Below are 57,671 nucleotides of genomic sequence, written 5' to 3'. Positions count from 1 at the left end.
GGTCCCCGGACGGCAAAACTCTGCCACCTCTGCTGGATGTGGAGTACAACCCTTACCCGAGCCTCGGTAATTCCTGCTACAACATGAGCGCCACCCAGATGGTGAATTGGATCAAGGATTTCTCTAGGACCGTGTATAACCGCACGGGCCGCCTCCCGATGATCTACACCACGGCTGACTGGTGGAACACGTGCACGGGTTCCTCGCGGGCGTTCGCCGATCATCCCCTGCACATAGCGAGCTACAACAACAGCGGCGCCGGAAGGATGCCCGCTGGATGGACCGGGTACGACGTATGGCAGTACACGGAGCACGGCCCCGTGGTTGGGGACTGGAACCAGTGGCCTGCAAGCATCAATGCACTTCAGGCTTTCGCGCGCAATAATGCCGCGTCACCTGCACCTCCTACGACACCTGCGTCGCCGGGTGTGTCGGCGATTGCGGCTGCTGCCAGTAGGACACCCGGACTCGGCGCCACGACCACCGGCGTGGTCTGCGGACTGGTCCGAGGCGGCTGCTATCAGAAGTTCCAAGGCGGCGACATCCGCTGGACCTCCGCCACCGGAGCCCAACCCACCAAGGGTGGCATCCGCCCCGCCTGGGGAACCACCGGCTACGAGAACGGACGCCTCGGCTACCCCACCCGCGCCGAAGAATGCGGACTCACCGGCGGCGGCTGCTACCAGCGCTACGAGGGCGGCGACATCCACTGGGCCCCCGCCAGCGGAGCACACCCCACCAGCGGAGGCAGCCGCCCCGCCTGGGGACACCCCGGCTCCGGCACGGGGCGCCTCGGCTACCCCACCGGGTCCGAAGTCTGCGGCCTCGCCGGAGGCGGCTGCTACCAGAAGTTCCAGGGCGGCGACATCCACTGGGCCCCCGGCGTCGGGGCACACCCCACCAGGGCAGGCATCCGCACCGCCTGGGCAAACACTGGCTACGAAAGAGGAAGCCTCCGCTACCCCACCGGCCCCGAGGTCTGCGGACTCGTCAAAGGCGGCTGCTACCAGAACTTCCAAGGCGGAGCCATCACCTGGGCCCCCGGCGTAGGAGCACACCCCACCAAGGGCGCCATCCGTACCGCCTGGGCCAACACCGGCTACGAAACCGGACGCCTGGGCTATCCCACCAGCTCCGAGAACTGCACCACCACAACCCGATGCACCCAGACCTACGAAGGAGGAACCATCACCTGGACCCCAACCACCGGCGCCACCCCCCGCTACAACCGATAAACCACTCGCTCAACTGGTTGTTCACTGAGGATTCAGGCGTCCTGACGTGCTTCTTTTCAGTAGAAAGGCCGAGGGGGACGCGATACGTGACCCTCTCGGCCTTCGTCGTTCTCCCGGGACTTCATGACCGGGTACTTGACCTCCTGACATTCCTGCAAGAGCTGGACATCAGACCATGCGGGTTCCATGACACCGCGTCGACGACGAGATCCACGCAACGCTCACCGTGCTGGCGGAACCGAACATACTCCTCGGCATGTCGGCCCATGGTGAGAGCGGACCGGCTGTTCCGCCAACGCGGAAGAAGTCCCATCGAGTAGTACTGTGATGATCCAGTTCATCCGGGTTGTGGGTCGAGCTCGGACGGGGCTCCACTTCTGAACGGGGGGCCGGAGCACAGGCCTCTCCCCTCAGTAGTGATCACACCACCTACGACGATCGTCACGGTGCTGGGGTTCACCACGATGGTGTCATCGAACGGGACCAACGTTGGTGGGTCAACCGGATACTGCGTGCCGGGTATGCCGATGTCGCCGAAGCCTGAGAAACAGGGACGGGTGACATCAGGAAAGGCGATACTCTCGCGATTCGTGTCACACAAATTTGTACCGTCCGCTGTCATCACGTCCGGTCAAACAGAATTACTGCGTCTTCATGAAGGCGCCGCCAGGCTATCGAGGATCATCCCGAGGATGTGCAGCATCTTCGACGCCGCAAGCCGACACCGCGACTACCGCAGAATAATCATGCGCCCTTGGTGGAACTATTGCGGGGTGTCTCACTCAGTGCTGTTCGCGAGAGCTGGCCTGTGTGTGTTCCTTCCCAGGGGCGTTCGGCCTCGTCCAGCGCAATCCGCCGCGAGAGCTTCGTGACGATACCCTCCATCTGCCGGAAGCGCTGGTGCGTGGTCGAGATGAATACCAAGAACGAGACGATGAACGCATACAGCATGAGATCGGTTCCACGCCCGACTCCCAGGACACCGGCCAGCCGGCTGAGAATCTCCGGGAAGAAGATGGACAGTACTGCTACCACTGCGAAGAGCAGCACCATGATTCGGCGAATTGCGAGATGCTTCGCGTTCGAGCCGCCGCGTACAAGCACCAGAGAAAAGAGTATGACCGCGAGGACAAGCACTATTTGTAGAAGAATTATCATGAGAATTACCTAAAAAGCAGATCCGCGACGATGTTCACGGAATTGAGGAGGGACTGCCCTTTCGCCTTCGAGTAGTCCGTGTAGATGATCTCGACTGGATGTTCGGTCCATCGCGGCTTCAGCGCGACAATGATCTGGATCAACTCCGAGGCGTGAGCCATTCGATTCTGGGTCAGATGCAGGTGGGCCACCACGTCACGGTTGAACGCGCGAAGACCATTGTGGGCGTCGGTCAACGCCATACCGGTCGTCATCCGGGTCTGCAGGGCTGCGGTGCGCAACACCAGACGTTTCATACGTCCGATCTTCGTGCGCCCGTCCAGGAAACGCGACCCGAGGACGACGTCAGCCTCATCCGCTTCGAGCCTCTCCACCATGGCTCGGGCATCGGACACGCGATGCTGCCCGTCGGCGTCGAAGGTCACGATCGAAGTCATCGCGGGGTCCTGCAGCGCATACTCGAAGCCGGTCTGGAGTGCCGCTCCCTGCCCCAGGTTCACGGGGTGCTGAACAACCACTGCACCGGCGGATCGCGCCGCCGCCGCTGAGCTGTCCGTACTCCCGTCGTCCACACAGACGACATGAGGAAATACCTGGATGAGGTCGGTGATGACGGAGCCGATGACGGGAGCCTCGTTGAACAGAGGAATGACGATCCAAGTGCGGCTCACCTTCCCAGTATCGCACGGAGGATTGTCCACCTCGGCTTCAAAAGCCGGGAGGGCGACCACTGCGGCTGACGAGGGGTTACGAGATCTTGAAGTCGACCGACTGCGAAGGGTCACTTCGCTCGACGAGCCGAAGGCCGTTCCTGCGGCGCCTGCCACTCCGTAAGTGCATGGTTCAACGCGACAGCCCCTCTCACGAGGTGGGCTCGCGTGCGAGAGCGTAACTGCCAGACAGCCCGCGTCACATCCGCTCCCGTGGCCGCCACGATGTCGGCCCGCGCCAGCTGCTCCATGAACGTCTCATTCGTCAGGACCGACCGCGCCAGCCTGCGTGAATGGAGGTTGTCCCGGACGAGTCGCCCAACCACTCCGGCAGGACCTACAGCTCCTACCAAGCGATCGAGCCACCGCTCGAGGACTCCTGCTCGTAGAAGGGAAACGGGATGACTCCCATCCGGCAGTTCTGCACCTTCGACGACGAACGGGACCAAGGAGACCGTGACTCCGCTGATGGAACCGGTCCGAGAACGAAGGTCCTGAAGAACTTCCGTGTTGCCCTGCCCCATTAGAACCAGCACTTCCACCTGCCTTGGGGAAACCGAGGCTCCGGCCCCGTCCATACCCGCCGTCGGCTCCGGCTGTAGGGCCTCATCGGACTCGACGGTCGCACCTGGTGTCACGGAATCGACCCGAGCCTCCAACTGCACTCGAGACCTCGCGCTGACCTGCGTCAGCTCTTCGACGACCGGAGCCATCAGAGTTGTACGCAGGAACGACTGACCGTAGTCCCACGCCGCGGCCCAGCGTTCCGGGTCCGGTTCATTCAGAACCTGTGCGCACTCCTGAAGAGCTGCGCTTATGGAAGGTGCCGTCAGTTGCTCGGCGGGGAACCAGAGCGGGTAGTCGCGCAGCAGTTCCGTCGCCGCGTTGCCCTGCTCATGGACGGATACGATCGGTAGCCCGGTTGCGAGATACTCGGTTGTCTTCCCTCCAGTGACGTACTTGCCTGACGCAAGCAGCAGGATCAGCGCGTCCTGGTTGCCGTAGAAATTGGCGACCTGCCGTTTAGGAACGGGCCCGTCGTATTCCAATCCATGTCGACGGACATCCTCAAGTCGGCGGAGTAGCTCGGGCGAAGAACTTCCACTCGAACTCAGTTTCCCTCTGATGTGCGCGATGGCTGTCGGAACGTCGTTGTCGTCGGAGACACCGAACGCATCGACCCAACCTTCGAGAAGCTCGTCGAAGGGATTGTTCTCATGTTGCAACGTCCCCAGATAGCCGAAGGATGGTCTCGTGACCGGCTTCACCACAGGTCTGGCGTGCCCGGGCTGAGGATCGAAGCCGTTGGGAACCACCCGCATCTTCGAGGTAGACCTCGGATACCTTCGCGCGTACTCCTCCTGAATCGGTTCATTGACGAACCAGATCTGCAATGCTCCTTCGAGAAGCGTCGACTCCAACTTCCCGGTACGGGACTCGACGGCGAAATTTTCACGTCCATTGATCGTGTTGAAGGCCCATGCATCTCTGTAATCCATGACGTAGGGAACCCCAGGTAAGGAACTCGCGACAGCGAACGACACGTACGGGCTGGCCGATCCGATGACCAGATCTACCGTGTGACGTCGGTGGATCTCGCGAGCAGCTGCTGAAGCCGGCTTCCGCCACAGCCCATGGAACTTCTCCGGGAACGAAGCCGCGCTTCGCAGGGACAGGAGCCGCTCCCAGACATACGGTGCTTCGACCCGTAACCTCGAGAACGCACGGAGGTTTCCCTTTGCTGGTTCCTCCGACCCGCCGTCGGATACACGGACAACTCGCACCGACGGATCGACGGACTGCAGGAGATCGGTGTCAAGGCCGGAGATTTCGGACCAAGTCTGGCCGTGGATCGTGAGTACAGTGACGTCCCATCCTGCCCCAGCAAAAGCATTCGGCACCGCGAGACTCCGATACACGGAGGAAGCTGTGCTCGGTGGGTACCCGAAAGCCACGTACAGCAGATGCGGTTTGGCCTGAACGGCGCCACTCACGCTGATTCTTCCTTCTCGGACTGCTCCGACACATCGGCATACACTGCCTCCAACCGTTCGATCATGCCGGCCGGGTCATGGTGGCGCCGCACGTAGGCAGGGCCGCCCGTACTCTCCGAGGTCATGTGCGGATCGGCCAGGGCTTCGAGGACTGCGGCGCCTGCATCCTGCCGGGCGACCACGATCGCCCCCATATCCTCACCCTGCGGATACCCCTCCACGGGATCGGGGAAGACCAGGGGAACGCCGATGGCCATCGCCTGCAGTTCGCTGACGGAGAGGATACCGGCCGTCTGACCCACCGCTACATGTGCACGAGCAAGTTCGGCCACATATCCTCGGAGGTCCATCTTGGGCATGAGCGTAACTCCAAGGCCGGCAGCTTCCGAAGCCCGGTTCCCCCAGTCCAGCCCGACGACATCGGCTCTATTACCTACGGCGGAGACCACTTGCGCAGCAGTCTCCAGTAGGCCGTCACCACCTTTTTGAGCATCCCATCGGGATGGAAAGAAGACGCGAGGACGGGCGGCAGGGGTCCACTCCGGCAAAATGCTCAGATCCATCGCCTGCGGCATGTACTCGGCATCTGGACGCGCCCGTTCGGCCTTCTCCCGCAACTCCGGGGTTGTGTAGAAGACGTGTCGCGCCAGATCGACGTCCGCTTTCAGTTGCGCGTGATGCTCATCCTGCCAGTAGTTCTCCTTGATATCGGTTCCATGCAGAGTCAGAATGTATGGGCGTTTGAAGCGCCCACGGGCCCACTTCGCACGTCCGCCCATGTGGACATGCCACAATTTCGTCCGCGGGTGATTCAAAGCCAGCTCGGCGAGGAACCGGTAGTAGGCCTTCTGCGTTCCGCCTCGCGTCCACGGACCCTGAACCTGCCGCCATGGCTGCTTCTGTCGACGCCCTTCAGCCACGAGTGCAGCTCCAACGTCTGCGCAGTCGAATAGGTGCGTTACCCGGGTAGTACTTGACATGGACGCCATCCTCTCACGCGTCTTCGAGCCGCTCCGTCACGTAGCTCGACGATTCACAAACAGTGCCCACGTAAGATGGAGCGGGTGCTGACGTACGGCAGTACCCTCCCCGCCGCTTCGGAGAATTGATGAAAGAACTTATTCGCGTCCTGCGCGAACTCATGCCCCTTCTCCCTACTGATGCTCGCCGGTTCATCATCGTGTTCGGTCTCGGCCTCTCCCTCTTGTCCCTAGTGGAAGCGGGTGCGCTCGGCATCTTCGCCGTGGTGATGACCCAGATTCTCGCCGGGGGGGATCTGAATCTGCCGGTGATCGGCACCATCTCACAGGAAGCCAGCCTCTGGGTCCTGATCGCCTCTGCAGGGCTCATGATTCTCAAATCGTTCGTCGGCATCTGGATGCAGTGGATCTCCACCCGGAAATTCGCGCGTTTCGAACTCGAGATCGGCACGCACCTGTTCAACAGCTATATCCGCTCACCGTGGACCGAACGCATGAAGCGCTCCACGGCCGAACTGGTGCGCCTCATCGACGTTGGTATAGCCAACACGATCGCCGGTGTGCTGATCCCTGCTGTCACCATCCCGTCACAGGTCCTGTCCTTCGTGGCCGTTCTTGGCATCCTTGTCGTCACCCAACCGTTGACCGCGGCCATCACCGTCATCTATCTGGGGCTGATCGCCGGTCTCCTCTACTTCTGGCTGACCAAGAAGTCGTATCAGGCTGGTCGCGTCAACAGGGACTCGGCAATGCGGATGTCCACTCTCGTGTCCGAGATGATCTCGGCACTCAAGGAGATCACACTCCGCGACAAAGCCGACGAAGTAGGCGATGTCGTCTTCGTGAGTCGTTCGGGCGCGGCCCATTCCCGTTCCAATATCCGCTTCCTGGCAGCAGTCCCCAAGTTCGTGATCGAGATGGCACTGATCGGAGGTTTCCTGCTCATCGGTACCGTCTCGTTCCTGACCGGAGGACTGGAGAACGCGCTTGCCGCAGTGGCCATCTTCGGTATCGCGGGATTCAGGATGATCCCCTCCCTCACTGCGGTGCAGTCCATGTTGACGCTGGCACAATCCACCCTGCCCTACACCAGTGTGGTGATGGCCGACATCAAGCAAATGGAGTCCTACAGTGATCGTAACGAGAACATCGGGCGTCGCTCGATCGGTACGGAACCGCAGACCTTGACGCTGACCGATGTCGGATTCACCTACCCCGGTGCCGCGTCGCCCGCCGTGAGTGCGGTGAACCTCGACATCCCGATCGGGTCCTCGCTCGGCATCGTCGGTCAATCCGGTGCCGGGAAGTCCACCCTGATTGACATACTTCTGGGCCTGCTGACGCCATCGGCGGGCCTGATGGAACTCGATGGTGTGCCGCTGGACGAAGTGCTCGCCGACTGGAGATCCCGGGTCGGTTACGTCCCTCAGGATGTCGCCATCTTCGACGGGTCGATCGCCCAGAACGTCGCCCTCACCTGGGGGGAGGACTTCGATGGTGAGAAGGTGCGGCAGGCCCTACGACGAGCGCAGCTCCTGGACACCGTCGAGGCCCGGGCGGGAGGCATCAACGGCAGGGTCGGGGAACGGGGGCTGGCACTGTCCGGAGGCCAGCGCCAGCGCCTGGGCATCGCTCGCGCGCTCTATGTCGATCCGCTCGTGCTGGTGCTCGACGAGGCGACCAGCGCACTCGACACTTCAACGGAAGCGGCCGTAGCGGCCGCAATCCGCGAACTACACGGCGAGATCACGGTCATCTCCGTTGCTCACCGGCTCTCCACCATCCGGTACAGCGACCAGGTCTGCTTCATGAAGGACGGGTCAATCGTGAGCCGGGGGACCTTCGACGAAGTGGTTGCTGGAAACGCGGATTTCGCACAGCAGGCCATGCTCGCCGGGCTCACCTCGAAGGAGTGACCGGTCCAGGCACCTGTGACCGATCCTCCGGGTGTCCTGACAGTACCTCAGCAGGTCCCAGCTGCCGACTCGGCGACGATCCGGTAGCGGGATTCGAGCATCGGGATGTACGACGCGGCGTCATATCGCGGTAGTGCCCAAGCCGAGCTCCCGAGACGACGCGCGGCGGCAGGGGCATCATCCAGTGTGTCGAGAACCTGCGAAACGACGTCGTCCACAGAGCCCTGCATGACGGGCGGCACCGAGCCGTCGTCAGGTCTACCGATCCGATGTCCCAGCGCTGCCATCGGCAGCCCCATGCAGAGTGCCTCGAACTCGCTGGTCGCGAAGTTGTCCGTGGCCTGACCGATGGCGAGATGAGATCTCGCCATCAACCCGTGGAACTGGGTCTGTGTCATCCGCGGGAGAAGAGTGACCCCCGCCCGGCGTGCTTCCTCGGCCCCCGGTCCCCAGTCCACTCCGAGAAGGCGCGCTTTCGGGCGGATCGAGCGTGATAAGGCGGCGGCCAGTTCCAGCTGTCGGTCGACCCCCTTGTCCTCGTCCCACCGTGAGACGAACAGGACCGTGGGCTCGTCACCGTCAGGAGCCCAAGCGGGCAGCGTAGCGGCATCGACAAGGGCTGGAAGGAACTCGGCATCGGGGCGCGCAGCCCGTGCATTGTCCGCAGTGTCGTTGTTCGCATAGAAGACGTGAGCAGCGCCGTCCACGGCGCGCTGTATCTCGTCGTGGTAACCAGGATCCTTCCACTGCCTGCGGATGTCGGACCCGTGCAGAGTGAGCACGTAGGGTCGCTTCGGTACCCCGGGGTCGGCCAGCAACCGCGCGGAAGTTCCGTAGTGCACGTGTACTACTTCCGCACGGGAGACGGCACGCACACGACGGGCCCAGTACGGCGCATAGGCCGCCTTACGTCGGATCAATCCGCCCGTGACGGGGCCAAGGGGCCGAACCCGGGACGGTGGTAGGTAGTCCCATGTCACCCCCGCCCGAGCCGCAGCGGCAACCATCGACCGCGCAACCGATGCGCAGTCGTTGAACTGCAGAACCCTGGTCGGGGTCATGCCTTGGTACGAGCCATCAGGGCGTCGACGGCCCGCGCCCACCCCTTGACCTGTTCCTCTGCCGAGAGCTTCCGCGCAGCTACGGCGGAAGCCTGCTTGTAACGCGCCACGTCGTCGGGTACCAGGGAGTCGATGGCCGATGCCAGCGATGCTGCCGAGAAGTCATCTGTGACCCTGCCCAGTCCCTCCTGGCGGACCAGCGCAGCCATCTCGGGTGACGGGCCGATCACGAGACCGAGCCTCGCCTGGACGAAATCGAAGAACTTGTTGGGAAGCGCCCACGCGAAGTTGAAGTTCATGGGCGGGAGGACGTACAGGCCCACGTCGTAGACGTTGAGAGTCTTCGTGAGGTCCGCGTACGGCACGGGGTCATGCAGGGTGACGTTCCGCATCGTTGACAGGCGGGCCCTCAGCGATTCGAAGTAGGCACCATGGTTTTGCGTCAGATAGAGGTCGAGCGTCGCGTCCCCCGTGAGCAGATCCATGGCGTCCAGCATCACCTCCAACCGTCCCTGCTGCGCCGCCCCCGAATGCACGAGACGAATCGGCGATCCCACCGGCCCGGGTTCGGCGTCGATGTAAGGGGCTGCGTTGGTTACCACCGTGGGTGCCAACCCGAACTGCCGCCCGTACTCATCGGCGATGTGCGCGGCAACCGTGGAGACGGAATCGGCTTTCGTGGCGAATGTACGGACCATCCACCGCATGAAGGGCGCCACGAACAGCTTCCAGCGGGGCAATTCCTCCTTCATCCGCGGGCTGTACTCATGCAGGTCGAGATGCACACCATGCACCGACCGCAGGGAGAGAGCGAGGCCGGCCGCATCGATGTCGTTGGCGAGGACGACGTCGAACTCGTGGTCGATGAGACGTGGCTTCAGGTAGGAGATGACCGGATTACCCCAGTATGCCCTGCGGTAGGCGCGTCCCATCACAGCGATGCGGTTGTACTTCCACTCCTTCAGATCCGAGGGAATGCTGATGTGGGCTTCCACCCCTTCCGGCGCGGCGCCGTACCCACAAGTCACCACCTCGTAGCGATCCTTGAACAATGCGATCTGCTTGAGGATCCTCGCATCCGATCGGAGCGGGGAGAAGGACATAATGAGCAGACGCGGTGCGGACATGGGCCCATTATGTCAGTCCACCGGTGTATCGCCGCGCTCGAATTGGGAAACCTCAACCGCGAGGAACCGCCGGATAAAGTACTTATACGCCCACTTCGCCGAGGAGTATCCAGTTCATGAATTTCCCCAGTCGCCGCGTCCGGACTGATGCGGCGTCACTAGAAGCGGTCATTCCCCTTCACGACACCGCTCGTCCGATCCAGCGCGCAGTACGTTCACTGGTGGAACAGCGAAGCCTTCTCGAGAAGGCGGGGGCAACACTCGAGATCTCGATCATCTGCCATAACATCACAGCTGCGTCGGTGAGGTCCGCACTCGGCGAGGAGCTGATCGAGGGCGTCTCACTGCGGGAGTTCAATGACGGTGTCTACTCGCCGGCCGGCCCGAAGAATCACGCCCTCCAGGAGTCACAGGCGGACTATCTCACGTTCGTCGACTCCGACGACTATGTGGAACCGGGGGCGCTGGAAGCCTGGTTCATGACGGCGCAACAGACCGGTGCGGATGCAGTTCTGGCACCCATCCGTACGACGACGGGGGCCATCCTGACCACTCCCTGGCTTCGCCCTTCCAAACCTCTGATACTCGACCCGGTACGCGATGGGTTGGCGACACGCAGCCTGCCGTTCGGACTACTCCGTCGGTCCTACGTAGATCACATAGGTTTCCATTACATGGCAGGGCTCCGCACGGGCGAAGACCTCGAACCAACTCTTCGGCTCTTCTTCATGGGTGGGCGGATCGCCTACCCCTACGGCAGCTCCGCATACTGCCAGACCGATGATGCGGGAGAGGGCCGGGTCACAGCGGCCGTGTCACCTCTGGAGGAAGAACTGGCCTGGTTCGCCCCATTGGCGGAGCAGAGGTGGGTCAGGAGTATCTCGGGACCGGGACGTAGCTCCATTGCAACCAAGCTCATGCGCATTCACGGTATCGGTACATTACGGCGCCGCGGAGAAATCGCCTCGCGAGCGGCAGCGGGAGATTCCGCCGGCGTGCCTACAGCGGGCTCCGTATGGAGTGCCGAGGAATCAGCCGTGTGGCGGGCCTTCCACGAGGGGGTGAAGGAGCTGTCCGGGGACAGCCTGGGATCCCTGAGTCTTCGCGATGCTCGCCTCGCTCGGGCCGCACTCGCAACAGACGACGCAGCCGGTCTGGCGAGCGCAGTACAGGCCTATGATTCCGCACGCCGCTGGGACGTGTTGATGACCGAGAATCCACGGACAGCACTGGGTAGGAACTCGATCATCCGCCACTATGTGAACGAACGTCGGCGGCGAACAACGGGCGCTTTCGCCGCCCCGCCTGCTCCGGATTCGCCGCAGTAGGAGGTGCAGCAGACCGGATCCTCCGCTTGCGCTACCGCAGCATGGCAGCAGCGGGCATGAAGCGAAGGGGTGATTCAGGGCTCAGAGTTGCTTCAAACGAATGAGGGAGTACGGTCTTCAACTGCCCGAATTTGCGCCTCGCCGACGCAAGCTCCTGTAGTCCCGCCGCGCCCACAGACGGATCCAGAATGGCGCGCACGAGTCGATGGTCTGCGACGCTGAGTGGATCCAGGGCGCTCGGGGCATGCTTGAGGAGTCCCGAGAGCAGAGTAGCGAGCTCCGCCCGGTCATCTGCGGACCAACCACCCGAATCGAAACGGGTCTGCACCAGCCCGAACACATGCACACGGACGAGCTTCACGATGATCGCCCGCCGATCGGCACTGCTTCGTCCCTGGAACCAGTCGCCCTCGACCAGCTTTGTGGCGAACTCCAGCTCCGCCTCGACTGGGCGGCGGGCGAACGTCACTCGGTCAGCCGCAGCTGCTCCCACCACGTAGTGTCCGGCACCACGGGCGTAATCGATCCGGCCACCTCCGAACCACAGCCTGGAAGTAAACTCCTGGTCGTCCCCCGTCGGAAGACCAGGAGTGAAGCGCAGGCCCAGTCTCGCGAGCTCGCTCCTGCGGATGAGCCCCAGCGGAGCTGTGCGGTAGGACAACCGGTCCTTGATCGGGTCGAGCCGATGCCGTCGGCCCGGGCGCAGCACCGGCGTGCGGATCTTCCGTCCGTCCGCGTGCCGTTCCGGAGCGATGACTGCGTCGGACGCGTGCCGTTCGGCCACCGAGGCCCACCCCGAGATGGATCCACCTTCAACCGCGTCATCACTTCCCATCACCCCGACGTAGCGACCCGTCGCATGGGCGAGTCCATGATTAAGGGGGCCGGCAGGGCTTGCAATGCCGTCCTTCAGTTCCAGGAAGCGCACCAAGGAACGGTGGTGGTCCGGTATCCGAGCAGCGATCGTCTCCTCGGAGATATTGTGACAGACCACCGTGATCCTCAGGCCCCCGACCTGCCCTACCCGTAGCCCACCGTCGAGGAGCGATCGAACGGCCTCCTCGATAGGGCGCGACGCGCTGTGGACGGCGATGACCATGTCGACCAAGGGTTCCTGTGACTCCTGGTCGGCGGGTCTGCGCTTCCTATCCATCAACCTCGGACCTCTCGGTCAGCGCGCCCCGCTGCGTTGCGTACCTTGCGGCGGCATAGGCCTCGGTGAACAGACCGCCGACCACGCGGCTGTTGAATCGCTCGCGGATAGGGAGTGCGATCTCCGTCGGTGCACGCCCGGCCCACAGCGCGGTTGCTTCCAAGATCGCCAGACCCAGGTTCTCCGCGGTTGGCCGTTCGACCAGGACGCTGTTCGTCGAATCGCAGTAATCGTCGTAGCCACCGGCAAGGGCCGCAACCACTGGTCGCCCGCAGGAAAGCGCCTCCGCAGCCGCGGTGAAGAAGTTCTCCTGTTCGGAGGGGAGGAAGAAAATGTCAGCCTCCTCCATGCCCGGGAAGACCTCCTCGGGAGGTACCGCACCCCGCAGCTGGATGCGTTGGGAGATACCGAGTGCCGAGGCATGCTCGAGTACCTCACGCTCGAGCACCCCTGCGCCGATCCACTGCAGAGTCGCGTCCTCCCCACGATCGGTCAGCCAATTGACGGTATCCACCGCGAGCAAGGGCCGCTTGCGGGGAACGAGGCCCCCGACGGCAACGAGCTTCAAGACCTCTCCCCTCGACCACGGCCGCAGCGGGCGGTTGTTGTCGACGACGCAGGGGACAACCCTGGCCGCCGCAGGGCGGGCGAAGTGCTGTAACCGCTCCGTGAGCTGCGTGGTCACTCCCGTCACCACATGCGGAAAGCGTAGAAGGTTCCTGAGCCAGGCGAAACGCCGCCACAAGGGCCCTACGCTCGCCGGATTGGTAACGCCGTTCCAGTGCTCGGTGTGAACCCACGGCATGCGTGTGACGAGCCACACCGGTAGCACCATCAGGATCGTCGAGAAAGCCATCGAGTGCAGGACGTCCGCGTGCCTCATCTCCCGTCGGAGAGAGGTCAGCACGGTGAGGACGCTCCAAGGACGCTTGAGGTCGAGCGAGATCCGCGAGACATGAACGCCGTCGAACGTCTCGGTGACCGCCGCGGCAGAGGAACGGAGCCGCACGTGCACCACCCGAACCGTATGGTCCGACTGGATTGCCCTGACATGCTCATGATTAAACGGGGCCTGCGTGGGCGTCTGGACGGAGGGGTACCAGGTGGACACGACGAGTACTCTCATACGACGTCACTGCCCCTCACCGACAGGCCTCCGCCGACCATTCCGGCAGCGGCACGGAGCGCCGCGCCGGCGTCGGGTCCGGGCGTCGTCCTGGGCTGTGCGATCACCGGTCAAGGCTACCGCACGGCAATCCGGCCGCAAGCGGCCCGATCGCTCAGTCGGTGCTCGGAGGAGGGGTGCCGTCTCGGTGGAGCGGTGGACGACGCTCCACCGACGAATCTCTCCGCTCACTGCCACCCGATGTGTTCGAGTGTCTGGTCGCCAGCCCTATAGGCTGACGGAATGCGTATCCTGAGTGTCGTCGGTGCCCGCCCCCAATTCGTGAAACTCGCTCCCATCGCCCACGCCATGAAGGGTAGAGCGGAGCACCTGATCGTGCACACCGGCCAGCACTACGACGAGATCATGTCTGACGTCTTCTTCCAGGATCTCGGCATACCTGCTCCCGATTTCAACCTCGGGGTCGGTTCCGGGAAGCACGGGAAGCAGACGGGCGCCATGCTGGGGGGGCTTGAGGAGATCCTCGAGGACGTGAAGCCGGACTGCGTCCTCGTGTACGGTGACACGAACTCGACGCTCGCGGCGGCTCTGGCCGCCGTCAAGCTTCACATCCCCCTCGCGCACCTCGAAGCCGGCCTGCGCTCGTTCAACCGCCGCATGCCCGAGGAACACAACCGCGTTCTCACGGACCACGCCGCGGATCTTCTGCTCGCTCCTACCGAGGTGGCAATGGATCACTTGGCACACGAGGGGCTGGCAGGACGCAGTGTCCTGGTCGGCGACGTGATGACCGATGTCCTGTTCAGTACCAGGGCTGCTGTCCAGTCCCGTGAGGAGCCCTTACCGCACGGCATGACAGCAGGCGCCTACTACGTCAGCACCATCCATCGGCCGGACAATACCGATGACCCGGCACGTCTCGAGCAGATCGTGAGCTCGCTCGCGTCCCTGGACAAGCCGGTGGTACTGCTGGCCCACCCACGACTGGTCGACCTGGCGCGTCGACACGGGCTAGACCTCCAGGCAGGAGCGATCCAGGTCGTCCCGCCGTTGGCCTACCCGCAATTGATCAACTCCGTGATGAATAGTGCAGGCGTGATCACCGACTCCGGTGGACTGCAAAAGGAAGCTTTCCTCCTGCGTGTCCCCTGCACCACGATCAGGCCCGAGACGGAGTGGGTGGAGACGGTTCAGCTCGGCTGGAACGTGCTGGTGTCAGACGATCTTTCTTCACTCGCCGCCGTGGTGCAGCGCTCATCTCCGGCATCCACCTCGGCCGCTCCGTACGGTACGGGAGAAGCGGCTGCCGCAGTGGTCAGCGCCCTGCTGGAACAGCGCTGACCACCTCGGCCGCTGCGCGCCGCCCAGCCATACGCAGGGATGCATTGGCCTCCACCCACGACGAACGTGTGGCTCGTCGAGTGTCGTGCGCCTCGAGCACCTGCAGCATGGCATCCGCGATGTCGACGGCAGAGTAGTTGCTCACGGAGCCGAGGTCGTTGTCGATCACCATCTGCGCGCCATCGCCCGTTCCCGCGAAGATCACCGGGATCCCGCACGAAGCTGCGGCGTAGATCTTGGTCGGCTTGGCGAAGTCGTAGCCCTGGCCCGGCACGATACTCACGAGAGAAGCCGTCGCACCACGGAGCCATCGTGCAGCCTCATCAGGCGGCACGACGCCGTTGAACAGCACTCGACCGGGTGCCACTTCCCTGGCTCTCGACTGCAGAGCGGCCTCGGCGGAACCCTGCCCGAAGAAGTGCAGCCGTACATCAGGGTGGCGCTGCAGCACGAGTACCAGCGCGTCGATGAAGACACCGGCCCCCTGCCACTCCGACATGGTCCCGGTGTAGACGAAGTAACGATAGCCGGGAGTCGCCGTCGGCCCCTCTGCAGAGAACGTATCGGTGTTGACACCGTTACCGACCACGACCACGCGAGCGGGATCCACACCGAATTGACGTGTCTGCTCCGCGACACCGTCGGAGATCGCAACGACTTTTCGTGCCCTACGAAGGGCAATCCCCTCCAGGACCTTCATAAGTCCAACCACGGGAGCGGGCGCGTCCGTCGCGGCAAGTGCGTCGGTCCAGATATCGGCTGCGTAGTAGACGTACCCGCGGCGTCGTAGGAGCGATGACGCCGCGACCATGATCCCCGTGGTCGGAGGCGGTTCGGACACCACGATGTCCGCACGGCTCCACAGGAGCCGGAAGAACAATGGTGCATCGAAACTCAGGTACTGCACGTAACCACGGACGTTACCCCCGGCGTCCCGCAGCACGGGCCATCGCTTCACCGCGGGCTGTGCGGGGAGCCGCGGACCGGGCGGGTGAGTGGTGAGCACGGACACTTCAGCGCCCACCTCGGCAAGACCGCGAGCCAGTGCTTCGAGGCGGAAGGCGGCGGCTCCCACTTCGGGCGGGTATAACCGCGTTGCTATGGTGACCTTCAGCGCCACGCAGCGAGACCGATCGTCGACTCCGTATCGGCGGACTCGATCATCGCCTCCGCGACGCGCAGCGTATCGAGGCCCTCGCGCATGGTGACGGTGTTGTCGGCGACACCGAGAGCGGCGTCGCGAAATGCCTCGAGTTCCGAACGTAGCGGCTCCCTCTTCGTCAACGCCAAGCGCGTGACATTGCCCTCCGACACGCCGCGGAAGTTGGAGACGGCCTCCCACTCCGTGGTGAAGGTCCCGTTCTCGTAGAACGTCAGATCGGCGGTGAGAGTGTCGGCCACGAAGGCGCCCTTCTCACCCGTCACGACCGTCAGCCGCTCCTTCATGGGGGAGAGCCAGTTCACCAAGTGACTCGTGATCACGCCGTTCTCCAGCCGGCAGGACGCCGTGACCATATCCTCGTGCGGGCGACCGGACCGGGTGCTGGTCCGCGCTGAGACCGAGGCGAAGGGCGACTGTGCGAGCCACGATGTGAGATCGATGTCATGGGTGCCGAGGTCCTTGACCACGCCGACGTCGGCAATTCGGGCAGGAAAAGGTCCCTGTCGCCGCGTGGCTATCTGGTAGACATCCCCGAGATCGCCGGACTCCAGCCTGCTACGCAAGGACTGCAGGGCCGGGTTGAAACGCTCGATGTGCCCTACTGCCCCGACGAGGCCGGCACCCTCGAACGCCTCGACCAGTCGCTGACCCGATGCCAGCGTATCCGCGATGGGTTTCTCCACGAGGGTATGGACTCCCGCGGCCGCGAGGGCCAGGCCCACGGTCTCGTGCAAACCGGTGGGGACGGCGCACACCGCCAGATCGAGATCATGGGCAATGAGTTCGTCCACGGAGCCGCACATGGGCAGGTTTCCGGCTGCACCATGGGGATCACCGTAGGCGTCCGCCACGGCCACCAGTTCGAGTCCTTCGACCTCACGGATGGCGCGCGCATGGTGGCGCCCCATCATACCCAGACCGATGAGGCCTACCCTCAGATCGGCCATGCGCTAGGCCCCCGCCTTCGCCAGCGCGTTGACCGCGGTGACGATCCGGTCCAAGTCCTCGTTGTCGAGGGACGGATGGACTGGCAGGGAAAGGACTTCCTGCGCCGCGATCTCGGTGTTGGGAAGGTCCTCGGTACGTGCGAACGAGGGCAACCGGTGATTCGGAATCGGGTAGTACACGCCCGACCCGATGTTGTACTCGTCCTTCAACGCGGCGGCGAAACGGTCTCGGTCTTCTCCCACGCGCACGGTGTACTGGTGGTACACGTGGACGGCGTCGGCCGCGACCTTCGGCGTCGTAACTCCCTCAATGTTCTCGGTCAGGAACGCCGCGTTCGCCTGGCGCTGCTCCGTCCACCCGTTCACCTTGGTCAGCTGGACCCGGCCGATCGCCGCGTGCAGGTTGGTCATCCGGGCATTGAACCCGACAACCTCGTTCTCGTACTGCTTCTCCATGCCCTGGTTCCGCAGGAGCCGCAGGCGGCGCTCGATCGCAGGGTCCGACGTCGACACGATACCGCCCTCCCCCGAGGTCATGTTCTTCGTCGGGTAGAGGGAGAACATCGCGAACTCCCCGAAGGTCCCCACCTTGTGGCCACCGAGCGATGCGCCGTGTGCTTGGGCGGCGTCCTCGAAGAGGGCGATACTGTGCTGGTCGGCCAGCGAGCGATACGCAGCCACGTCGGCTGGGTGACCGTACAGGTGCACCGGCATAATGCCCTTCGTCTTCTCCGTGATGAGACTGGCCACGTGCTCGATGTCGAGGCAGTAGTGGTCAAGCTCGATGTCGGCGAACACGGGGGTGGCTCCGGTCAGAGCGACGGAGTTCGCCGTGGCCGCGAAGGTGAAGGAGGGGACGATGACTTCGTCGCCGGGCCCGATGCCTGCGGCGAGGAGACCGAGGTGGAGTCCGGTGGTGCCGGAATTCACGGCGACGGCTCCGCGGCCGTCGAGAAGCACCTCCGAGAACTCCTTCTCGAACTCCGCGACTTCGGCTCCCTGAGCCAGCATGCCCGAGAGCAGGACGGCGTCGACCGCGGCGCGCTCCTCGTCACCGACGATCGGCTTTGCTGCGGGAATGAATCTGTTACTCATGCCTCTACCCCTACCTGCGTCAGTGATCCGTTCGATTCTTCGTAGACCTCAGCGGTCTCGGGACATATCCAGTGCCCGCCGTCGTTCCTCAGGGGGTGCCCCGCCCTCCCCACCCAGCCGATGCGCTTCGCGGGCACGCCCGCGACGAGCGCGTGGGCCGGCACGTTTTTCGTGACGACCGCACCTGCGGCGACCGTGGCCCAGGCTCCGATGACGACCGGCGCCACACACACCGCTCTGGCTCCGATCGAAGCACCTCGTTCCACCGTGACGCCCACCGGGATCCAGTCGTGGGCGCTCTTGAGGTCTCCCTCGGGAGTGATGGAGCGGGGATATGTGTCATTGGTGAGAACCACTGCCGGACCCACGAACACGCCGTCTCCGAGCACTGCGGGTTCGTACACCAGGGCGTAGTTCTGGATCTTCGAGTTTGCCCCGACCTCGACTCCCGTGCCCACGTAGGCGCCGCGACCGACGATGCAGTTCTCGCCGAGCCTGACGCCTTCGCGCACCTGTGCAAGATGCCAGATCTTCGAGCCGTCACCCACGATCGCGTCGGGCGATACATCGGCTGTGTCAGCTACAAGGGTCACGCTGTTCCTCTTCCTAGTAGTTCGTCATCAAGAACACCACCGCGCTTCCTGCGAGACGCGCTGCTGCTGTCCTCGGTCAAGCCTTACCGATCACCCGATAAGTCACGCCAGCCCACCGATCTGCGCTACTGACGCGACGGCCGTCGACGAACGCCTTGACGCCGGGAAGATCTGCCGGGGACAGCTCCGAGTACTCCGCATGGTTCGCCTGTACGACGGCGGCATCCGCCGGCTCACCGAAATGGTAGGGCGTGAATCCGAGCTTCTCGAGTTCCTCATCGGTATAAAGGGGATCGTGCACCAGCGGAACCGCACCCCGGGCGATCAGTGATTCGACAGCCGCGAAGACCCCCGAGAAGGCGGTCTCCTTCACGCCTCCACGGTACGCCGCACCGAGGACGACCACTCGGGCCTGCTCCAGAGATCCGTACGCGCCCTCAAGCAAACCGATCGTATAGTCTGGCATGTCCGCGTTTGCTTCCCTGGCGGCTCGCACCACAGTGGCCGCGGGGTCGTTCCAGAGGTAGAGCCGCGGGTACACGGGAATACAGTGTCCGCCGACGGCGATACCCGGCTGGTGAATGTGGCTGAAGGGCTGCGAGTTGGATGCATCGATCACCTGATAGATGTCGATCCCTGCGGTCGAAGCGTAGCGTGCGAACTGGTTGGCCAGACCGATGTTGACATCACGGTAGGTCGTCTCGGCAAGCTTGGCCAGCTCCGACGCCTCTGCCGAACCGAGGTCCCAGACTCCGTTCCCACGCTCCAGGTCAGGGCGATCGTCGAAGTCCAGGACCGCCTCGTAGAACTTCACCGCTGCTTCTGCTCCGGCGGGAGACAGACCACCGACCAGCTTCGGGTACTTGCGCAGGTCCTCGAAGACACGTCCGGTGAGGACCCGCTCGGGGGAGAACACGAGGTGGAAGTCCTCACCTTCGACGAGACCGCTACCGGACTCGAGCGCGGGCTTCCAGCGATCACGCGTGGTGCCTACGGGGAGGGTGGTCTCGTAGGACACCAGGGTGCCGGGTGTGAGATGGCGTGCGAGCTCAGCGGTCGCGGTGTCCATCCAGCCGAAGTCGGGCTTAGCGTCCGCGTCGACGAAGAGCGGGACCACCAGTACGACGGCGTCGGCACTGGGAACGGCCTCGGCATAGTTCGTCGTCGCACGGAGCTTTCCTGCCGGCACCAGCTCGGACAGCATCTCCTGCAGATGCGCTTCGCCGGGAAAGGGTTCGATCGCGTCATTGACGTTAGCAACGGTGGTCGGATTGACATCTACACCGATCACCTCGTGCCCCTTCGAGGCGAACTGCACCGCCAAGGGGAGTCCGATCTTACCCAGGGCAATGACTGCGATCTTCACGTAATACCTTCCATGTCAGCGGCCAGCGCTCTCCCGTTGGTCCTGGACAAGCTTATAGGTTGTTACCCCTACCTCGACCGCCTTGACGGAGACCACGGATCCGCCATCGGGATCGAGGTCATATCTTCCCCACTCGTATAGGTGTCAAACGGGGCAACTGTTCAGGAATCACAAGCTTCAATCTCGTAGATCCTTGCTCCATCGCCGCTGGTGTCGACCAGTCTGAGGTCTTCACGATCCACACCGATGATCGTCAGACCAACCATGTCCCGCCGGTGGACGATGTCCGGCAGATACCGACGAGTGTCGTCGTAGAAATGGGTTACTCCATACTCTGCCAACAACCGACAGATTCGCGGGTTCCTGTCGATGCGGTTGAAATTTCTACCGAGGTATCTGGCGTCGGCATCCCATGATCCAGACAGCGTCCTGAAGACGGTATCCACACCGGCCAGGGAGTACAGGAGCGCCGCACCCGACGTCGGGTCCCCCAGTACCACGGCGTCCTCAGGGAGCTCCTCCCCCAAACGCTCGATGAATCTCAATTCTGGAAGACTTGCGAGTCCGTCCTCCCACTGTAGGTGTTCCCAGTAGTCGGCCGCGAGGCGAGAAGTACGCTCCTCGGTCCTGAAATCCTTTGTTTGCGGGTATAGGAGCGCCGCGATTCCGACGAGGATGACAAGGGACGCCACCAGCGCTGCGACAGGTTCACGTAGTGTCACGTTCGACCGGGCTGCGAACAAAACCATGGCTTCGACAGTGCGAAGAACCGCGTATGAGGCCAACAGACTCGTGAAGATCGGCACCAGTCCTCCCAGCCTCACCGGATCGGAGTACCAGAAGCCGACAAGCGGCCGAAGCACCGTCTGCTCCCCCGCTGCGGCGACATACAGCACGATGCTTATGGTCCAACTGACCGAGACCCAACGATGTTCACGCAGCATCAATGTCATGACGACGCCGGTGGATGCGAGCAGACCGGCCACCCAGAATGGCTCCTCGTTACCGTGGACCAGCGGCATCAGCATGGTGTCGAAGATCGCAGAACCAATTGCATCAGTCGCCGGACCTACAGGGGTCGTTTCGAAGAAGAAGACCGACCGTAGTTGGGGAACAATCGCGATTGCCGCACATACAAGTACGATGCCGAGCAGCGGAAGTGCGGCACCGAGCCCCGCTCGTATTCTCTTGCCTCGCTCGATCAGCGCGATCACTGACGTGGTGTAGCGGTGGATGAGGAACGGAGCGGAGAGAAAGACCGCCGCGATAGGTGCCGTGGGATGGCACAGAGCCGCACCGACGAGTGCTGCAGCAAGGATCAGAGCCAGACGGCGCCGGGCTGCGGCGTCCGTGCTTCGGGAGGTGACTGTGAGCGTCAGCCCGATCAGCATCGGGACCAGAGCTGTTCCCATTGCCGCCGGCCATACCGTTCCGTACGAGATCATACGAGCCGGGAATGCCACGAAACCGGATGCGATGATCGGCGCGAGGAGGGGTAGCCACGTGTGCTTCGGGAAGGCGACCCGTGCAAGGTAGGCCATGGATAGCGGCCATATGATGCAACTCAACACGAGGGCAGCGACGTTCAGACTGACCGAGATGGGTAGACTGCCGACGGTGAGGCTCACGAGATCGTGCCACGCACCCGGGTAGTAGGCTGGCGCGTCGTTGTTCGTCGCCACTGCACCGAGGGTGAGACTCGACCCATTTCCGGTATCGAGAATGTACCGAATGGCGCTGTGATGATAGACGGAATCCCAGGTCAGCGCTGGGTAATCCGGTCTCCTCATTCCGTCCCGAAGGGGCGCGAAACTGACGACCGCCGCAATGACGACGCCCACCAGCGGAGCGAAACGGCGCATGCGCCGTACCGCTCGCGATCGCTCGGCCTTAGAAACGGTCTCCCGCTCCGCGATTTCTCCGATCGGAGCGCGGTTCCGCGCGCGGAAGAAATGCGTCAGGAGCACACCCATCAAGACTGCCACCGCAGTGATACCTATATAGCTCCATACACTCCACCGGATGCCGACGAACCCGAGGAGGATCGCGCCGATACCCCCGAGTGCCAAGGACAGGGCAGGTGCCACGGCGAATGCTGCCAGACCCCGCATCCGTCCGACGAAGGCCAGGACCAAACCGGGGAGGAAGAACACGGCCAGCATCGCAACAGCAACTGGAACGGTGGTCACCCAGCTCATCGGGTGTGTGGCCAGATCGGTGCGGCTGCTGACTTAATGACGACCCCTCATGGACGCCACCACGTCTTCCACGGCCCCATCGAGAACCACGCGACCATGATCGAGGAGCACACCTCTCCGACATACCTTCGATACGAGGTCCAGATCATGGCTCACGACGACGAGGGTTTTACCTGCATCCCCCAATTCTTTGATCTTGTCCAAGCACTTCTTCTGGAATGGCTCGTCACCCACCGCCAGGATCTCATCGATGAGGAAGATCTCGGGGTCCGTGTGGATGGCAACCGAGAAGGCGAGTCGTAGGTACATGCCGGAGGAGTAGAACTTGACCTCTGTGTCGATGAACTGCCCGATCTCCGAGAAGTCCAGGATGCTCTCGAAACGTTCATTGATCTGCTGCTCGGTCATGCCGAGGATGGCACCGTTGAGGTACACGTTGTCGCGCCCACTGAGATCGGGGTGGAAGCCAGCACCCACCTCGATGAGGCCGGCAACCCTCCCTCGTGTGCGCACAGAACCGCCGTCGGGGAGCATGACGCCCGAGATATGTTTGAGCAGGGTCGACTTCCCGGAACCGTTGAGGCCGAGAAGCGCCACCGATTCACCCTGATGCACCTGGAGGGACACACCATCCAATGCGTGGAACTTCTGCGATAGATCGCCTTTGCGACCCTTCATGATCCAGACAAAAGCCTCTTTGATGGAGCGGGTGTGCCGGAGGACGAACTGTTTGGAGATCGACTGCACGTCAACTGCAATAGTCACTGTCATAGCTCCTGGGCGAATCGGCCCTCAAGGCGCCGGAAGGTGAATTGCCCCACAATGAGCACGACGATTGCTGTCGCTATTCCGATCGGGGTCCACAGATCCAGGATGTCAGGAGGAACAGCCTGTAGCTGGTCTGTGCGGGGTGAGGTTGTCGTCGGCATCCAGAAGGCAAAATGGAACAGCTCGACCGCAATGGTCAGTGGGTTGGCCTGATAAATGGTATGCAAGACACCTCCGGTACTGGCCCCGAACGCATCGAAGAGCCCGTCCCGGACCATCGTCCACGAATATAGGACAGGTGAGGCCCAGGTAGCGATCATCAACAACATGTCGACGAAGTTCTCGGAGTCCCGAAAATACACATTGACTGCCCCGAAGAACAGACCCAGGCCGACAGCCAACAATGTCACGATAGTAAATCCGGCTACCGCCGCGGCAAGTTGTACAGGACCGGGGTTCCACCCACCGATGACACAGGCGATCAGCAGCACGACGAGCTGAGGAACGAAGTGAACTGCAGAAACCCAGACGGATGCCACGGGAAACAATTCCCGTGGTAGGTAGATCTTCTTGATCAGACCACCGTTGCCGACGATAGAGCGCGCGGCATTGCCGAGCGCCTCATTGAAGTAGTTGATGAGCACGATGCCGGAAAACAGGTAGATCGGGTAGTTCTCGGTGTTTCTGTTCATGCCGAGGAAGATTCCGAGCGCGAACCAGAAGACAATGAACTGGACCCCAGGCTTAACGTACGACCATAGAAGTCCCAGGACGGAACCCCGGTAGCGGACCTTCAGCTCTTTGGCGACGAGTAGACGCAGCAGGTAGCGCGAGCGCAGGACATCGCGAAGGCCGCCGCCGAAGCCCGGCGTCATCAACTCCGCAGTGGCCATGTCACTGGCCCTTTGACGAGTGGGACTCAAAGGTCTTCTTCCATGACTCGAAGGAGGTGATGTCCTCCAACGCCTCCCGGTACTGCTCGCGCAGGCTCGGCCACCGGCGAAGAATCTCTGCGTTCAGTCGAGCGGCCTCGACAAGAAGCCCCCGCATCTCACGCGGGTCACGTCGGTACCAGGACGACCCTGTGCCCTCTGCGTTGGAGACGATCGCGCTGTCGTACTGCGACATACGCCACCACTTGTTGTCCTGATGGGCGACGAACGCTTGTGGTCGTTCCTGACTCGACATGGACACCGGTGAGCTGAGCTGCCGAACAATCGTCTTCACGGCCCATGGAACGAGGGTTGTATAGGACGGTGCTCGGAAACCCTGCCCCTTACGTGGAGGCTTGTCCATCTTCGGAGTCGGGAACATGTCAGGGTCAGGATGCACCTGTGCATCCGAGTAGTTCTTGGCCATCGTGCGGATCTCGGGCAACTTCGTGGCAAGAATGCCGTGTAGCTGGCCCGGTCCCTCCAAGACGTCTCGCATGGCCATCACGCGGCCTCGCGCCGTGTGGTATTGCATGGAAACGAGATGCTTGATGTCCGAATACCCCGATTCCCGGACGACCCGCCCGCCGTGCTCGTACGGGCTGTGCAGGAGCGCTGCGACGATTCTGTTGCGGGTGTGGAAGTAGGCTTGCCAGCCGACCATGTCGTCCTTGTCGATCCAAGAGACGTGCCACACGCCGGCTCCTGGCATCGAGACAGTAGGATAACCGGCCTTCTTCGCGCGAAGCCCGTACTCGGCGTCGTCCCACTTGATGAAGACCGGTAGTGACAGGCCGATCTCACGGATGATGGAGGTAGGAATGAGGCACATCCACCACCCGTTGTAGTCGACGTCCACGCGACGATGCAGCCATGGCGTGTGCCGCAGGTTCGACCGAGCAAAATCATGTCCGAGGACCTGCTCGTCGAGGGGCTGATCGGGTTGGAACCGGTACGGGTTCACGATCTCGCCGAACGTGTGCAGGACAGTCCGGTTGTAAAGATCGAACATGTGCCCGCCGACTATCGTGGGCGACTTGCAATGCGTCGCAAATGATACGAGACGGGGGATACTCTCCGGTTCCACCACGACGTCGTCGTCCAGCAGCAGTACGAAGTCGCTCCCGTTCTCCACCGCTTCGAACATGCCCCGTGCGAATCCACCGGAACCGCCAAGGTTGTCCTGGTCGATGATCCTCAGCTTTCCTTTCAACTGAGCTCGCACGGCTTCGAACCCCGGTTGATCCACTACTTTCTGGGTACCCTGGTCGACGATGAGGATCTCGTGCACATCCCCGATCGCGCTGGGGTTCGCCGCGAGAATCTCGAGATTGTTGAGGCAGAAGTCCGGCTTGTTAAGGGTTGTGATCTCGAGGGTCACGGCGCCTCTTCTCGGCTCTTCACCACCGGCGAGCCAGTCGGCATCGTGCAACACGAGAGTTCTGCTTCCGGCGACGAGATCGAACCAGTACCAGCCTCCGTCACCGAAGGGCTGGAGGGACAGGTCAAACGTACTCGTCGTCGTTCCGTCCACCCTGGCCGTTTCGACGTGCTGGAGGGCACCACGGGCATTGGACTTGTAGACCGAGACCACTCCTGAACCTTCGGTGCGGACCTGCAGTCGCACCTTCTGGAGAGTGGTCCATCGGCGCCAGTAGCTCGCCGGAAATGCATTGAAGTAAGACCCGAACGATACGCGTTCACCTGGGCGTACCGACGTCGATCGGCGAGATCGGAAATCTTCGACGTGGACTTCACGAGTGGAATCGGCCACGGATCCTGAGCTCGACCCCGTGGACGACTCGACCGCGCTTCCGTCATTGGTACTCACCTGGATTCCGAAAGCACTACCGGTATCGAGGTACAGCGCGGCCGTATCCATCTGGTCCTGCTGCGGCAGAACCACCCGCTGCAGAGTGTGCCACTGAGGACTCTGTGCTTCCGCATCATCCGTCGACACCGCGGCTTGAGAGATCTGCGTCATGCGTCCACGCCCCCACTTTCGAGTTTGGCTCCCGACGTGAAGTGGGGTGCGAGCTTGTTGTCGAACATGGACAGTGCGGACCCGATCGCCATGTGCATGTCGAGATACTTGTAGGTGCCCAGCCGTCCGCCGAACAACACCGACTTCTCACCCTTGGCGAGGTCGCGGTAGGCGAGGAGCTTCGAGCGGTCGTCGGTGGTGTTGATCGGGTAGTACGGTTCGTCGTCCTTCTCGGCGAAACGCGAGTACTCCCGCATGATGACGGTCGCATCCTTCGTGTAGTCGCGCTCCGGGTGGAAGTGGCGGAACTCGTGAATCCGGGTGTAGGCAGCGTCCTCGTCGGGATAGTTCATGACCGGGCATCCCTGGAAGTCCTCCACAGGGAGTACTTCTTCCTCGAGATCGATGGTGCGCCAGGAGAGATCCCCCTCGGCGTAGTCGAAGTATCGGTCGACAGGGCCGGTGTAGACGACGGGCACCTGTCCGAGCGTGGACGAGCGCGAGTACTCGCCGCCCTCGTCGAAGAAGTCCATGTTGAGGTGGACGTCGATGTTGGGGTGGTCCGCCATCCGCTCGATCCAGGCGGTGTACCCGTTGACCGGAAGACCCTCGTACTTGTCGTTGAAGTACCGGTTGTCGTAGTTGTAGCGCACGGGGAGCCGGGAGATGATCTCCGCCGGCAGGTCCTTGGGGTCGGTCTGCCACTGCTTGCCCGTGTAGTACTTGATGAACGCCTCGTACAGCGGACGGCCGATGAGCTGGATGCCCTTGTCGTTCAGGTTCTGCGGATCCGTGCCGGCGAGCTCGCCGGCCTGCTCCTGGATCAACGCTCGCGCCTCTGCGGGTCCGAGGGCTGCACGGAAGAACTGGTTGATGGTGCCGAGGTTGATCGGCATGGGATACACCTCGCCCTTATGGCGCGTGTAGACCTTGTGCACGTACTGCGTGAACTCCGTGAAGTTGTGGACGTAGTCCCACACCCGCTCGTTGGAGGTGTGGAAGAGGTGAGCACCGTAGCGGTGCACCTCGATCCCGGTGCGTGCCTCGTTCTCGCTGTAGGCATTCCCACCGATGTGGTGACGGCGATCGAGGACGGCGACCTTAAGCCCGAGTTGGGTGGCCGCCCGCTCAGCGATGGTCAGGCCGAAAAAGCCTGAACCGACGACGACGAGGTCAACGTTCACGAATGCTCCTGGGTTGATTTTTGGCAGTCGCCAACGACGGCGATCTGCGGCTTAAGGCTACCCGACGTTCTGAGAAGGGTTTGCGACCAGCGTTCCTCTGATACTTCGTCCTCGCTCTATTGGGTACACCGAGTTGTCCACATCGGCACACGCACCCACCATCATGCGACAGTTCCGCTCTAGCCTTCCTGGTAACCCTGAACGGAGGCTCCTGTGGATCTTCACGTCACCCTGGCGAGTGCTCCCCCGAGCGCCCGGCCTGCACAGGAGATCGTCGTGGACACGATCAGGATCCCCACCGGCGCGGTGCTGTGCGAGCGCCTGGAACGAGCCGGCGTCCCCGGACCGTTCTCGGTGGACGGCGTTCCGTTGCACGGACTGGTCCCGCACCAGGGAGCACTCATGAACGGGGCCACGGTGGTGTCCGGCGCGCCGGACGCCTCCGGGACCTCCCCGACGCCGCCCCACCTCGTCCTCGTGGTGCGGACGGGGCCCGATGCCGGGCAGGTGGTCCCGCTGACGCGCGGTCACTACACGATCGGACGCGAGGTCGGCGACATCGTCATCGCGGACCCGGCGCTCTCCCGCCGGCACGCACGGCTGACCGTCGCCCAGGACCACATCCTCCTCGAGGACCTCCGCTCCGCCAACGGCACCCATGTCGACGACACCCCGATCGACTCCGCCGTCATCACCGTCGCGGCAGAACTCCGGTTCGGATCCAGTACCTGCCGGCTCGAGTTCCTCGATGACGAGGGCTGGGACGGCCCCGGTGGGCCGGACCTGCTGCAGCCGTTGCAGGTGGGCCCCGCCATGCCCGCCCCCCCCCCCCGGGTCCCGCTGCTCGCCGCGTCCCTGCCGCTCGTGCTGGGGGTGGTTCTGGCCGTGACCCCCGGCATGTGGTTCTTCCTCGCCTTCAGTGCGCTCTCGGCGGCGACGGGCCCCGTTCCCCCCCCGCCCTCCCCCCCCAATGCGACGGTGTTCAGGGAGGCCGTCCGGGACGCCGCCTCCCAGGGCGCTCTGCGGCGCGTCCGGGCGGTTCCCGACCCGGGGCAGACGGCGGTGGACGCCCTGCGCGCCTCTTATGGCCCGGCCTCCGCTCCGCGACCCATGGCCCGGGTCCGTCCCGGGCAGGTGCTGCTGAGGCTGGGGACCGCCGACCAGCCGGCACAGCTGTCCGTGAAGCAGGAGCAGGCCACCTCCCCCCCGCCACGGCTGCCCGGCCTGCCGTTCGTGCTCCCCTGCCCGGCCGGGAAGCCGGGGAGCACCATGGACCCGTTCACGGTCAGCGGTGAGCCGGCCGCGGTCCACGCGCTCGCCCGGGCCCTCCTGCTGCAGCTCGCCCACCCGCGGGCCGGCGGTGTTCCGGTGGTGTGCTGGGGGGAAGCTCGCGATCTGCCGACGCACGCGCGCTTCCTGCCGAACGTGCACCTCACGACCGATCCACAGCGGGTGCGGCCCCTGGTGGAAGAGACCGGGGCGCGCGTGGTCCTCCAGTTCTCCGCAGCCGAGCCCGGGGGCCATACGCTGCCGGGCGTCCTGACCGTACGGTTTCGTCCGGGCGCCCGGACGGGCCCGGACGGCTCCCACGACGGCATGGTGATCATGGGGGATTCTGCGCGCGTCCTCACCCACGGCTCGGTCCACGAGGTGGCGGTCGACGGTGTCTCCGCGCGATCCTTCGAGCGCACCGCACGAGCCCTGGGGCGCACGACGGTTCCGGGCCGGGGTACGACGCCGCGTGACGGGGCGACGGTACCGGTGCATCACGCGAGCAGGGCCCTTCCACGGACCGCATCCCTGTGGGGTGAGACCCTCCTGCCGGGACAGCTCGCATCCACGGTGGGCGGGCTCTGGGGATCCTCCGTCCCGGAGCACCCCACGGCGCGGCTCGGCCGGTCCGGGAGGGGACCCGTGGTCCTCGATCTCGTCAAGGACGGTCCGCACGTGCTCGTCGCGGGGACCACGGGTTCGGGGAAGTCGGAGTTCCTGCGCACCCTGGTGCTGTCCCTGGCCCTCGACCAGCCACCCGAACAGCTGAACTTCGTCCTCGTGGACTACAAGGGCGGTTCCGGGCTCGGCGTGCTCGCGGGGCTCCCTCACTGCGTGGGCAGCCTGACCGATCTCTCCTCCGAGTCCACCGCCCGAGCACTCACCTCCCTGCGGGCCGAGCTACGACGGCGGGAGCGCCTGTACGCCGATCAGGGCGTCCATGATCTCGACGCCCTGCGCAGAGCAGCACCCTCCGACTGCCCTGCCCGCCTCGCGGTGGTGATCGACGAGTTCCGGATGCTCAGCGACGAGGTACCGACGGCCGTACCGGATCTCATGAAGATCGCCGCGCTGGGCCGATCACTGGGCGTGCACCTGATCCTCGCGACGCAGCGGGCCCAGGGTGCGGTGACCCCGGACATCAGGGCGAACATCACCTCGTCGGTCGTGCTGCGGGTGCAGACCGCGATGGAGTCGCAGGACCTGCTGGGCTCGGGGGCAGCCGCAGACCTCCCGGTGGACATCCCCGGACGGGCGTTCCTGCGCAGGGGTACCGAGGCGCCGATCCTCTTCCAGGTCGGCTCCTGCTCGCAGCTGCCCGGGGAGGATCCCTCCTCGGGCGTGGAGGACTTCGCCGTGCACCTCGGGGCGGTGACCTCGCAGGCCTCGTGGGCGGGCGTAGGCGACGACGTCCGAGCAGTCGGGAGTGCCGTGCAGAACAGCAGTGCCACGTCCGATCCCCGCCAGGACCGGAGCGCCCCGCTCACGATGACCGCACCGGGAGGCGAGCGTTCCGCCGAGATCCTGCCCGACGTCGTCGGACAGCTCACGCTTGCCGCCCTCGCCCAGCCCGGCCCGACGCATCGGCACGCACCGATCCTGCCGCCCCTCCCATCCTCTTTGACGCCTGCACGGTGCGCGGGCGTCCTGCCCGCGGATCCCGTGGCGTCCGACACATCCGAGACACCCGGTTCCGTACCGCTCGGCATCGCGGACTTCCCCGACCGGCAGGAACAGCGAAGCCTGCTCTGGGACCCCGTACGGCACTCCCACCTGGCCCTCGTGGGTCTTCCCGGCAGCGGCGCCACCGGTGCACTCGCCACGGCGTTGGCCGTCTTCCTGCGCCAGACCCCGGATGCACACGCCTACCTCCTCGACGGTGACGGTACCTTCGCCGCGTGGCCCGCGTCCGCGCAGGTCGGGGCCAGGATCCAGGCCCGCGAGACCAGACGTGCCGCCCGGGTCCTCGCACGCCTGCGTGATCTCACCCTGCGCGCCGATGACGCCCCACCGATCGTCCTGGCCGTCACGGGGTGGGGACGCTGGACCGGTCAGTTCCGGCAGGGCAGGTTCGCAGGGGCGGAGGAGGACCTCCACACCCTCGTGCGGGACGGCGCACAGAACGGCGTGACAGTGCTCCTGAGCGGTGACCGGGAGGTCACCACGGCCCGCTTCTTCGCGCTGGTGCCGAATCGCGTGTACCTACCGTTCGGGGCGCACCCGGAGACCACGATGACCTGGCCCCGGTTGCCGGCCCTCGATGCCCTGCCGGGTCGGGGGTTCGCCCAGGGCCCGTTCACCGGACGGTGGGGTGACGGCGCATGTCAGCTCCTGATCGCTCCGGCACCACCACCTCGCGCCGTGCGGCCGCCCCTGCACGCACCCTTCCCCGTGCACGCGCTCCCCCGTGAGGTGCGGATCCACGATCTCGAGGAGCTGGAGGGGTCCGCTCCCCCCGAGGCCCCGGGACTGCTGCTGGGGGTCCACGGTGATGACCTGGAACCGTTCCGGCTCACTCTCGGAGGGGGTGAGGCCCACCTGCTGCTCGGAGCAGCAGGATCGGGTCGCAGCAACGCCCTCCGGGTCCTGGCGCGCACCGCCGCCCGGCAGGTAGGAGGACGGCGGGTGGTCCTCCCACCCCGGTGGGACACAGGGGCCGCGGACTTCTGGAGGAGCGTGGCCATGGATGGTCCGGGGTCCGGGACCCCGGAGAACCGGCTCCTCCTGGTGGACGACGTGGACCGTCTGCCCGCGGACGTGCAGCAGCTCCTCTCCGGCCTGGTGGGCCGCGGTGCCACGGCGGTGCTGGCCGCAGCCCCGGGTCCGTCGCTCCTGAGCCGGGTGCCGCTCGCGCTCCAGGCCCGCGCCTCGGGACGGGGCCTGGTGCTCATGCCACGCTCACCCTCGGAGGGTGACTTCTTCGGGCACCGTCTGGACGTCGACGGGCCGCCGATCCGGGGCCGGGGATTCGTCTGCGAGCCGTCGGGCGCCACGGAGATCCAGCTCGCCCTCGCCGGTGAGGACGATCCCGGGGACGCAGGTGCCCACCGTCCTCCGGCACGGCTCACAGCATCGTCTGCGTTCCGTTCGTCCGTACGGTGAACTGCACCACCGGCCTCGAGAAGGGCGCGACGATGCCCCCCGCCGCAGGGACCAGGAGCAGCAGACCGATCACGGGGTTGCCGTCCGAGAAGTAGGGGAAGGCGAGGATCACCAGGAACAGCTGGAGCACCAGGGAGGGGGCACGCGGCCAGCGGAACCCGGCCAGCAGCTTGCGCACCATCGTGACCAGCCCGGCGACGAGCAGTACCAGCAGCACGGCCATGAACACGGAACCACCGACCGAGAGGGTGGCGGCCGAGAAGATCGTCCCGACGAAGCCGACGGCGAGCACGCCCGCGGCGACCGCTTCCAGGAGCAGGATCAGGCAGATCAGCAGGACGCCGCGCGGTCGGGGCGGCCGGCCAGGGCCGGGGACGGGGCTTGGAACCGGAGCCATGCTCGAACCCTACCGGACCGTACGTCTCCCGCCACGGCGGGAATCGGACCCCATCTGTGACAAAGCACTCACCCGTGGGGCCAGAAAGCGCGGTGAAACCCTTGTTTACCCGTTGGTAACGTGACAGCCTTAAAAGCAGTCGAAAATCGGGGGGCCACTTATGGCCCCTTTACTATGAGCCCCCTCGTGAATCTTTTCACAAGATCACGCTGCGCGAGGCTGAAGGAGAATGTGATCACCATGGATTGGCGTAGTCGCGCAGCCTGCCTGGACAAGGACCCCGAGCTCTTCTTCCCGGTGGGGAACACCGGGCCGGCGCTCCTGCAGATCGAGGAGGCCAAGAGCGTGTGCCGTCGTTGCCCGGTGCAGGACACCTGCCTGCAGTGGGCCATCGAGTCGGGTCAGGACGCCGGCGTGTGGGGCGGTCTGAGCGAGGACGAGCGTCGTGCGCTCAAGCGTCGCGCAGCTCGCGCGCGCCGGGCTTCGTAGGCGCACGCGTCCCAGCAGGAGCCCTGCCCCGGTCGGAGGAACGGCCACGGAGCGGGGACGGACGAACAGCAGGACCGGACGAAGGGCCGCCTCGAGGGCGGCCCTTCGTCGTACCCGGCCGGGTGGGCTCAGCCACCCGGATTACGCTGCGCCAGCTCGAGCATCACCTGCGTACCGCCTCCGGGGCGGGTGCTCCACTCGATCGTGCCGTTCAACTCGCTCGTCACGAGCGTTCTGACGATCTGCAGGCCGAGCCCCTCGGCGTGACCTCCCGGCGGTAGGCCCACGCCGTCGTCCGCGATGGTGACCTGCAGGATCTCCTCGCCGTCCTTCTCGGTGCGTCGATCCGCGTTCAGCCACACCGTCCCGGTGCGGCCGGAGAGTCCGTGCTCCACGGCGTTGGTCACCAGCTCGTTGATCACCAGGGCGAGCGGTGTCGCGAGGTCACTGGGCAGTTCACCGAAGTCCCCGCTGCGCTCGGTGCGCACAGCCTGTGACGGCGATGCCACCTCCGCGGAGAGCCGGAACTGCCGGGAGATCAGCTCGTCGAAGTCGACGCTCTGGGCCAGGCCCTGGGACAGCGTCTCGTGGACCAGGGCGATCGTCGAGACGCGCCGCATCGCCTGTTCGAGGCCGAGTTTCCCCTCCTCGCTGACCATCCTCCTGGACTGCATGCGCAGGAGGGCCGCCACCGTCTGGAGGTTGTTCTTCACCCGGTGGTGGATCTCCCGGATGGTGGCGTCCTTCGAGACGAGTTCCATCTCCCGGCGCCGCAGTTCGGAGACGTCACGGCAGAGCACGAGCGCCCCGAACCGCTCCTTCTCGTCCCGCAGCGGGATGGCCCGGAGGGAGAGGCTGACCCCCTTGGACCCGATCTCGGTCCGCCACGGCATCCGCCCCGTCACCACGAGCGGGAGCGTCTCGTCCACCATGCGGCGGTCCTTCAGCAGGGCCGTGGTGATCTCCGCGAGCGGCCTGCCCTCGAGGGTCTCCACGTCACCGAGCCGACGGAACGCGGACACCCCGTTGGGACTGGCGTACTGCACCACACCGTCGGCGTCGAGACGGATCAGTCCGTCACCCACCCGCGGTGCTCCGCGCCGGGAACCCGTCGGCGTCGCGAAGTCCGGCCAGAGGCCCAGGGTGCCCATGCGCAGGAGGTCGTAGGCGCACTGCCGGTAGGTGAGCTCCAGCCGGGACGGCATCCGGGAGCTCGAGAGGTCCATGTGGGTGGTGACGACGGCGAGGGTCCGGCCGTTGCGGACCATGGGGACGGCCTCCACGCGCATGGCCGTCTCGGCCGTCCAGTTCGTCTCGCTGGAGCGCTCGATCCGCTGCGACTCCCAGGCGAGCTCGACGAGCGGCTGGAGATCGGCGCGGATGCGCTCGCCGACGAAGTCGCTGTGGAACACGGTGTGGGAGGTGGACGGTCTGGCGTGGGCGAGGGCCACGTATCCGCCGCCGTCGAGCGGGAACCACAGGGCCAGATCGGCGAAGGCGAGATCCGCCACCATCTGCCAGTCCCCCACCAGGAGGTGGAGCCACTCCGCGTCGCCGGGTTCGAACCCCGCGTACTCGCGGATGGGGTCGGTGAAGATTGCCATGGGGTCCTTTACGTCGCTCGGTCCGGCGCCGTCGGGGATGACGGCGCCGGGGTGTCACCGGACCCTGCCCGTGGGACGGGCGGGACCGGCGCGGGGTCCCGGTGCGGAGCCTCCGCCCGGAGGACCCGCACCGGGGGAGGTCAGCGGACGATCGAGCGCAGCAGGCGCAGGGCGACCGACAGCGAGGAGATGTCGTCGCGCTCCAGCATGTTCACGTCCGCGAACATGGTGCCGGCCCGTTCGAGCTGGTCCGCGTTCTGCTCCTGCCAGGCCAGTAGCCGCTCACCGGCATCGTGCTCCCGCAGGTGCCGGGACGCGTGCAGCACGGCCACCGTGATGTCCGCCACGGTGGAGTAGAGGTCGTCGCGCAGGGCGGCCCGGGCGAGGGCCTGCCAGCGGTCGGCCCTCGGGAGTTTCGTGATCCGTTCGAGGAGGTCGTCCACCTCGAAGCGGTCGTACACCGCGTAGTACACACGCGCGATGTCCTCGATCGGCTCGTCGACCTTCCGCGAGCTGAGGGCGATGTCCAGCAGTGCGAAGGTCTCGAACTGCTCCGCCCAGGTCCGTCCGAGCACCTCCGGCAGCCTCCACTCCTCCGCGGTCACGATGCCCTCCCGGACCCGCTCGAGGTCGCCGCCGCGCAGGAACTCGGGCAGGCGGGAGCGCAGGGGTGCGACCAACGGTCGGAAGGCGCGGATGTTCTCCTCCACGGGTACGCCCTGGTCCACGTGGTTCACGAACCACCGGGTCGAGCGGTCGAGGAGACGACGCAGGTCCAGGTGCACCAGGGACCAGTGCTCCGTGGGGAAATGGGCGGGCAGGGAGCTGAGGTGTCCCAGGGTGTCGTCGAACGAGTAGATCTCGCGCAGCGCCACGAAGGCCCGCGCGATCGTGGCCTCGGGCGCCGAGGTCTCCTCGAGGACCCGGAAGGCGAAGGTGATCCCCCCGAGGTTGATGATGTCGTTGGCGATGACCGTGGAGATGATCTCGCGACGCAGCGGATGGGTGTCGAGCAGGTCGTCGAACCGCTCCACGAGCTGCCGGGGGAAGTAGCGGCGCAGGGTCCCGCGGAAGTACGGGTCGTCGGCGAGCGTACTGGCCGACAGCGCCCTGGTGAGTTCGATCTTCGCGTAGGCCGCGAGGACCGAGAGCTCCGGTGAAGTGAGACCCTGCCCCGAGTCGAGGCGACGGCGCAGCTGTGCGGTGGTGGGCAGCGCCTCGAGGGAGCGGTCGAGGTCGCCCTTCTGCTCGAGCCAGTCCATCATGCGCTCGTAGCCGGGGCTCCATTCGGCGACCCGTCGGCGGTCGTTGAGCAGGAGCACGTTCTGGTCGATGTTGTCCTGCAGGACCAGGCGCCCCCCCTCGTCGGTCATCGAGTGCAGGAACTCCGCGCGCTCCTCCCGCTGGAGCCGCCCGGCCCGCACCATCCGATCCACGAAGATCTTGATGTTGACCTCGTGGTCCGAGCAGTCCACACCGGCGCTGTTGTCGATGGCGTCCGTGTTGAGCACGACGCCGGACAGCGCCGCCTCGATCCGCCCCTGCTGGGTCAGCCCGAGGTTGCCTCCCTCACCCACCACCCGGACGCGCAGCTCGCCCCCGTCCACTCGGATGGCCTCGTTCGCCCGCCCGCCCCCCTGGGCGTGGGGCTCGGCGGCCGCCTTGACGTAGGGCCCGATCCCGCCGTTGTAGAGCAGATCGGCGGGAGGCCGCAGGAGGCGCGCAGCAGCTCCGGCGGGCTCGGCCGGGCCGCCCCCTCCTCGAGACCGAGTGCGGTGCGCACCTCGGCGGACACCGGGATCGACTTGGCCTGGCGGGGGGACACCCCCCCGCCGGCGCTGATCAGCGAGGTGTCGTAGTCCTGCCAGCTCGAGCGCGGCAGCTCGAACAGGCGGCGACGCTCCGCGAAGGAGCGCGCCGCGGCCGGGGTGGGGGCCAGGAAGATGTGGCGGGGGGCGCACGCCGCGACGAGCCGGCTGTGCTCGGGCAGGAGCATGCCATTGCCGAAGACGTCCCCGCTCATGTCACCCACCCCCACCACGGTGAAGTCCTCGGTCTGGGTGTCGACCCCGAACTCGCTGAAGTGGCGCTTGACCGACTCCCAGGCGCCCCGCGCCGTGATGCCCATGGCCTTGTGGTCGTACCCCACGGAACCACCGGAGGCGAAGGCGTCCCCGAGCCAGAAGCTGTACTCGGCGGACAGCTCGTTCGCGATGTCGGAGAACGACGCCGTGCCCTTGTCCGCGGCGACCACGAGGTAGGTGTCGTCGTCGTCGTGCCGGATCACCCGCGCCGGGGGCAGGACCGACTCGGCGGTCCCGTTGGTGATCACGTTGTCCGTGATGTCGAGCAGACCCCGGATGAAGGTCCGGTAGCTCGCCTGCCCCTCGGCCAGCCACGCCTGGCGGTCGGCCGCGGGGTCGGGCAGCTGCTTCGGGAAGAAGCAGCCCTTGGCCCCGGTGGGCACGATCACCGCGTTCTTCACGGTCTGCGCCTTCACGAGGCCGAGGACCTCCGTGCGGAAGTCCTCCCGGCGGTCGGACCAGCGCAGCCCGCCGCGGGCCACCTTGCCGAAGCGCAGGTGGACCCCCTCCACCTGCGCCGAGTAGACCCAGATCTCGTACTCGGGACGCGGGAAGGGCGCGCCGTCAATGCTCCCGGTGTCGAACTTGAAGCTCACATGGCGCTTGTCCTGGAAGTAGTTGGTGCGCGAGGTCGCCTCGATCAGGTTGGCGAAGCTGCGCAGCACGCGATCGGCGTCGAGCGTGGGCACCCTCTCCAGCCCCTCGTCGAGCGCAGCACGCGCGTCCTCCGTCGCAGCGGTGCGGTCGGCGTCGAGATCCGGGTCGAAGCGTGCCAGGAACAGGGCGATCAGCGCACGGCTCACCTCCGGGTTCCGCAGCAGGGTGTCCGCCACGAACCCGTAGGAGTTCGTGTTGCCCAGCTGTCGCAGGTACTTCGCGTAGGCACGCAGGATCAGGACCTGCCGCCAGCCGAGCTCCTCGCTCAGGACCAGCCGCTCGAAGGGGTCCGACTCGCTCTCACCCGCGACGGCCGCACGGAAGGCGTCCTGCAGCAGGGTGGCGGTGCCGAGAGGGGACACGTTCGCCGGGTACTTCAGCCCGAGGTCGTAGAGGAAGAAGGAGCGGCCGTCGGCCCGGGTGATCTCGAACGGGCGTTCGTCGAGCACCTCCAGCCCGAGGTTGTGGAAGTAGGGCAGGATCTGCGTCAGGCTCCTGGCGCTCGGGAGGTAGAGCTTCAGCCGCGCGTCCTCCCCGCCCGAGAGCTCGTGCGCCGGCACGTAGACGTGCAGCTGGGACAGGTCGTTGTCGGTGCCGGCGAGCTCCTCGAACCGGGCGACGTCCTCGAGGGCGTCCTCCACCTCGTAGTCCACCCGGTAGCGGGGCGGGAAGGACTCCGCCCAGAGCCTCGACAGCCGCTGCGCGGCGTCCTGGTCGAAGCGCTGCTGGGCCACCTCCACGAAGCCCTCGGACCAGGACCGCGCGGCCTGGACGAGCCGCTCCTCCAACTGTGCGGCGTCGATGCGCGGGATCTCCGTGCCGCGCTGCAGCCGGATCCGGAAGAACAGCCGCGCGAGGGCCGATTCGCTCATACGTGCGCTGAAGTCGATGGACTCGGCGTGGAGCGCGCTCCGGAGCTCCTCCTCGATCCGCAGGCGCACACTGGTGGTGTACCGGTCGCGGGGAAGATACACGAGTGCGGACATGAAGCGCCCGTAGACGTCCGGGCGCAGGAACAAGCGGGTGCGCCTGCGCTCCTGCAGGCGGAGGATCCCGAGCGCCGTGGTGACGAGGTCGGGGGCCTCGATCTGGAAGAGCTCGTCCCGCGGATACGTCTCGAGGATGGTCAGCAGATCCTTGCCCGAGTGCGAGTCCGGCGGGAAGCCGCAGCTTCGCAGCACCTCGGTGACCTTGTCCCGGACGAGCGGCACGTCGCGGACGGACGCCGTGTACGCACTGGTGGCGAACAGGCCGATGAACCGGCGCTCGCCGTTCACGTTGCCCTGGGCGTCGAAGCTCTTCACGCCGATGTAGTCGAGGTACGCGGCCCGGTGCACCGTGGAGCGCGAGTTGGCCTTCGTGATCACCAGGGCCCGGCGGTCGCGCGCCTTCGCCCTGCCCGCGGCGGTGAGCTGCTGGAGCGGATGGCCGTCGGACCCCTGCCTCAGCAGACCGAGCCCGCTGCCGCTCCTGACCCGCAGGGTGTCCGCGCCCGTCGCCGCGTCGGGGACCAGTTCGTACTCCCGGTAGCCGAGGAAGGTGAAGTTGCCGTCGTCCAGCCACAGCAGCAGGTCCTGCGCCTGGCGCAGGTCCGGGATGTCCCCCGCCCCCGTGATGGAGGGCAGCGACGCCCCGACCGCGCGGACCTGGGCCCGCATGGCCGGCCAGTCCTCGACGGCGGCCCGGACGTCGGCGAGGACCCGGAGGAGCCCGCTGCGTGCGGCCTCCTTCGCGGCGTCGTCCGCGAGCCGCGTGACCTCCACCGAGATCCACGACTCGATGGTCGCCGAGCTGTCCGACGACCCGACGAGCGCACCGATGTTCGGCAGGGCTGCGGTGTCACCGCTGGAGGCACCGGCGCTCGAGGGCACCTCGCGGAGCGCGGCCAGCGCGGAGGAGGTCCGCTCGCGCACGGCGAGGAAGGTGGGGTGGACCACGAGCCGGATCGCCGCGTTCTGCCGGACGAGCTCGGCGGTGACGGAGTCCACGAGGAAGGGCATGTCGTCCGTGACGATCATGACGACGCTGGAGGTGCCCTGGTCCAGGACGTCGACGACGGCGGTACCCGGTTCGCGGACCTCGGCGAGCGCACGGTGGGCGAGGGCCCACCGGCGGAGGTCCTCCGGGGGATGGCCTGCGGCGTCCTCACCGGCGAGGTGCTCGAAATAGTGACCTACGAAGTCCTCCCCAGCCGTGTCCGAGCTTGACCGATCCGTTGTGCTGGATCCAGGCGACATGGGAAGAGCCTCCGTACCGAGATGACGGCCGCCTCGTCGCGGCCCATTACCGGGGAAGACTATCGGGGTTGCCCGCAAACTTCACGTTGCGCGACAGCAGGCCGGACCCGCGTCGGCGCACCTCCTGGGCAGGTACGTCGACGAGACCGGCGATCGCCACGCGGAGGGGCGAGGTGGGCGCCGTCTCGAGCAGGGTGGTACCCGCGAGGAGCGCGCGGTCCGCGGCCGCGGGATCCGAGGGGAGGAAGGCGGTGATGCCGGACGCCGGTCCGAAGCGCTCCCACGCCTCCCGTAGCTGGGCCTCCGGACCGCGACCCACCGCCCCTGCCCGCACCTTGTTCAGGACCACCCGGGGCGCGGCGGTGGGGACGGCCTCGGCGAGCTCGCTCAGCGCCTTCACCAGGCGGGGCACACCGATCGCGTCCGCGGCCCCCACCGCGATGACCGAGTCCGCCAGTTCGAGGCACCGCAGTGCGGCACCGTTGCGGCGGGGAGCGAGGGTGTCGAAGCTCAGTTCCTCGTCGGCCTCCAGGCAGAACCCGCAGTCGATGATCGTCACCGCGGCGAGGGAGCGTGCCGCCTCGAGGACGTGTGCGAGTGCGGCCGGGCGCAGTTCGGGCCAGCGGTCCGGCCGCGTGATGCCGGTGAGCACCTGTAGGCGCCCACCCTTGATCGCCATGCTCAGGGCGATGCGACCGAGTGCAGCACTCCGGAAAGCACCCTGGTCGGCGAGCCGGCACGCCTGCGCCAGCCCCGCCGACTCGTCGAGCAGGCCGAGGGAGGGGCCGATGCCGGCCCCGTAGGTGTCCGCATCCACCAGGAGCACCGAGGTGCCCGCCGCGGCGAGCTCCGCGGCCATGTTGATCGCGACGGTGGTCCGGCCGGGACCGCCTGGGGGCCCCCAGACCGCGATCCCCGCGCCGTTGCCCGGCGCGTCGTCGGGCACCGGGAGCCGGGGGGGCAAGGGCTCGGCGAGACCCGGCGGGTCGGCGTCCGCGGCCGAGCCGCGGGGACCTCTCTCCTCCGCCTCGAAACGGTCCACCGCCTGCGAGACCGCTTCGGCGAGTTCGGCGGGGGGGGCGGGGACCCGGGCGGAGGCCGCGCCCCCCACCCGCGCGGGGCCCTCGGCGCCCGGCTCGTCCACGAGGGCGATGAGGACGCCTCCGGTGAACCGGAGCCGCTCCACCAGGGATTCCGTCGGGCCGGGGGCCCCGGGGGCGGGGATGGCCGCCCGCGCCAGACCCGCCTGGCAGGCCGCGACGAGCTCGTTCAGCTCGTCGCGGCGGCGCACCACGGTGACGGGGCCGCGCAACTGCTCGAGCCCCGGGACGAAGGCGCTGGCCAGGGACCCGAGCGTGACGACCGGAATACTCATGAACCCGCGGACGGGTTCAGCACGACGGCGATGCGGGCTTCGTTGGACAGGGCGTCGAGGAGTTCGGGCATCGCGGCGTCGCCCACGAGGATCTGGACGAGCGTGGCGGAACGGGAACCGAGCGCGGACTCCCCGACCGTGAGCTCGGAGACCTCGGCCGCCTCCAGCAGCAGCCGCGGCTCCTCGAAGGTGTTCCGGTCCGTGCGGGGCGACACCCAGACGTCCACGCGGTCCCCCGCCGAGGTACCGCGGGGCGGGGGGGACTCGACGGAGAGGCCGACGGGTTTGCGATCCAGCTGGTCGGCGGTACCGAGGGCGGACGAGGGCGCGAGCTCACCCCGGGGGACGAGCCTGGTGGCGACGGCGTTCGGGGGGAACCCTCCGGCGACCGGGAGGTAGGTGTCCGCGGCGTCGCCGAGCTGCACGGGGACCGCCACGAAGTCCTCCTCGCTCAGCGTCGACCCGACCGGGATGTCCTCGCGTGCCGAGTACACCTCGGTACTGGTGTCCTGACTGTCGAGGAGGGCGATCACACCCGCCGTGGAGGCCAGGACCAGGAGAAGTCCGATGAGCAGTCGCGGGTCCTTCCACGAGGGCCGTTTGAGCCGGGGGGCGTCGGTGGCCACCCGTGGTGCTCGTTCGTCGATGCTCACGATCGTCCCCCCAGAAGTGCGGTGCCGCGAAGGGACGGCCCCTCCCGTCAGCAATTGTGATGCACATCGACCCCGAAGGGAACCGACCGGCAGCAGAGGAAGTCGACGTGTGGATACCGGGATCCGCCCCCGTCGAAATGGCACACTGGACACGGAACCGAAGACGAAGGAAGGGCGGATCCGTGGCCGAGCGGCGTTTTCTCACACTCGCGGACGTGGGCGAAGTACTGAACATCAGCTCGTCGCAGACCTACGCACTGGTGCGTTCGGGCGAACTCCCCGCGATCCAAGTGGGTGGTCGCGGACAGTGGCGGGGCGAAACACGGGTACTCGAGGAGTACATCGCCAAGGCCTACGAGAGGACGGCGTCCACGCTCCGGAGCGATGCGGACAGTACGCCCCTGTCCTGAGCCCGGACGGCCCACCCACCGGATCCGGATCGACCGCACGGAGACGCGCGGCTCCGTCCGGCGGACGCCGGCCTCACTCCGGCGGGGTCGAGGAATCGATCGAGTCGATCGCGGTGAACGGCACGGTCAGTGCCTCCCGCGCGGCACCCCGGGCGCCGGTGTCATCGCCGGACCCGGAACCCAGCTCCATGAAATCCGCACCTACCCGGTCGATCATCCCGGTGAGGCGCGTACGGGACGGACCCAGCCACACGGCCACCGGCGCCCTGTCGCGTGAGAGCGCCCGCAGCACCGAACCGAGTCCCAGCCGGGCCTCGACCACCCCTAGAGGTCCCCCCACCGCACGCCCCAGGCCTCGGACGACCTGCAGGGAGGCGAACGGCACCACCGTGGACCGGCCCTCCACGGCGATCATCAGCCAGTGCGCCCCCACGTTGGTCAGCATGCCGTGCACGGAGCGGTCGGCGGCCGTGGTCACCGCGATCTGCCGTCCCACCTGCCCACCCAGTCGTTGCGCGAGGCTCAGACGCGCCTGTTCGGAGCGTGTGCGCTCCCTGATCTCGCTCTCCTGCTGGGCCGAGGAGGCCGCGTGCAGCTGCGACTCGAGGTCGTCGAAGAGGGAATCCCAGCGCATGGTCCCAATGTAGGAGGGCAACCGGACGAGGTCAACGAGGACAAAATAGATCGAACGGAAGGAAGTATGGACAAATCACACCAAACTGCATCAAACTGATCCCGGAAGGGAGATCTGATGCGTGTTCGGACGAGTGACGCAGTACAGGCGGGACTGATCCTGGGGTGCGGGGTCGGGATGGCGACGGCGGGTCTCACCCTGCTGTACCGGCATCACGGTGAGCTGGGACGGCTCGGCGTCGAGGACCTGCTGGGCCTGGGCCTGTCGGTGCTGGGACTGGGCGTCATGGCCGCCTGGATCCTCACCCTGGCCCTGGCCGTCGTCGTCGAGCTCCTGGCCGGACGGGGACGCACCCGGGCGGCCCTGGTGCTCTCCCGCTTCACCCCCGCCCTGATGCGCCGTCTCGCGGTCGCCTTCCTGGGGATCAACCTGCTCGCGATGCCCGCCGTGGCCCAGGCCGCTCCGCCCGCGGCCGGATCCTCGGGGTCCGGATCGTCGGGACCGTCGGCGGTGGTGGAGGTGCTGTCCCCCGGCGCCGCACAGCAGGCGTGGGCGGCGGACACCCTCCCCCCGGCCACGGGCATGCGCACCGTGGCCGAGGGGCCTTCCGCAGCGGACACGCCGGACCACGAGAAGGCTTCCGTGCCGGTCTCCCCCGCGTGGAGACCGGCTCCCCTCCCGGTCGACGGCGGCCTCCTCCTCAGGCAGGGGACCAGGACCGAACACCGCGCCACGGAGATCGTGGTGACGGACGGCGATTCCCTCTGGTCGATCGTCGGAGGGCAGCTCGGTCCCCTCGCCACGGCGGCCGACATCGCCGAGGCCTGGCCGGCATGGTTCGAGACGAACCGGTCGACCATCGGTGAGGACCCCTCCCGGTTGATCCCGGGGCAGGTTCTCACCCCTCCCCCCGGCTGACACCCGGCCGACCGTTCCTCCGGATCCCGTCCCCGGACGGGAACCGTCCGGGCCCCGGAAGCCCGACACCCATGTCCCGCGTCGTCGACGCCTCCAGCGCGCCCTCCCGGCACTCCCCGGGAAGGAATCCCCGCCACCTCACGAGAGGAAGCACCATGTCATCCGTCACAGAACTCCGCCGAACCCGGCTCCATCACCTCGCCGAGGTCAGTGGCGCCCCGCGGCCGGTCCTCCTGCCGAGCCCGCGGGCACCTGAGGCAGGGCCCGCCACGGTGACCGCCCTGCGCAGGAGCGACACGATCGAGGACGGCGCCCGCACCGCCGCTGCACCCCCGGTGGTCCCACCGCTCGCGGCGCCGTCCCCGGCAACCCCGCGGCACCCCGGACCGGCGCTCGGCGAGGCACGGCCGGCCCTCGCCGGGGAGGAGCTGTCCCACCGCATCTCCGGCATCGCCAGGTCGGTGGCCCAGGGGGCACTGGAGGTGCTCGGGGGCTCGCGTCCGCTCCAGCAACTGGCCCGCTGGCTCGACCCCGAGAGCTACGAGCGGCTCCAGCTCCGGGCGAACCTGGTGCGGTGCATCACCGCGGCCCCCGCTCCCCGCGGAGGGACGCCGGTCAGCACGCACCGACACGTGATCATCCGCTCCGCACGGATCTGCGCGGTCAGTGACACCGTGTTCGAGGCCTCGGTGGTGGCCTTCGACCAGAAACGCGTCCGCGCCGTCGCTCTCCGGATCGAGCAACGGCGCGGGGCGTGGCGGGTCACCGCCCTGGAGATCGGGTGATTACTTCTTCCTGGTCTTCCGCCCCTTGGCCGGGGCGGCCTGCTGGGTCGTGTCACGCTCCACGTGCATCTCCGCCTCGCCCTGCGCATTGGGTGCGATGAAGTTCAGCGTAGCGGGCCGGGCGGGGGCCTCGAGGCCCGCCGCCTTGATGGTGGGGGCCTGCACGAGCCCGCGGCCGTCGGTCACCCCGGGCAGCCCGGTCGACGCCGGGGCGGCGACCTCCACCTCGAGGTTGAAGATGAAGCCCACGCTCTCCTCACGGATGGCCTCCATCATGGCCTGGAAGAGGATGTACCCCTCGCGTTGGTACTCCACGAGCGGGTCACGCTGCGCCATGGCACGCAGACCGATGCCCTCCTTGAGGTAGTCCATCTCGTAGAGGTGCTCCTGCCACTTCCTCCCGATGACCGAGAGGACCACGCGTCGCTCCAGCTCACGGAGGTTGCGCTCGCCGAGTGCCTCCTCACGGGCCTGGTAGGCGAGCTTCGCGTCGGAGAGGATCTCCTGGTGCAGGAAGTCCCGGGTGACCCTGGAGGTCCCGCCGGCCTCCTCGATGACCTCCTCGGAGGTGAGGGCGATCGGGTAGAGCGTCCGCAGGTTCGTCCACAGCAGCTCGTAGTCCCAGTCGTCGCCGTGCCCCTGGGCCGTCGCCTCGTCCACCATGGCGGTGACCACGTCCTCGAGGAAGAACTGGATCTTCTCCTGCAGGTCCCCGCCCTCGAGGATCCTGCGGCGGTCACCGTAGATGGCCTCGCGCTGGCGGTTCAGGACGTCGTCGTACTTCAGGACGTTCTTGCGCTGCTCGGCGTTGCGCCCCTCCACCTGGCCCTGTGCGTTCTCGATCGCCTTCGAGACCAGCTTCGACTCGAGGGCGACGTCGTCGGGCATCGTGGAGCTGTTCATGATGCGCTCGGCGCCGCTGGAGTTGAACAGTCGCATCAGGTCATCGGTCAGGGAGAGGTAGAAGCGCGACCTGCCGGGGTCACCCTGGCGGCCGGAGCGGCCACGGAGCTGGTTGTCGATACGGCGCGACTCGTGCCGTTCGGTCCCGAGGACGTAGAGCCCGCCGAGTCCGCGGACCTCGTCCTGCTCGGAGCGCACCGACAGCCTCGCGGCCTCGAGGGTCTCGGGCCACTTCGCCTCGTACTCCTCGACGTTCTCCGCGGGGTCCAGCCCCAGCTTCTCCATGGCTGCCACCGCGTTGAACTCGGGGTTGCCGCCGAGCATGATGTCGGTGCCACGCCCCGCCATGTTCGTGGCCACGGTGACGGCGCCCTTGCGCCCGGCCTGGGCGATGATGGCCGCTTCCCGCGCGTGATTCTTCGCGTTGAGCACCTCGTGGCGGACGCCCATCTTCGCGAGCTGCTTCGAGAGGTACTCGCTCTTCTCCACGCTCGTGGTCCCGACGAGCACCGGCTGGCCCTCCTCGTGACGCTCGGCGATGTCCTTCACCACGGCGTCGAACTTGGCGACCTCGTTCTTGTAGATGAGGTCCGAGAGGTCCTTCCGCGCCATCTCCTTGTTGGTGGGGATGGGGACCACGCCGAGCTTGTAGGTGGACATGAACTCCGCGGCCTCGGTCTCGGCCGTACCCGTCATGCCGGAGAGCTTGTCGTAGAGACGGAAGTAGTTCTGCAGCGTCACCGTCGCGAGGGTCTGGTTCTCCGCCTTGATCTCCACCCCCTCCTTGGCCTCGATCGCCTGGTGCATCCCCTCGTTGTAGCGCCGGCCGGCGAGGATACGGCCGGTGTGCTCGTCGACGATCATGACCTCGCCGTTGAGCACCACGTAGTCCTTGTCGCGCTTGAACAGTTCCTTGGCCTTGATGGCGTTGTTCAGGAAACCGATCAGCGGCGTGTTCGCCGACTCGTACAGGTTGGAGATGCCGAGGTAGTCCTCGACCTTCTCGATGCCGTCCTCCAGCACGCCGACGGTGCGCTTCTTCTCGTCCACCTCGTAGTCGGTCTCGACGGTGAGCTTCTTGACCACCTTCGCGAACTCGTTGTACCAGCGGTTCACGTCACCCGAGGCCTGCCCGCTGATGATCAGCGGTGTGCGGGCCTCGTCGATGAGGATGGAGTCCACCTCGTCGACCACGGCGAAGTTGTGGCCGCGCTGGACCAGCTCGGCGGCGCTCCAGGCCATGTTGTCGCGGAGGTAGTCGAACCCGAACTCGTTGTTGGTGCCGTAGGTGATGTCCGCCGCGTACTGCTCGCGACGGGTGGCGGGATCCTGCTTCGAGAGGATGCAGCCGCTGGTCAGACCGAGGAAGCGGTACACGCGCCCCATGAGGTCCGACTGGTACTCGGCGAGGTAGTCGTTGGTGGTGACCACGTGGACACCCTTGCCGGTCAGCGCGTTGAGGTAGGCCGGGGCGGTGGCCACGAGGGTCTTGCCCTCGCCGGTCTTCATCTCGGCGATGTTGCCGAGGTGCAATGCGGCCCCGCCCATCAGCTGGACGTCGAAGTGGCGCAGGCCGAGCGTGCGCGCGGAGGCCTCCCGCACGGCGGCGAACGCCTCGGGCAGGAGCTCGTCGAGGGTCGCCCCGTCCGTGTACCTCTTCTTCAGGCGGTCCGTCTCGCCCCGCAGCTCGTCGTCGGACATCTCCCGGAACTCGTCCTCGAGGATGTTGATCGCGTCGGCGTAGTTCCGGAGCCGCTTCAGTGTCTTCTTGTCGCCGGTGCGGAGGACTCGTTCGAGAAGTGATGGCACTGGTTTTCGCTCCCAATCTGCTGCTGCCGAAGATGGCGTGTCTAGTGTACGTCGACGTACGGGACGCCGAGGTGGTTCCCGCCGCCCGGCGCGGCCGGGCTCAGGGTAGCGTGCGCACCCGGAGGGAGAGCGCTGCAGCGAGATCTCCGCGCTCCTCCACGACGACGTCGTCGAGGCCCAGCCAGCCCGCCAGCAGGAACAGCTCGTCGGCGAGTTCCGCCGCGGTGTCCGCGGGCGCACCGGGTTCGGCATGACTCGCGCGGACCAGCAGACGGCCGCCCGCACGGTCCGCCTTCAGGTCCACACGCGCCGCCATCACGTCGCGCAGCAGGAACGGCAGCACGTAGTAGCCGTGGAGTCGGCGCTCGGCAGGGGTATAGATCTCGATCCGGTAGTGGAAGCCGAACAGGGCCTGCAACCGGCCCCGTTCGAAGACGAGCGAGTCGAAGGGACTCAGCAGTGCCCTCCCCCGCGCCCGGCGCGGCAGGGTCACCGCGGGGTGGAGGTACCAGCGCTCTGCGAGATCACCCACCGCGACGGACTCCAGGACGCCTGCGGCCACGAGACGGTCCAGGGCGGCGCGGGTCTCGCGCACGGGGGTCCGGAAGTAGTCGGCCACCGAGCGGGCGGAGGTCACACCGAGCGCACTCGCGGCGCGTTCGGCGAGCACGTCGAGGGCCTCGTCACGATCCGGCGCCGCGGCCGCGAGCGCCGGATCCGGGAGGACGTCGACGATCGGCGCGTAGAGCCGCTCGAACGAGGCCGTCCTCCCGGCGGATCCGATCTCCCCGCGGGCGAACAGTCCCTCGAGCACCCGTTTGACCGCCGTCCAGCGCCAGCCCCATCCTTCCTGGGGCCGCGCCGGGTCCCCGCCCCCCCGGCGTCGGATGCTCGGGGCGGTCAGCGGCTCCCCCTGTGCGAGGAGCTCCAGCACGGCGGCCTCCAGCGGCATCCGCTGCTCGGCCGGGAGACCGGAGGCACCCATCCAGGTGCGGCGCTGCCAGACCCGCAGGTGCGGGAAGAGCTCGGGTGGCACGAGGCTGGCCTCGTGCGCCCAGTACTCGACGAGTCCGCGCGGTGCCCGCTCGGAGAGGGCGTCGAGCTGAGCGGTGTCGTAGGAGCCCAACCGTGAGAAGGGGGGGAGGTAGTGGGAGCGGGCCAGCACGTTGACGGAGTCGATCTGCAGGACCTGCAGGTGCCCGGCGGTGGCGGCCACCGCGCGCTGCGACGGCTCCGAGCGACGGCGCGGGAGGTGCAGGCCCTGGGCCGCGAGCGCGAGGCGCCGGGCCTGGGCCAGGGTGAGGTTCGGCACGGTGGGGTTCGGCATGGTCTCCTACGTGCGGCTGCCCCCGCACAGGGTGCGGGGGCAGCCGTCCGATCGTGGTCCGGTCCCGGCTCCTCGCCGGAGGGCTCTCGCTGTGAGGCTGGAGTCGGGCCGGGGGTCCGGACCGTGGCGTCCGGACCGTGGCGTCCGGACCGTCGTGTCTAGACCGTGGCGTCCGCGGTGGCGCGGTAGGCCAGCAGTTCCGCCTGCGACTCCTCGGCGCCGTCGGTGTCGAGCGTGATGACACCGTAGGTCCAGCCCTGCCGCCGGTAGACCACGGACGGGGCACCGGTGGTCGAGTCGACGAAGAGGTAGAAGTCGTGTCCCACGAGTTCCATGTTGTCCACGGCGTCGTCGAGCGTCATGGGCGTGCCCGAGAACACCTTCCGCCGGATGAGCACCGGGGAGTCGCCTGCGGGGATGTCGTCCGGCGACGAGTAGGCGTCGACGTCCGTGGGATCGGTGGTGTCCGTGGGCTCGGGCGTCGGCTCCTGTGACGTGGTGGCGAGGTAGAGCGGCTGGACGGGATCGGCGGGGGCGAGATCCGCGGTGGCCACGCCCACGGCCACCGGCGTGTGCCGTCCGTGGTGCACCTTGCGGCGGTCCCGCGCACGCCGCAGGCGTTCCAGGAGCTTCCCGTAGGCGAGATCGAAGGCCGCGAACTTGTCCGCCGCCTGCGCCTCGGCGCGGATCACCGGGCCCTTGCACAGCACCGTGAGCTCCACCGTGAGCGAGGTGTCGGCCCTGCGCGCGCTGGCCTCCTTGGTCACTCTCGCCTCGATGCGTTGCACCTTGTCGCCGAGCTGCTCGACCTTGTCGATCTTCTCCGTCGCGTACTCGCGGAAACGGTCCGAGATCGTCTGGTTGCGGCCACTGATCACAAATTCCATGGTGCTCTCCACATCGCTAGGTGACACGGCGGCGGCCGGGCGCAATGCTGAGCCACCGCCGACGGGTACGTGTCGTCACTGTGTGGTACCCGTACCTCACGGTAGTTCACCACCTCCTTTTATTCACCCATTGGACACCGGAACTTTGCTCATCCGCGTCGGCACCGGGACCCGCCCGCCGGGACCTCCCGCCCCGTCGCCGGCCGGTGAGGTGGTCGCGGCGACGACCACGGCCCCGAGCCCCCGCGCCCCGCCCCCGGTCAGCCCCCGGTGCACCTCGCCGAGGGTGGCACCCGTGGTGAGGACGTCGTCCACGACGATGCACCGCACACCCCTCAGGGACTCCCCGGCCCGCGGCGAGAGCCGCATCGAGGAACCCACCTGCGCGCGCCTGCGCCGTCTGCCGAGGCCCTTCTGCCCTCCCTGCAGTCCCGGGAGGAGCACGCTCCGCAGTGCCCGCACACTCCTCGCCGGGTCACCCTCCGTCAACGCAGCCGCGACCCTGTGCAGCGGCGGGACCTGCTGCACGGCGGGCAGCCGCCCGGTCCCGGCGGGGAGGGTCCCCGCCCTCCCCCACCCGGCCCGCGGCAGGCCGGGGGGGCGACGCCGCGCCTCCCCCGGGGGGGGCCCCGCGGGGGGACGGGCACGATCAGGACGGGCGCCGGACGGGGACCGCGGGGCGGCCCTCCGCCGGGCGGGAGCGCGGACATCGCCGGGTGCGGCCCCCCCGCCAGTGCGGCAGCCACCGGTGCCGCGAGGTCCGCGTGCCCGGGGTTCTTGAAGGCCAGCAGGACGGCGGGGACGGCTCCGTGGGAGCGCCCGGCCGCCACCCCGGGCCGGGGCGCGGGCGGCGGGGCGGCGCTTCCCGGGGCCCCGGCCCCCCCCCCGGCGGACCGCCTGAGCACGCCTGCCCGGCCCCTGCGGCGCCTGCCACCTGCGGCGTCGGCAGCAGGACGTCGGGCAGCGACTCCGCGCCCTCCTCCGCCCGGAAGGGACGCACCGTGGCCCTCCGGAAGGCGGCGAGGCACGCAGGGCAGAGCGAGGTGTCCCAGGCACCGCACACCACGCACGAGGCCGGCAGGAGCAGTGCGCCGAAGGCGCCGAGGGCACGCTCGATCCGCTGGTAGGGGCGCGCGAACACCAGGGTGTCGAGCAGGACGGCGAGGCGACCACGGGGCATGCCCCCAGCGGATCACGGTACCGACGCGGACCCCGGGCGCACCCCTGCTATGTGGACGACGCTAACCGGGGAACGCGGGATCGACGACCTCGAGCTGGGCGTCCACCCAGCTGTTGCCGATCCGCTTGTACAGCGTGCCGCCCACCTGCGCGTAGAAGGTGTTCTCGGCGTCGGAGCCCGCGCTGAGGTTGAGCACACCTTCGAGCCCCGCCATCTCCTCGCTCTCCCCGTCCAGGTGCAGGACGATCGGGGCCGCCTCCCCCGCGCCCACCGACGATGCCACGATCTCGCTCTGACCGGCCCACTTGGCGGTGTCGATGCTCCCGTCCGTGGGGACGACGAGGGGGGAGGTGAGCGTCTGCGGCACACCCTCGGCCGAGCGGATGATCCCGCTGAGCAGCACCTCGCCCACCCCTGCACGGTCCGTGACGAGCAGGGCACGGGAGCCGTCGCGCGAGACGCGGACCTCGCGGACGGTGCGATCGCCCAACCACCCCGGGGTCAGGACCACGGCGTTCTCCTCGTCCCCTCCCGGGGGGACCGTGAGGATCTCGCTGCGGTCCCCCGCCGTCCGTGCCGTCCAGACCCAGTTGCCCGGGTCGAACGAGGGCTGCGTGAGCGCACGGCCCTCGACGACGGCGCGTGCCTCGCTCTCCGGGGCCGTCACGAACAGCGAGGTGCGGTCGGCGTCCAGGAAGGCGTAGGCACTGCCGGAGCCGGCCGTCGCCGGGTCCCTGGGGTCGAACTCGGACACCGACGGCAGCCCGTCGATGGGCACCACGGCCCCGTTGCGGACCCGCACGAGTTCCTTGCCGGCCACCGCCACCTGCTCACCACCGACGTCGGGCGTGAGCTCGGGCACCACGAGTTCCGCCGAGGTCGCCCCGAGGTCGATCGGCTGCCCGCTCGTCATCTCCACCGACGTCACGTCGTTGAGCCCAAGCAGATTGGTCAGCAGCTGCTGGTCCATCTGCTGGAGACGCAGACTGGTGGCGTTCTCGAGGACCTCCGGGGACAGCTCCACCGAGGCCCGCCCGGAGGTGATCGGGACGGAGTCCCGTGCGAGGGTGACCCCCTCGGGGAACGCGCTGGTCACCGCCCCCTGCAGGTAGGGGGCGGGGCCGGTCAGCATGGCGCTGAGGATGCGCGCGGTCACACCGGTGCGCCGGACGAACCAGCGGGCGTCGGGCACCCAGTACTCGTAGTTGCTGCTGTAGAAGTAGAGGTTGCGCGGGATCAGCAGATCCTGTGCGCTGCTCTGCAGCAGCATGATGCCGTCGGGCAGGTCGTCGATCCGCCATTCGCCGTCGACCTGGACCATGCCCACGTTGATCGTCTCGGTGGAGGCCTCGGCGCTGTCGGTCCGGATGCCCCGGGCGTCCACGATCCCCGTGGTCTCGAGCTGGATCTGGAACCTGTCCGCCGCTTCACGCTGCTCCACACGGAACTCGGAGAACACCACGATCCGCTCCTCGGGGCGCCAGCTGAGCGCGGCCGACGGGGAGAGGAACTGCCGCGCCACGCTGTACCCGTCACCGGCACCGGTACCGGCCGTGATGAAGTCGCGGAGGATGCTCTGGGGGCTCGAGCCGGCCGCCGGTCCGGCGGGGCTGAACGCGGGCGCCATCGGGGCCGCCTCACCGTCGCTCGCGGGGATCGTGCCCACCGGGCCCCGGGACGGGATGGTGGAGCACCCCGTCAGCACCACGATCAGTACCACCAGGAGTGCGGTCAGCCACGACCGCGCGGACGCGGACGTCCGGGGTCGCCTCGGATCATCCGTGCGCACGGCCCTCTCCTTCCGTCCTCGCGACGCCGCCGGTATCGGCGTCAGCGCCGGCGTCTGCATCGGTGTCGGGCCGTGCACCCTCCGGCCGGACGTCTCCGCCCCGTGGCGGGAGTGCCATCGGCGACGAGGTCAGCTCGACGCCCTGCTGTCGTGGCAGGGTGAGCCTGAAGCAGGCGCCCTCACCGGGCGTCCCCCACGCCTCCAACCAGGCGCCGTGGAGCCGGGCGTCCTCCGTGGCGATCGAGAGACCGAGACCGCTCCCCCCGGTGGTCCGGGCACGCGCCGGGTCCGCCCGCCAGAAGCGGTCGAACACCCGGGAGGCGTGGAGCGGCGTCATCCCGATGCCGTGGTCGCGCACGGCGACGGCGGCGGCATCCGGGCCGCACGCGATGTGCACCTCCACCGGCCGCGACTCCCCGTGCTCGAGCGCGTTCACCACCAGGTTCCGCAGGATGCGGTCGATCCGGCGGGAGTCCGCGTCCACGATGCACCGGGCTCCCTCCGAGACGATCCGCAGCTCGGAGCCGAGGCGGTCCGCCAGCGGCCGGGCACCGTCGAGCGCGTGCTGCACGAGCTGCACGAGGTCCACCGATTCCGCTTCGAGGACGGCCGCGCCGGCGTCGAACCTCGAGATCTCGAGCAGGTCGGCCAGCAGGGCCTCGAAGCGCTCCACCTGGTCGTACAGGATCTCGGCCGACCGCTTGTTGATCGGGTCGAAGTCCGCACGGGCGTCGTGCAGCACCTCCGCGGCCATCCGTACCGTGGTCAGGGGGGTCCGCAGTTCGTGGGAGACGTCCGAGACGAAGAGCTGCTGCATCTGCGACAGCTCCGCGAGCTGGGTGATCTGGTCCTGGAGGCTGCCGGCCATCCGGTTGAACGACGCCGCGAGACGTGCCACCTCGTCCTCGCCGCGCACCTCCATGCGCTCCTCGAGCTGACCGGCGGCGAGCTTCTCGGAGACGGAGGCGGCGTAGCTGACCGGCTGGACGACGCTGCGCGTGACGTACCAGGCGATCGCCCCGATGACGAGCAGGAGGGCCACGCCCACGGTCCACAGGACCCGGTGGATGGAGTCCAGCGTGGCCTGCATCGAGGACAGGTCGTAGTACACGTACAGCTCGTAGGGCCGCTGGTCCGGCGGCAGCTCCACCTCGGTACCGAACGCGACGCCGGGGGCCCGGAGTGCGCCGTCGGCGATCACGGGGATGGAGACGGGCGCCCAGTACACGTCCGACCCCGCGTCCACGGCCGCACGCAGGTCCTTGGGCAGCAGGGAGACCGTGGCACCGTCCTGGCTGGTCAGGGTGGGGACGTACCCCTCGTTGCCCGGCGCCGGGACCAGGATGGACTGGCGGGGTGCGTCCGTCTCCGGATCGGCCAGGGAGGTGAGCGAGTCGAGGGCGAGCCGGGTGACGGTGTCCCGGGTGGTGGCCGAGGAGTTCTCGAACACCAGTCGCTGCGCCAGGAGCAGCTCGGTGGCCTCCGTGCGGAACTGCTCGAACCGCTGGTCGTAGAGGGCGCTCGCGATCTGGTTGGACAGCACGCCGCCCACGGCCACGAAGGACACCGAGGTCAGGAGCATGGTGGCCACCACCGTGCGGAACTGCAGGGACCGGCGCCAGCGGCTCGCCAGGGATCCGAGGGAGGCGCGTACCCCGTGCGACGGCGGAGCGGTCACCGGAGCCCCGGCGTCGGGCGCGGCTGCGTCGATCGCGACGTCGTGCGCCGTCGCCGCGGACGCGGCACTGCCTGCGGGTGCGTCAGGTGTAACGGGTGTCTCGGCGCGAGCGCGGCTCCGCGCGCTCCCGGTCATCAGCCCTGACCGGCCTTGTAGCCGACGCCGCGGACGGTCAGGACGATCTCCGGTGCCTCGGGGTCCCGCTCGATCTTCGAGCGCAGCCGCTGGACGTGCACGTTGACCAGCCGGGTGTCGGCGGCGTGACGGTACCCCCACACCTGCTCCAGGAGCAGTTCACGGGTGAACACCTGCCAGGGCTTCCGTGCGAGGGCCACCAGGAGGTCGAACTCCAGGGGCGTCAGCGAGACCCGCTCACCACCGGCCCGGGTGACCTCGTGACCGGCGACGTCGATGCTCACCTCGCCGATCCGGAGGGTCTCGGGCGCCCTGGACTCGGCGGGACGCAGCCGGGCCCGGACGCGCGCCACGAGCTCGGCGGGCTTGAAGGGCTTGGGGACGTAGTCGTCGGCGCCCGACTCCAGGCCGCGGACCACGTCGGAGGTGTCCGACTTCGCGGTCAGCATGACGATGGGGACGTCGGACTCGCCGCGGATCTGGCGGCACACCTCGATGCCGTCGAGACCCGGGAGCATGAGATCGAGCAGCACGATGTCCGGACCGGTCGAGCGGAAGGTCTCGAGCGCGGCTGCACCGTCCGCGCAGAACACGGGGTCCAGGCCGTCGTTCCTGAGGACGATGCCGATCATCTCGGACAGGGCCTGGTCGTCGTCGATGACCAGTATGCGAGCCTTCATCCCCTCATACTGGCGCATCGAGGGCACAAAGTCCCATTGCCCCCGCTGCGCCCGCCACGGGGTGTCGGGACACCACCGGAGCCGGCCGCGCGCGGTCCGGCCCGCGTGCGCTGCCCCGGAACGGGCGGATTCCTCACTAGGATGCAGGTGGGGACGATGCTCGTGCGGGTCCCACGGACTCGACCGGAGGGACGCCATGAGTCATCAGCCGCAGGACGGCACGCCCGACGGCGGAGCCGGGACACCCGACGACCCGGCACCGCGCTCGCCGTCGCCCTGGCAGTCCCCGGGCACCCGACCGGGTGGGGCAGGGATCCCGGGGCAGGGACGGACCGGGCAGGAGGGCTCCGACCAGGAGCCTCGCGGCCCCGTAACCGGCACGCCCCCCTGGCCGGTGAACCCCTGGGAACGGTACGGCGGCGCCCCGGCCCGGCCGGGACCTCCGCCCTACGGCCCGTCCGCGGGCGGGCCGCCCCCGGGGCAGCAGGGGGGTCCGTTCGGTTCCCCCTCGGCCGGTCCCGGTCCCCACGGTCACCCGCCCTTCCCGGGTGGGCGGTACCAGGCGCCCCCGAAACCCGGCGTCATCCCGCTGCGGCCGCTCGGCCTCGGGGAGATCCTCGACGGTGCGTTCCATGCCTGCCGGAAGAACCCCCTGGCCACCTTCGGCATCGCGATCCTGCTGCAGGCGGTGCTCGGGGTGGTGGTGGTCCTCATGCTGGGCACCCTGACGTCCTCCTTCGCGGTGTTCGAGGATCCGAACCCCTCCACGGAGAACGTCATCGGGGCGCTGGCGAGCCTCGGGACCTTCGCCTCCGTGACCTCGGTGGTCTCCGCCGTGGCCCTCCTGCTCCTGCAGGGTGTCCTCGTGATCCCGATCGCCCGCTCGGTGATCGGTCAGCGGACCTCCTTCGGCCAGGCGTGGCGGCTGGCGCGAGGACGGATCCTCGCGCTGTTCGGGTTCGGCCTCCTGGCCCTCGGCGCGGGTCTCGTGCTGCTCGTCCTGCTCGTGGGCATCTCGGTGCTCGCGGTCATCGGGCTCGACACCTACTCGGCCCTCGTGATCATCCCGTTGGCCCTCGGTGCGGTGGCGGTCCTCGTCTGGACGAGCGTCAAGCTCGTGGTGGCGCCCGCCACCCTGATGCTGGAGCGGACGGGGCCCTGGGCGTCGGTGAGACGCTCGTGGGTCCTCACGCGCGGCAACTGGTGGCGCACCTTCGGCATCGTCCTGCTGACCGCCGTGATCACCTCGATCATCACCTCGGTCATCTCGGTGCCGCTGACCTTCGTGGTGTCCCTCCTCTTCAGCTTCAGCGCCTCCCCGTCGACCTCGGCGGACGTGCTGGACTCCCTCCCGGTCCTCCTGGCCACCCAGGCCGTCACCGCCCTGTTCACCGCCATCGGCTACGCCTTCCAGTCCGGGGTGACCTCCCTGCTCTACGTGGACCTGCGGATCCGGCGCGAGGGGTTCGACGTCGTCCTGATGCGCGAGCACGAGCAGGCGGGAGCAGGCGACCCGGACATCGTGCCCGGTGGTACCGGCTCCTTCGGGCACCGGACGGACCCGCGGTGGCTGCGCCCCCGCCGTCCCGGGACCGGCGGCGCCCGTGGGCCCCGGGGGCATCGTGCTCCTCGCACCCGACGCCGCCGAGGCGCGGCGGCTCCTCGACGAGGAACTCGCCAAGACCCCTTATCTCGACGCGCAGCCGAATCTCCTCGAACGCGTCATCGAGGGCGTCCTGCGGAGCATCGGGGAGTTCCTCGACGGCCTGACCGGTCTCGGCGCGGGCCCGGGCACGGTGGTCCTCGCGATCGGCGCCGCCCTGGTGGTCCTGATCGCCGTCCTGCTCGTCAAGCCGCGGCTGAACGCACGCGGCAGGACCACCGGCACCGCCGTGTTCGAGGACGGCGGACGGTACTCGGCGGCCGAGCACCGCACCCGCGCCTCCGGGTTCGCCGCCACCGGGGACTGGAACTCCGCAGTGGCCGAGACCCTGCGGGCACTGATCAGGACGGCGGAGGAACGCCTGGTGCTCGACGAACAGCCCGGCCGGACCGCGGCCGAGGCCGGCGTGCAGCTCGGTGCGGTGTTCCCGGCCCTCGCACCCGAGATCCGCCGGCTCACCGGGTTGTTCGACGAGACCCGGTACGGCAGCGGGCAGGCGAGCGCCGAGGACCACCGGCGCGCCGTGGCCGTGGACACCGCGGCGTCCGCGGAGCGCCCGGGCCGGTCCCTCGACACCACCACGATGGCGGCTCCCCGGTGAGCGGGAAGCAGGAGACCCCCGGGCCCGGACCGATGTCGGCATCGACATCGGCATCGAGGAGCAGGCCCGGGGACGGGAGTACCGAGGTGATGGGCGACGGCGGGAGCGTGGGGACCACCGTGCGGTCCCGCGCACTGCGCGCCCGCCCGCTCGTGATCGGCGCGGCCGTCCTCGCGTTCATCGTGGTGATCGGGTTGCTCCCGGGCTCCGCGGAGGACGACGCCCCGCTCTCCCCCGGCAATCCCGCGCCGGAAGGTGCTCGCGCGGTGGCCGAGGTGCTCTCCGCGCAGGGCGTGGACGTCCTGCGCCCCGCGAGCTTCGCGGAGGCCCTCGCGGTCCTCGACGACGGGCCCGCCACCGTGTTCCTGAACGACGCGCGGGGCTACCTGAGCGCCGACCAGGTGCAGGAACTCGTGGCCGGCGCCGAGCGGACCGTCCTCGCCGCCCCGGCCTCGCGGCAGCTGCTCGCCCTCGAGGAGGACTTCGACGTGGTGGGCCCCGTGCCCCCGGACGTCGCGGACGCCGGCGCCCTGGAGGCGGGGTGCGACGACGTCGCCGCGACCGCCGCCGGGTCCCTCCCCGCGGCGGGAGGTACCGCGTACTCCGGTCCGGTGGAGTGCTTCGGCGTCGAGCTCGAGGACGCCTCCGGCGGGCTCTACGTCACGAACGAGGACGGCAGCGTCGCCGTCCTCGGTGCACCCGGCATCCTCTCCAACCGCTCCGTCACGGAGGCGGGCAGCGCCGCGCTCGCTCTCACCGCGCTGGGTTCCTCACCCACCCTCGTCTGGGTGGAGCCGACGAGCGCGGACGTCGTCGCGACCGGTGAGGGAATCGACCCGATGACCCTGCTGCCCGACTGGCTCGACGTGCTGCTGCTGTGGCTGCTGGTCTGCGCGGTCCTCGCGATGCTCTGGCGGGGCCGCCGGCTCGGGCCGCTCGCCGTCGAGCCGCTGCCCGTCGTCGGGCGGGCCGCCGAGGGCGCCGAGGGTCGGGCACGCCTCTACCAGGACCCCCGGGCGGTGGCCCCCCCGGCCGCGAACCCGC

The 57,671-nt window shown here is 67.4% G+C and carries 44 protein-coding genes and 2 pseudogenes (1 of these 46 running past the window's edge); 11 read left to right on the top strand and 35 right to left on the bottom strand.

The genetic code is table 11. The features are described from left to right. Positions 1-1,235: the 3' portion of a GH25 family lysozyme gene (locus tag AC792_RS16270; protein ID WP_235436411.1), read on the top strand. The gene continues 229 nt to the left of window position 1, outside the view; the window shows 1,235 of its 1,464 coding nt (coding positions 230-1,464); its start codon lies off the left edge, out of view; the stop codon is at positions 1,233-1,235. Positions 1,236-1,979: 744 nt separating this feature from the next. Here the strand turns inward: AC792_RS16270 and AC792_RS05570 are convergent. The 4 genes from AC792_RS05570 to AC792_RS16885 all read right to left on the bottom strand — a co-directional run bounded on the left by AC792_RS05570 (position 1,980) and on the right by AC792_RS16885 (position 6,017). After that, positions 1,980-2,393: a DUF2304 domain-containing protein gene (locus AC792_RS05570; RefSeq protein ID WP_049829578.1), complete on the bottom strand. Its 414-nt coding sequence runs from the start codon at positions 2,391-2,393 to the stop codon at positions 1,980-1,982. Between the two features lie 5 nt (positions 2,394-2,398). Continuing rightward, positions 2,399-3,064 (bottom strand): glycosyltransferase family 2 protein, encoded by a 666-nt coding sequence (locus AC792_RS05565; protein WP_200903372.1) that lies wholly within the window; start codon positions 3,062-3,064, stop codon positions 2,399-2,401. Between the two features lie 110 nt (positions 3,065-3,174). Further along, complete coding sequence (locus tag AC792_RS16265) at positions 3,175-5,097, bottom strand: glycosyltransferase (RefSeq protein WP_160317617.1); 1,923 nt, start codon at positions 5,095-5,097, stop codon at positions 3,175-3,177. After that, positions 5,094-6,017 (bottom strand): glycosyltransferase family 4 protein, encoded by a 924-nt coding sequence (locus AC792_RS16885; protein WP_152916043.1) that lies wholly within the window; start codon positions 6,015-6,017, stop codon positions 5,094-5,096. The genes AC792_RS16265 and AC792_RS16885 overlap by 4 nt, the downstream gene beginning before the upstream one ends. 188 nt (positions 6,018-6,205) lie before the next feature. On the opposite strand from AC792_RS16885, the gene AC792_RS05550 reads away from it, so the two are divergent. Further along, complete coding sequence (locus AC792_RS05550; RefSeq protein ID WP_049829575.1) at positions 6,206-7,993, top strand: ABC transporter ATP-binding protein; 1,788 nt, start codon at positions 6,206-6,208, stop codon at positions 7,991-7,993. A gap of 47 nt (positions 7,994-8,040) precedes the next feature. On the opposite strand, the gene AC792_RS05545 is transcribed toward AC792_RS05550, so the two are convergent. Continuing rightward, a complete protein-coding gene (locus tag AC792_RS05545; RefSeq protein ID WP_200903371.1) occupies positions 8,041-8,775 on the bottom strand; it encodes a hypothetical protein in 735 nt (244 codons plus the stop codon). A gap of 275 nt (positions 8,776-9,050) precedes the next feature. After that, entirely contained in the window at positions 9,051-10,181 is a 1,131-nt protein-coding gene (locus AC792_RS05540) for a glycosyltransferase (protein WP_200903370.1), read from the bottom strand. Positions 10,182-10,297: 116 nt separating this feature from the next. On the opposite strand from AC792_RS05540, the gene AC792_RS05535 reads away from it, so the two are divergent. Beyond that, entirely contained in the window at positions 10,298-11,509 is a 1,212-nt protein-coding gene (locus AC792_RS05535; protein ID WP_082177485.1) for a glycosyltransferase family A protein, read from the top strand. A 31-nt stretch (positions 11,510-11,540) separates the two neighbouring features. On the opposite strand, the gene AC792_RS05530 is transcribed toward AC792_RS05535, so the two are convergent. Beyond that, complete coding sequence (locus AC792_RS05530; RefSeq protein WP_160317616.1) at positions 11,541-12,608, bottom strand: glycosyltransferase; 1,068 nt, start codon at positions 12,606-12,608, stop codon at positions 11,541-11,543. A gap of 46 nt (positions 12,609-12,654) precedes the next feature. Next, positions 12,655-13,773 (bottom strand): glycosyltransferase, encoded by a 1,119-nt coding sequence (locus AC792_RS05525; protein ID WP_160317615.1) that lies wholly within the window; start codon positions 13,771-13,773, stop codon positions 12,655-12,657. Between the two features lie 297 nt (positions 13,774-14,070). Here AC792_RS05525 and wecB point away from each other — a divergent pair, with 297 nt between their 5' ends. Further along, complete coding sequence (wecB, locus tag AC792_RS05520; RefSeq protein ID WP_049829571.1) at positions 14,071-15,129, top strand: non-hydrolyzing UDP-N-acetylglucosamine 2-epimerase; 1,059 nt, start codon at positions 14,071-14,073, stop codon at positions 15,127-15,129. On the opposite strand, the gene AC792_RS05515 is transcribed toward wecB, so the two are convergent. The 10 genes from AC792_RS05515 to glf all read right to left on the bottom strand — a co-directional run bounded on the left by AC792_RS05515 (position 15,104) and on the right by glf (position 27,358). Continuing rightward, positions 15,104-16,204: a glycosyltransferase family 4 protein gene (locus AC792_RS05515; protein ID WP_049829623.1), complete on the bottom strand. Its 1,101-nt coding sequence runs from the start codon at positions 16,202-16,204 to the stop codon at positions 15,104-15,106. The genes wecB and AC792_RS05515 overlap by 26 nt on opposite strands. 35 nt (positions 16,205-16,239) lie before the next feature. Then, positions 16,240-17,238, bottom strand: coding sequence for a Gfo/Idh/MocA family protein (locus tag AC792_RS05510; RefSeq protein WP_049829570.1), 999 nt, complete (start codon positions 17,236-17,238; stop codon positions 16,240-16,242). A 3-nt stretch (positions 17,239-17,241) separates the two neighbouring features. Further along, positions 17,242-18,333 carry a DegT/DnrJ/EryC1/StrS family aminotransferase gene (locus AC792_RS05505; protein WP_049829569.1) on the bottom strand — a complete coding sequence of 364 codons (1,092 nt, stop codon included), beginning with the start codon at positions 18,331-18,333 and terminating at the stop codon, positions 17,242-17,244. After that, positions 18,330-18,926, bottom strand: a complete 597-nt coding sequence (locus AC792_RS05500; RefSeq protein ID WP_049829568.1) for an acyltransferase — start codon at positions 18,924-18,926, stop codon at positions 18,330-18,332. The genes AC792_RS05505 and AC792_RS05500 overlap by 4 nt, the downstream gene beginning before the upstream one ends. Positions 18,927-19,002: 76 nt before the next feature. Then, positions 19,003-20,292 carry a nucleotide sugar dehydrogenase gene (locus AC792_RS05495; RefSeq protein WP_049829567.1) on the bottom strand — a complete coding sequence of 430 codons (1,290 nt, stop codon included), beginning with the start codon at positions 20,290-20,292 and terminating at the stop codon, positions 19,003-19,005. A 161-nt stretch (positions 20,293-20,453) separates the two neighbouring features. Further along, positions 20,454-22,490 carry a DUF6541 family protein gene (locus tag AC792_RS05490; protein ID WP_235436410.1) on the bottom strand — a complete coding sequence of 679 codons (2,037 nt, stop codon included), beginning with the start codon at positions 22,488-22,490 and terminating at the stop codon, positions 20,454-20,456. Positions 22,491-22,523: 33 nt separating this feature from the next. Then, positions 22,524-23,261, bottom strand: a complete 738-nt coding sequence (locus tag AC792_RS05485) for an ABC transporter ATP-binding protein (RefSeq protein WP_049829565.1) — start codon at positions 23,259-23,261, stop codon at positions 22,524-22,526. Beyond that, positions 23,258-24,151 carry an ABC transporter permease gene (locus tag AC792_RS05480; protein ID WP_049829564.1) on the bottom strand — a complete coding sequence of 298 codons (894 nt, stop codon included), beginning with the start codon at positions 24,149-24,151 and terminating at the stop codon, positions 23,258-23,260. Before AC792_RS05480 ends, AC792_RS05485 begins: the two co-directional genes overlap by 4 nt. A gap of 1 nt (position 24,152) precedes the next feature. After that, the gene (locus AC792_RS05475) at positions 24,153-26,174 is read right to left on the bottom strand and encodes a glycosyltransferase (protein ID WP_049829563.1); all 2,022 of its coding nucleotides are present in this window, start codon (positions 26,172-26,174) and stop codon (positions 24,153-24,155) included. Next, on the bottom strand, positions 26,171-27,358 hold the full coding sequence (gene glf, locus AC792_RS05470) for a UDP-galactopyranose mutase (RefSeq protein ID WP_049829562.1): 1,188 nt from the start codon (positions 27,356-27,358) through the stop codon (positions 26,171-26,173). Before glf ends, AC792_RS05475 begins: the two co-directional genes overlap by 4 nt. A 213-nt stretch (positions 27,359-27,571) precedes the next feature. Between glf and AC792_RS05465 the strand changes: the two genes are divergently transcribed. Next, on the top strand, positions 27,572-31,732 hold the full coding sequence (locus tag AC792_RS05465) for an FtsK/SpoIIIE domain-containing protein (protein ID WP_152916040.1): 4,161 nt from the start codon (positions 27,572-27,574) through the stop codon (positions 31,730-31,732). Here AC792_RS05465 and AC792_RS05460 read toward each other — a convergent pair. Further along, positions 31,695-32,129: a hypothetical protein gene (locus AC792_RS05460; RefSeq protein WP_152916039.1), complete on the bottom strand. Its 435-nt coding sequence runs from the start codon at positions 32,127-32,129 to the stop codon at positions 31,695-31,697. The two genes, AC792_RS05465 and AC792_RS05460, sit on opposite strands and share 38 nt — an antisense overlap. A 240-nt stretch (positions 32,130-32,369) precedes the next feature. Between AC792_RS05460 and AC792_RS05455 the strand changes: the two genes are divergently transcribed. Next, positions 32,370-32,618 carry a WhiB family transcriptional regulator gene (locus tag AC792_RS05455; protein ID WP_043441485.1) on the top strand — a complete coding sequence of 83 codons (249 nt, stop codon included), beginning with the start codon at positions 32,370-32,372 and terminating at the stop codon, positions 32,616-32,618. 128 nt (positions 32,619-32,746) lie between these two features. On the opposite strand, the gene AC792_RS05450 is transcribed toward AC792_RS05455, so the two are convergent. From AC792_RS05450 to AC792_RS05435, 5 genes and pseudogenes are all read right to left on the bottom strand, one after another. Further along, complete coding sequence (locus tag AC792_RS05450) at positions 32,747-34,222, bottom strand: sensor histidine kinase (protein ID WP_049829559.1); 1,476 nt, start codon at positions 34,220-34,222, stop codon at positions 32,747-32,749. 140 nt (positions 34,223-34,362) lie between these two features. Further along, positions 34,363-38,526, bottom strand: a pseudogene (locus AC792_RS05445) (NAD-glutamate dehydrogenase domain-containing protein). A 209-nt stretch (positions 38,527-38,735) separates the two neighbouring features. Next, positions 38,736-39,200: pseudogene (locus tag AC792_RS18165) on the bottom strand (hypothetical protein); the annotation flags it as partial. Between the two features lie 46 nt (positions 39,201-39,246). Next, on the bottom strand, positions 39,247-40,575 hold the full coding sequence (locus AC792_RS05440) for an AAA family ATPase (protein WP_049829558.1): 1,329 nt from the start codon (positions 40,573-40,575) through the stop codon (positions 39,247-39,249). Continuing rightward, positions 40,572-41,228, bottom strand: coding sequence for an SAF domain-containing protein (locus AC792_RS05435; RefSeq protein WP_235436408.1), 657 nt, complete (start codon positions 41,226-41,228; stop codon positions 40,572-40,574). The genes AC792_RS05440 and AC792_RS05435 overlap by 4 nt, the downstream gene beginning before the upstream one ends. Before the next feature lie 182 nt (positions 41,229-41,410). On the opposite strand from AC792_RS05435, the gene AC792_RS05430 reads away from it, so the two are divergent. Further along, on the top strand, positions 41,411-41,638 hold the full coding sequence (locus tag AC792_RS05430; RefSeq protein ID WP_049829557.1) for a helix-turn-helix domain-containing protein: 228 nt from the start codon (positions 41,411-41,413) through the stop codon (positions 41,636-41,638). Between the two features lie 73 nt (positions 41,639-41,711). Here AC792_RS05430 and AC792_RS16880 read toward each other — a convergent pair whose 3' ends face one another. Beyond that, on the bottom strand, positions 41,712-42,272 hold the full coding sequence (locus AC792_RS16880) for a hypothetical protein (protein ID WP_049829556.1): 561 nt from the start codon (positions 42,270-42,272) through the stop codon (positions 41,712-41,714). A gap of 117 nt (positions 42,273-42,389) precedes the next feature. On the opposite strand from AC792_RS16880, the gene AC792_RS05420 reads away from it, so the two are divergent. Then, positions 42,390-43,190, top strand: coding sequence for a LysM peptidoglycan-binding domain-containing protein (locus AC792_RS05420; protein WP_152916038.1), 801 nt, complete (start codon positions 42,390-42,392; stop codon positions 43,188-43,190). A 155-nt stretch (positions 43,191-43,345) separates the two neighbouring features. Next, complete coding sequence (locus AC792_RS16875) at positions 43,346-43,975, top strand: Rv3235 family protein (protein ID WP_152916037.1); 630 nt, start codon at positions 43,346-43,348, stop codon at positions 43,973-43,975. Here AC792_RS16875 and secA read toward each other — a convergent pair whose 3' ends face one another. The 10 genes from secA to AC792_RS05370 all read right to left on the bottom strand — a co-directional run bounded on the left by secA (position 43,976) and on the right by AC792_RS05370 (position 55,761). After that, a complete protein-coding gene (secA, locus tag AC792_RS05410) occupies positions 43,976-46,687 on the bottom strand; it encodes a preprotein translocase subunit SecA (protein ID WP_049829554.1) in 2,712 nt (903 codons plus the stop codon). 100 nt (positions 46,688-46,787) lie between these two features. Further along, positions 46,788-48,014, bottom strand: coding sequence for a winged helix-turn-helix domain-containing protein (locus tag AC792_RS05405; protein WP_049829553.1), 1,227 nt, complete (start codon positions 48,012-48,014; stop codon positions 46,788-46,790). Between the two features lie 158 nt (positions 48,015-48,172). Then, a complete protein-coding gene (gene hpf / locus AC792_RS05400) occupies positions 48,173-48,901 on the bottom strand; it encodes a ribosome hibernation-promoting factor, HPF/YfiA family (protein ID WP_049829620.1) in 729 nt (242 codons plus the stop codon). A 123-nt stretch (positions 48,902-49,024) separates the two neighbouring features. After that, positions 49,025-49,363 (bottom strand): phosphoribosyltransferase family protein, encoded by a 339-nt coding sequence (locus AC792_RS05395; protein WP_049829552.1) that lies wholly within the window; start codon positions 49,361-49,363, stop codon positions 49,025-49,027. Between the two features lie 187 nt (positions 49,364-49,550). Next, on the bottom strand, positions 49,551-50,081 hold the full coding sequence (locus AC792_RS16870; RefSeq protein ID WP_152916036.1) for a hypothetical protein: 531 nt from the start codon (positions 50,079-50,081) through the stop codon (positions 49,551-49,553). Between the two features lie 61 nt (positions 50,082-50,142). Then, entirely contained in the window at positions 50,143-51,870 is a 1,728-nt protein-coding gene (locus tag AC792_RS05390; RefSeq protein WP_049829551.1) for an LpqB family beta-propeller domain-containing protein, read from the bottom strand. Beyond that, the gene (gene mtrB / locus AC792_RS05385; RefSeq protein WP_049829550.1) at positions 51,857-53,683 is read right to left on the bottom strand and encodes an MtrAB system histidine kinase MtrB; all 1,827 of its coding nucleotides are present in this window, start codon (positions 53,681-53,683) and stop codon (positions 51,857-51,859) included. Before mtrB ends, AC792_RS05390 begins: the two co-directional genes overlap by 14 nt. Continuing rightward, positions 53,683-54,363 (bottom strand): MtrAB system response regulator MtrA, encoded by a 681-nt coding sequence (gene mtrA, locus AC792_RS05380; RefSeq protein WP_049829549.1) that lies wholly within the window; start codon positions 54,361-54,363, stop codon positions 53,683-53,685. Before mtrA ends, mtrB begins: the two co-directional genes overlap by 1 nt. Before the next feature lie 531 nt (positions 54,364-54,894). Continuing rightward, entirely contained in the window at positions 54,895-55,143 is a 249-nt protein-coding gene (locus AC792_RS05375) for a hypothetical protein (protein WP_049829548.1), read from the bottom strand. A gap of 264 nt (positions 55,144-55,407) precedes the next feature. Further along, entirely contained in the window at positions 55,408-55,761 is a 354-nt protein-coding gene (locus tag AC792_RS05370) for a hypothetical protein (RefSeq protein WP_049829547.1), read from the bottom strand. A gap of 131 nt (positions 55,762-55,892) precedes the next feature. Here AC792_RS05370 and AC792_RS05365 point away from each other — a divergent pair, with 131 nt between their 5' ends. Further along, on the top strand, positions 55,893-56,627 hold the full coding sequence (locus tag AC792_RS05365) for a DUF4129 domain-containing protein (RefSeq protein ID WP_082177476.1): 735 nt from the start codon (positions 55,893-55,895) through the stop codon (positions 56,625-56,627). A gap of 32 nt (positions 56,628-56,659) precedes the next feature. Next, positions 56,660-57,671 (top strand): DUF4350 domain-containing protein (locus AC792_RS05360; protein ID WP_152916035.1); only part of this gene is annotated, 1,012 nt, incomplete at its 3' end.

This window comes from Arthrobacter sp. RIT-PI-e, from assembly GCF_001187915.1.
GTDB lineage: Bacteria > Actinomycetota > Actinomycetes > Actinomycetales > Micrococcaceae > Arthrobacter_D.
This window is presented reverse-complemented; position numbering and strand designations above follow the sequence as displayed.

Excerpts from the sequence above, each read along its gene's own strand:
- AC792_RS05405 (WP_049829553.1), bottom strand. The coding sequence starts at position 48,014 with ATGCCGAACCCCACCGTGCCGAACCTCACCCTGGCCCAGGCCCGGCGC.
- AC792_RS16870 (WP_152916036.1), bottom strand. The coding sequence starts at position 50,081 with ATGCCCCGTGGTCGCCTCGCCGTCCTGCTCGACACCCTGGTGTTCGCG.
- AC792_RS05440 (WP_049829558.1), bottom strand. The coding sequence starts at position 40,575 with ATGAGTATTCCGGTCGTCACGCTCGGGTCCCTGGCCAGCGCCTTCGTC.
- AC792_RS16875 (WP_152916037.1), top strand. The coding sequence starts at position 43,346 with ATGTCATCCGTCACAGAACTCCGCCGAACCCGGCTCCATCACCTCGCC.
- AC792_RS05420 (WP_152916038.1), top strand. The coding sequence starts at position 42,390 with ATGCGTGTTCGGACGAGTGACGCAGTACAGGCGGGACTGATCCTGGGG.
- AC792_RS05540 (WP_200903370.1), bottom strand. The coding sequence starts at position 10,181 with ATGTCCGCACCGCGTCTGCTCATTATGTCCTTCTCCCCGCTCCGATCG.
- AC792_RS05490 (WP_235436410.1), bottom strand. The coding sequence starts at position 22,490 with ATGAGCTGGGTGACCACCGTTCCAGTTGCTGTTGCGATGCTGGCCGTG.
- AC792_RS05505 (WP_049829569.1), bottom strand. The coding sequence starts at position 18,333 with ATGAGTAACAGATTCATTCCCGCAGCAAAGCCGATCGTCGGTGACGAG.
- AC792_RS05570 (WP_049829578.1), bottom strand. The coding sequence starts at position 2,393 with ATGATAATTCTTCTACAAATAGTGCTTGTCCTCGCGGTCATACTCTTT.
- mtrA (WP_049829549.1), bottom strand. The coding sequence starts at position 54,363 with ATGAAGGCTCGCATACTGGTCATCGACGACGACCAGGCCCTGTCCGAG.
- AC792_RS05485 (WP_049829565.1), bottom strand. The coding sequence starts at position 23,261 with ATGACAGTGACTATTGCAGTTGACGTGCAGTCGATCTCCAAACAGTTC.
- AC792_RS05530 (WP_160317616.1), bottom strand. The coding sequence starts at position 12,608 with ATGGTCATCGCCGTCCACAGCGCGTCGCGCCCTATCGAGGAGGCCGTT.
- AC792_RS05460 (WP_152916039.1), bottom strand. The coding sequence starts at position 32,129 with ATGGCTCCGGTTCCAAGCCCCGTCCCCGGCCCTGGCCGGCCGCCCCGA.
- AC792_RS05455 (WP_043441485.1), top strand. The coding sequence starts at position 32,370 with ATGGATTGGCGTAGTCGCGCAGCCTGCCTGGACAAGGACCCCGAGCTC.
- hpf (WP_049829620.1), bottom strand. The coding sequence starts at position 48,901 with ATGGAATTTGTGATCAGTGGCCGCAACCAGACGATCTCGGACCGTTTC.
- AC792_RS05450 (WP_049829559.1), bottom strand. The coding sequence starts at position 34,222 with ATGGCAATCTTCACCGACCCCATCCGCGAGTACGCGGGGTTCGAACCC.
- AC792_RS05370 (WP_049829547.1), bottom strand. The coding sequence starts at position 55,761 with ATGGCGGTGAACAGGGCGGTGACGGCCTGGGTGGCCAGGAGGACCGGG.
- AC792_RS05375 (WP_049829548.1), bottom strand. The coding sequence starts at position 55,143 with ATGACGTTCTCCGTGGAGGGGTTCGGATCCTCGAACACCGCGAAGGAG.
- AC792_RS05510 (WP_049829570.1), bottom strand. The coding sequence starts at position 17,238 with ATGGCCGATCTGAGGGTAGGCCTCATCGGTCTGGGTATGATGGGGCGC.
- wecB (WP_049829571.1), top strand. The coding sequence starts at position 14,071 with ATGCGTATCCTGAGTGTCGTCGGTGCCCGCCCCCAATTCGTGAAACTC.
- mtrB (WP_049829550.1), bottom strand. The coding sequence starts at position 53,683 with ATGACCGGGAGCGCGCGGAGCCGCGCTCGCGCCGAGACACCCGTTACA.
- AC792_RS05550 (WP_049829575.1), top strand. The coding sequence starts at position 6,206 with ATGAAAGAACTTATTCGCGTCCTGCGCGAACTCATGCCCCTTCTCCCT.
- AC792_RS05480 (WP_049829564.1), bottom strand. The coding sequence starts at position 24,151 with ATGGCCACTGCGGAGTTGATGACGCCGGGCTTCGGCGGCGGCCTTCGC.
- AC792_RS05535 (WP_082177485.1), top strand. The coding sequence starts at position 10,298 with ATGAATTTCCCCAGTCGCCGCGTCCGGACTGATGCGGCGTCACTAGAA.
- AC792_RS05475 (WP_049829563.1), bottom strand. The coding sequence starts at position 26,174 with ATGACGCAGATCTCTCAAGCCGCGGTGTCGACGGATGATGCGGAAGCA.
- AC792_RS16880 (WP_049829556.1), bottom strand. The coding sequence starts at position 42,272 with ATGCGCTGGGATTCCCTCTTCGACGACCTCGAGTCGCAGCTGCACGCG.